The following is a 55441-nucleotide window of genomic DNA, read 5'->3' as shown; positions in this document are numbered from 1 at the left end:
GATGGAGAAGACATATCCCGCTTGCCGCCGCATGAACGCGCGCGGCGAGGGCTGGCGCATGCCATGGAGGGGCGGCGCATCTTCCACCAGCACACCGTCGAGGAAAATCTGATCACAGCCTGGCATTTCCGCAAACCAAAGGGAAACTTCAAGGTCGCCGTGGAACAGGTGTACGGCAATTTCCCGGTCCTGGCGCAACGCCGAACGGCGAAGGCTGGGACCCTTAGCGGGGGCCAGCAGCAGATGCTGATCCTGTCCATGGCCACTTTGCACGAACCACGTTGCGTGTTGCTGGACGAGCCCTCCCTGGGACTGGCGCCCATTGTTGTGGCGCAGATCTTCGATTTCATCAAGCAGTACTGCGCGCAGGGCGGCCGCGTGGTGCTGCTCAGCGAGCAGATGGCCAGCCTGGCGCTCAGGGTGGCGGATTTCGGCTATGTGCTCAAACACGGCAAGACAGTCTTCGAGGGCACGCGCGACGTGCTGACGGGCAGCGCCGGCGCTGAGCTTTCCAGCGCCTATCTGGGCGCGGGCAGAACGGAATAGGCAGACATGCAGACGGAAAAGAAGGACAGGCCGCCCACGGGCGGGAGTATCGATACCGAGCTGCTGGTGTTGGGCGGTGGGCCGGGCGGCTATACAGCAGCCTTCCGCGCCGCTGACCTGGGGCTGTCGGTGACGTTGGTCGAAGATCGGCCCGGCCTCGGAGGCGTATGCCTGAATGTGGGCTGCATTCCCTCCAAGGCGCTGTTGCACGCAGCCCGCGCCCTGGAAGAGACGCGCGGCCTGCACGAGCTGGGCATCGAATTCGGCGAGCCCCGCATTCGTCTGGACAAGCTGCGACAGTGGAAAGAAGCGCTGGTCGCCAAGCTGAACGGCGGACTGGCGGGCCTGGCCCGACGGCGCAAGGTCCGTGTCGTGCACGGAAGGGGGCAATTTGCAGGACCCAACACCCTGGAGGTCGCCGGCGGCCCCTCTGTGCACTTTCGCCAGGCCATCATTGCAGTGGGTTCGCACCCCGTGCGCCTGCCGGACTGGCCGGAAGATCCGCGCATCATGGATTCGAGCGGCGCCCTGGCGCTGGCGGATGTGCCCAGGCGCCTGCTGGTGGTGGGCGGGGGCATCATTGGCATGGAACTGGCGACGGTGTACGCGGCGCTGGGCGTCCGCGTCACAGTGGTGGAGCTGACCGACGGTCTTTTGCCGGGATGCGACCGCGACCTGGTGCAGCCCCTGGCGCAGAGGGTGGCGGGCCGCTATGAGGCCATCCTGACGGGGACGCGGGTGGTGTCGGCCAGCGCCCGGGAGGATGGGGTGCACGTCGTGTTCAGCGGGCCGCAAGACGCCGGACCCCAGGTGTATGATGCCGTCTTGGTTGCGGCCGGCCGCCGGCCCAACGGGGCCAGGATCGGCGCGGATCGGGCGGGAGTCCATGTGGATGAACGCGGCTTCATACCCGTCGATGAGCGCCAGCGTACCAATGTCTCCCATATTCTTGCCATAGGCGACGTCGTCGGCGAACCGATGCTGGCGCACAAGGCGGCCTACGAGGGCAAGATAGCGGCCGAGATCGCGGCGGGCAAGAAAGCTGCCAACGATGCCAAGGTCATTCCCGCGGTCGCTTACACGGATCCGGAAGTGGCTTGGGTAGGTTTGACCGAGACAGCCGCGCGCCGCAATGGCGTGGCGTTCGAGTCGGCCAGCTTTCCGTGGGCCGCCAGCGGCCGAGCGCTGAGCCTGGGGCGCGGCGAAGGACTCACCAAGATCCTGGTCGATCCGCAGACCCGCGCCTTGCTGGGGGTAGGCATGGTGGGGCCGCAGGCGGGCGACCTGATCGCCGAGGCGGCGCTGGCCATCGAGATGGGGGCGGAGCCCGGCGACATTGCGCTCACCATACACCCGCACCCGACCTTGTCGGAGACGCTGGCATTCGCGGCCGAGGCATACGAGGGGACGCTCACCGAGTTGTTCCTCTCCGGGAAAAAAAGTTAAATATGCGGCCGGTCCACGCAATTCACCGGGAGGGTTTGATCAGTGGCAACATGGAATAATTCGGTGCCCACGCACAAGGCGATGCACCAATTGAAGCGCGAAGCGCTGTTGCGCCAGGCGATTGCCGCATTCAACCAGAAAGGGTTCCACGCCACTTCGCTGGGAGACATCGCGACCAGCCTGGGCGTTACCAAGGCGGCGCTCTACCACTATTTTCCGAACAAGCACGCCCTGCTGTACGAGGCGTTCGCCGAGGCTTTGAGAGTAGGCTTCGAGGCCATCGAAGCGGCGGAACGCCATGGCGGCACCGGCCTGGAAAAGCTGCAGCTGGCGTTGCGCGAGTACCTGGAGGTGACGCTCAGCGAAATGAGCCGCTGCGTCATCATCACCGAGGAACACGCGCTAGAGCCCGATGACCGCGCCGAGATCGTCAAGCAGCGCGACCGCTTTGAGGCCAAGCTGCGCGCCTTCGTGCGCGAAGGGATGGAGGACGGCAGCATCATCCAGTGCGATCCCAAGCTGGCTATCTTTTCCATTTTTGGCGCGGTGAACTGGGTGCCGAAGTGGTATTCGGACGCGGGTGAATGGAACAACAAGCAGTTGGCCAAGGGCATGTCCGAACTGCTGTGCCGCTCCATCGCCAGCAAGCCGCCCGAGGCGTTCGCAGCCGACATCGGCAAGATGCAGGTGGAATAGGCGCACCGCAGGGCGAAAATTTACGTTCTAATCTCGGTCTATCCAGCAAGCGCAAATACGCCGGCCGCCCCTGCGCGGCCCGCCAGACCGGGGAAAATAGAATGAGAACATCCTTGCTTTTCGTGGCCGCCCTTGTGACGGGCTGCGGCAGCGGTTCCAGCGACCTGCTGACCGAATCGAAGGTGGCCGCCATCAAGCTCAACGTCACCACCTACGAAGAGATGGTCCGGGACTACGGCCCGCCCCGGTCGCAGGGCGTCGGCCGCGATGGGCTGACGACGGCCACCTGGTTCTATTTCGACAATAGCGCCTACGGCGCGATGGACAACCAGCAGACGCTGACCGTGATCTTCAACAAGGACCGCACGGTGAAGGACTACGTGAACGCGTCCGCCGGGTCCGGCAAGAGCCGCTAGGCCGCGCAGGGGCTTCGGCCCAGGTGTTCAGAGCACCAGCTTCAGTCCGATGGTGAACATGGCCGCGGCGACGCAGCCGTCCAGCACCCGCCACGCATTGGGATTGGCGAAGATGGGCCGCAGCAGGCGCGCGCCATAGCCCAGCGCAAAGAAGAAGGCGAAGGACGCCGTGATCGCGCCCAGCGCGAAGGCGGTCTTGTGGCCGTCGTACTGGCTGGAGACCGAACCCAGCAGCACCACGGTGTCCAGGTACACGTGCGGATTGAGCCAGGTCAGGGCCAGGCAGGTCGCCAGCGCGGCGGCGCGTCCGGCGGTCTGGGTGGATGAGGGCTTGAGGCTGTCGTGGCGGGCGCGCAGCGCCGATATGAGGCTGCGCGCGGCGTAGACGAACAGGAATAGCGCGCCGCCGTAGCGCAGGGCGGATTCCAGCCAGGGCAGTGCGCCCACGGCCAACCCGAAGCCGGCCACGCCGGCGCTGATCAGGATGGCGTCGGACAGGGCGCAGGTCAGGCAGACGGCAAAGACATGTTCCTGGCGCAGGCCTTGGCGCAGGACGAAAGCGTTTTGCGCGCCGATCGCCATGATGAGGCTCAGGCCGAGCAGGAATCCGGGAATGTAGGCGGTGGTCATCGATACCCTTCAGCGAAGGGCGACAGACTAGCCTTTGAGATCAGATTAGGAAAACTAATTATCCTAATCCTTATTTAGTAATCCTAACTCAGCCATACACGTCTCGGTGGCCAGGGAGGGCCGGCGATGGCGGCACGGAGCCGGCTTGGCCCGATGCCGCCCGAAGCGAAGCGATGCTTTCAGCTGCCGCCCTGGTCGGCAGCGCGCAGGATGCCGTACAGCTTGTCCTTCAGGTGCAGTTTTTCTTTTTTGAGCACTTCAACCTCGTTGCCCGACGCCGGCTGGATGCCGGCCTCCATGTTCTTGATTTCCTGGTCCAGGTCATTGTGACGCTGGAACAGCGCGGAGAAATGCGCGTTTTCGGATTTCAGTTGGGTAATGAGGTGGCGGTATTCAGGGAACATAGGGGCCTCTTTAAAGAACCGGTTGATGGGCACTGCGGGAAACCGGGGAACCTGATGATCCATAAAGCTTTCGATTCCATGACACGCCAACCCCGCGCCGTTGTCAACCATCCGGGTGCTTGCAGTCCGTCCGAGAATTGATGTCGCGCAAGGCGCTGGCAAGGGCGTCATTCTGTCGTGCCTGATCACGTTTTATTACATGAAGATCCGTCCCCGGCGATAAACTCGCTTCCCCGTGGTCTGCCATAAATTTGAAATGAATCAGCGCGCGTCCATCCTTCGCCAAGTCTTACAGCTTTTCAAGCAGGACGGGAGGATCCATCCGGGTACGGGCATGATGAGCGGCGTGATCGCGCTGTTCCTGGCGATCCTGGCGGTCCTGGGCGTCCTGGCGTTCCATTTCCCCGCCTACCTGACCACTCCGGAGCTGCGCAGCTTCTACAACGTGGACGCGATGCGGGCACTGCTGTTCACCGCGCTGCTGATTTCGGGCAGCATCGCGCTGGCCAATACCGTGCTGGGCCGCCAGCGCTGGCTGAACATCGCGGCCTTCGTGCTGGTCTGCGGCGCAGTGGCGGCGGGGGGCAGCAACGTGGTGGTGACCACGTCCAATACGGGCAACCATCCCTATCTGGGGCTGGATTGGTTCATCCTGGATCTGCTGGCGTCCAGCACGGTTTTCATCATTTTCGAGAAGCTGTTCCCGCTGTATCCGGGCCAGCCGGTGTTCCGCGGCGAATGGCAGGTGGACATGAAGCACTTCCTGTTCAACCACCTGTCGGTGGGGGCGGTGCTGCTGTGCATCAACTTCTTCGTGCACCGGCTGTTTTCCTGGGCGGCCTACGAACCGCTTCAGCAGGCCATCGTGTCGCTGCCTTACCTGGCAGAGCTGTTCCTGGCCGTGCTGGTGGCGGATCTGGTGCAGTACGCGGCGCACCGCGCCTATCACGAGGTGCCGTTCCTGTGGCGCATCCACGCGGTGCACCACAGTACCCGTACCCTGGACTGGCTGGCCGGTTCGCGCCTGCACATCGTCGAATTGCTGATCACGCGGGTCGCGGTGCTGGGCGTGCTGTTCGCGCTGGGCTTTTCCAAGCCGGTGCTGGACGCCTACATCATCATCGTCGGCTTCCAGGCGGTGCTGATCCATTCCAACGTGAGGCTGCCGTGGGGCTGGCTGCGCTACATCATTGTGACGCCGGACTTCCACCATTGGCACCATTCCTCGGATACCGAGGCCATCGACCGCAACTACGCCGCCCACTTCTCGTTCATCGATTACGCGTTCGGCACGGCGGTGCGCGGCGTGAGCAAGCGCCTGCCCGAGAACTACGGGATCCTGGATAACGACATGCCAGGCACGTTCCTGGCGCAGCAGGCCTACCCTTTCGCCCGCAAGAAATGAAACGGCGGCGCGCCCGATGCGCGCCGCCGTGGAAGTCCGAGCCAGCCGGCCATGCGCCCGGGCGCGGCCGGCAGGGACCTTACCTGCTGCCCTTGACGGTGGAGTAGGCCGCCATCAGGTTGCGGTAGTCGGGGATGTGGTTGGAGAACAGCGTCCCCAGGCCTTCGATGTCGTTGCGCCAGTCGCGGTGCAGTTCGCAGGCCACGCCGAACCAGCTCATCAGCTGTGCGCCGGCCTGTTCCATGCGGCTCCAGGCGGCATTGCGGGTCACTTCGTTGAAGGTGCCGGACGCGTCGGTCACGACGAACACGTCAAAGCCTTCCTCCAGGGCCGACAGCGCCGGGAAGGCCACGCAGACCTCGGTGACGACGCCGGCGATGATCAACTGCTTCTTGCCGGTGGCCTTGACGGCCTTGACGAAGTCTTCGTTGTCCCATGCATTGATGTTGCCCGGGCGGGCGATGTAGGGCGCCTTGGGGAATTTGTCTTTCAGCTCCTGGACCAGCGGGCCGTTGGGGCCGTCTTCGAAGCTGGTGGTCAGGATGGTGGGCAGCTTGAAGTATTCGGCCAGGTCGGCCAGCGCCAGGACGTTGTTCTTGAACTGGTCGGGCTGGAAGTCCCGGACCAGGGACAGCAGGCCCACCTGGTGGTCGACCAGCAGCACCGCGGCCTGGGTCTTGTCGAGTTTCACATAGGGCTTGGTCATTGCGTACTCCATGAGGGAATTGCGCGCCCTGCGGCGCGCGGGAAACCGGGCGGACTCAACGCTGCGAGTCGAGCTGTTCGCCCTTCTTGATGACTTCCTGGGCCCGGTTGTAGCTTTCGATCAGCAACTGATAGGGCGGGAAGATCTTGGTATAGACCTCGGCCCACTTGGCCGCGTCTTCGCGGTGCCAGGTCTTTTGCAGTTCCGCCGCGACGGCGCCCGTGTCCATGGGCACGACGCCGGCCTGCACCACGCGCGCCAGCGTGATTTCCTGGGCCATCTTGCTGTAGGTGCCCGAGGCGTCGACCACCACGAAGACCTTGTAGCCCTCGGCCACCGCGCTGATGGCGGGGAACGCCATGCAGACGCTGGTGATGGTGCCGGCAATGATCAGGGTCTTGCGGCCGGTCGCCTTGACCGCGGCAACGAATTCAGGGTTGTCCCAGGCATTGATTTCGCCTTTGCGCGCGACATATTTCGCGTGCGGGGCGTTTTCATGGATTTCAGGAATCAGAGGGCCATTGGGGCCCTGCGGCACGGAAGCGGTGGTGATGACGGGCAGCTTCGCCAGGGTGGCCATCGAGGCCAGCGCGCCGGCCAGCGAGCGCAGCTCGGTCATCGGCATGTCGGCAACCGTCTGGAACAGGCCGCTCTGGTGATCGATCAGCAGCATGGCGGCATCGTTGGGATCGATGACGGGGCGCTGGCCATTGAAGTTGGCGGGGACGCTCATGGTGTGCTCCTGTTGACGTGGGGCTAACCATGCTAGGAGCAACGCTGGCCGCTGGGTAGTCGGGAGAAATGGGTTTCTGCGTCCCATTCGTCGGACGCTGCGGGCGGCCCAGAAGCTACTTCAGGGTGGGCACCTTGTGGCGCACCTGCGTGTCGTGTTCGCGCTTGGCCACTTCCTGGTACTCCGAACTGAGGAAGTCCAGCAGCTCGCGCACGCCGGGCAGCAGGCCGCGGCGCGACGGAAAGATGGCGTGCACGCTGCCGGCTTCCGGCTGCCAGGGGGCGCCTACGTCCACCAGGGTGCCCGCGTCCAGTTCCTCGCGGATCATCAGCAGGGGCAGGGAGACCACGCCCACGCCGCGCAAGGCGGCCTGCTTCAGCGCCAGCATGTCGTCCGTCACCAGGCGAGGCGTGAACGGCACGACGATGCGCGCGCCGTCCGGCCCGTCCAGCCGCCAATGAGATTCGCGCTGTTCGGTACCCAGGGCCAGCGTGGGCAGTTCGCTCAGGGCGTGCGGATCCGCAGGCAGCCTGATGCTGCGCGCCAGCGCCGGGCTGGCCACCAGGCACTGGCAGCTCATGCCCAGCGGTTTCATGATGAGGTCGCTGCTCTCGATGGGACCGAAGCGCACGCGCACGGCGATGTCGAAGCCCTCGCGCAGCACGTCCACGGGGCGGCTGAAGCTCTTCAGGTAGACGTGGACCTTGGGGCAGCGGACCATGAAGCGGGCCACCAGGTCGCCCAGGAAGTAGTAGATCAGCGCGGGCGGCGCGCTCATGCGTATGGTTCCTTGCGGTTCGGCGCGGGTGCGGTCGATGACTTCCTGGGCGGCTTCCGCGCCCGCCAGCATCGACAGGCATTGCTCGTAATATTCCTGACCCAATTCGGTCACGGCGAAGCTGCGCGTGGAACGCTGGATGAGCCGCACGCCGAGCCGGTCTTCCAGCAGCGCAATGCGCCGGCTGAGGCGGGATTTTGGTATGCCCAGCGCCCGTCCCGCGGGTGCGAATCCGCCGTTCTTGACGACCTGGACGAAGTAATAGAGGTCATTCAAGTCATGCATTGCTTCCCCGCTGTTCTGAAAATAGGACGTCTAGGGGAGCATATAACGGCTGCGGCACTGTGGGGGCAGGTTTTCTTTTACATTTGAGCGTACCTTCAGGAGCCACCATGCCAGCTTCCGACCCGGCGGCGCTTGCCCGTGAAATCAAGGCGGCGCAGGACCATGCCTCTTACATCGCGCCGGTCACGGCCCGGCGTCCACGCTTCGACCTGGATGCCGCCTATGACGTGGCTGCGCGCATCCATCAGGCGCGGCTGGCGGAAGGCGCGCTGCTGGTCGGCCGCAAGATAGGCTTCACCAACGCCGCGATGTGGGCGGCGCTGGGCGTGGATTTCCCCGTGTGGGGGCGCGTTTATGAACACAGCGCGGTTTATGACGACACCGGCGAAGTCCATTGCCGCCTGGGCCGCTATGTCGAGCCGCGCATCGAACCCGAGATCGTGCTGCATTTCCATTGCGCGCCGCCGCGCACGCGGGAGCTGGCCGCCATATTGGAATGCGTGGATTGGATCGCCCATGGGTTCGAGTTGGTGCAGTCGCACTATCCCGCCTGGCAGTTCCAGGCCGCCGATACCGTGGCGGACAACGCCTTGCACGGCGCGCTTTACATCGGGCCGCTGATGGAGCCGGCCGAGCTCGGCCCGGGCTTGATCGAACGGCTGGCGGACTTCCGGGTGGAGCTGTCCTGCAACGGCATCCGCCGTGAAACCGGTGCGGGCGCCAACGTGCTGGGCAGTCCGCTGGCGGCGCTGGCCCATCTGCTGGAGGTGCTCGGGGAGCGTCCGGCCGACGAGGCGATCCAGGCGGGCGAACTGGTCACGACCGGAACGCTGACCAAGGCATATCCGGTGCACGCGGGCGAAACATGGAGCACCACGCTGGACGGCATCGGCTTGCCGGGCCTGCGCATCGTGTTCGACGAGTGAGCCCGCGCCGGTTGCCGGCGCGCAGGGACGCTAGGCGCTGGCGCGCTGGTTCAAGGTCAGCGGAAACACTTCCTGGCGCGCGGCTGGCGCGCCGCCATTCAGGCGCTGCAGCAGCAGTTCCCCGGCGCGGGCGCCCAGCTTGCGGCTGTCCACGCCGATGGTGCTCAGGCCGGGCTCGATTTCGCGGGCGATGTCGGTATCGCCGAAACCCAGGATGGCGATGTCGCGGGGAATTGCGAGTTTGCGGTCGCGCGCCTCGAACAGCGCGCCCACCGCCAGCAGGTCGTTGGCGCAGAACACGGCGTCAAAGGCCTGGCCCATGGCGAGCAGGCGGCCCAGGGCCGCGCGTCCGTCGGCGATGGTTTGCGCATTGTCCACGGCCAGTTCGGCCACCACCTGCAGGCCAAGTCCGGCAGCGGCGGCATTGAAGCCCTGGCGCCGCAGTTCGCCGCGGCCGCCCTGGCGCGCCACGAAGGCGACGCGGCGGTAGCCGCGTTCGGCCAGATGGCGCGCTGCCATGACGCCGCCGTCATAGTTGGAAAAGCCCACCAGCATGTCGATCGGGTCGCGCGGATAGGCCCAGGTCTCCATGATGGGGATGCCCAGTTCGCGCAGCGACTGGCGGTTTTCCTCGAGCTCGATGACGCCGGTGAACAGCACCGCCGCGGGCCGCAAGGCGCGCAGCGACGCGATCATGCTGGTTTCCTTGGCGTAGGAATACGAGGTCTGTCCGACCATCAACTGGTAGCCCTGCGGCTCCAGCACTTCGGCGCAGCCCTGCACGGCCAGCGCGAACTGCTGGCTGAGGATGTTGGAGACGAACGCCGCCACCACGCTGGACTGCCCGGAACGCAGGGCGCGCGCGTGCGGATTCGAGGCATAGCCGGTCTGCGCCACTACCTGCAGGATACGGTCGCGCTTTTCCTGGGCCACTTTCTCGGGCTGGCGCAAGGCCCGCGACACCGTGATGGGCGATACGCCCGCCAGCCTGGCCACTTCCTCGATGCGCGGCGGCTTGGCGGGGGCGGCCGCGCGGGCGGGCGCGGCGGCGCCCTCGGGACGCACGCGCAGCACGTCGTCGTAGGTGGGGGCGGAAGGAGGCGCGGGCCGGTGGGTCATGCGATTTCTTTTGATTGTTCCGGGATCAGGCGGCAGGCGTCAGGATATCAGCCTGACCGACGGGACGCGCAACCTGGATCAGGCTGTCGCCGGATTCGCAGTCGGTATGCAGCCGCCGCGAAATGACGATACCCGATACCCGGAAACGCAGGACTTCCTCTTCCGCGTCCAGCTGGTTGAGGTCATGGTAGTAGCCCGCGACGTCGCCCGCGCGCACGCTGGCGCCGATGTCGACCGCCGGCTCGAACCAGCCGCGCCGGGTGGCGAAGATGTTCTGTTCGTGGCTGTCCAGCTCCAGCAACTGCATGGCGGGCGCGCCGGGCTGGTGCGGGCCGAGCACGGGCGCATCGGTCACGCCCAGCTTTTGCAGCAGGTTGTCGATGGCGCGCTGGGTCGCGGCCAGCGTGGCCGGCGTCAGCGTGCCGCCACCGCCGAACTCGCCGCTGATGCCGATCGCGCCGGCGCGCGCGGCCGCCGCCATGGAGGTGGGCGCATCGCGGCCATTGGCGGCGACGAAGGCGTGGCCCATGCCCAGCGAACCCATCAGGTCCAGCGCGCGCGCCATGCGCTCGGGCGAGTCCTGGCGTTCGATCAGGGCGGTGGGCAGGTGCGCCATCGAGGTGCCGCCGGAATGGAGGTCGAACACCACGTCGTGGCGCGGGAACAGTTCGTGTTCGAGAAAGTGCGCCAGGCGTTCGGTCGGGGTGCCGCCGGGTTCGCCGGGAAAGGCGCGATTGAGGTTGCCGTTGTCCAGCGGAGAGCGCCGCCGCGCCGCCATCACGGCTGGCAGGTTGGCCAGCGGCAGGATGGTGACTTCGCCGCGCATGCGGGAGGGATCCAGGCGGCGGATCAGCCGGCCCAGGGCGACTTCGCCTTCGTACTCGTCGCCATGGTTGCCCGCCATGAGCAGCACGCGCGGGCCGCTGCCGTTGCGGATGCGGCAGATGGGCGTCTTGATCTGGTAGTAGGGCGAACGGTCTACCGAGTAGGGGGTGCCCAGGAAACTGAGCGCCTTGCCGTCGGCATCGAAATCTATGTCGTGAAACAGGCCGGTATGCATGGGGAGATACAACAGCGCCGCGCGAGGCGGCGCGAAGAGGGATCGGAAGGCTGCAGCAAAGCGCGCTTAGCGCAGCGCGGCGACCGCGGTCATTTCGACCCGCAGGTCGGGGTCGGCCAGGCGGGCTTCGACGCAGGCGCGGGCCGGCGGATTGGCGGGGTCGACCCAGGCGTCGTAGACGCGGTTCATGGCGTCGAAGTCGCCGATGGCGGGCAGGAACACGTCCACGGCCAGCAGGCGCGATTTGTCGCTGCCGGCTTCGGCCAGCAGCGCTTCGATCTTGGCCAGCACTTCGCGGGTCTGCGATTCGAGCGAGCCCTGGCGATTGTCGGCCACCTGGCCGGCGATGAACACGAAGCCGTTGTACGAGACGGCCTGGCTCATGCGCGAGCCGGATTTGTAGCGTTTGATCATGCGAGTCCTTTGTTGGGGCCGATTACATCTGCGGCAGGGTCTGGGCTTCCTTGAACCATTTTTGCTGCAGGGCCGGCAGCTTGCCGTTCAGGCGGTTGGTGAAGAGGAAGGTATTGATCCAGTTCAGCAGGTTCTGCTGGCCCTGCTGCACGGCGGCATGCGCGGGCGATTGGCGGATCAGGAACTTGAGTTCGGGCGCCTTCGCGGCGTTGTCCTCGGCCACCTTGAGCGCGATGGCGCTGTTCTCGGCGAACGATTCCGACTGCCCGGCCAGGTAGGCGGCCACGGCCGAAGGCGTGTCCTCGAAGCGCACCAGCTTGGCGCCCGGCGCGTTGTCGGTGAGCCAGATGTCCAGCGTGGAGCCCTTGGCGACCGCGATGCTGTGGCCCTTCAATTCGTCCACCGTTTTGGCCTGCGGCATGCTGGCGCCGCCGTAGACGCCCAGGTTCACCGCGGCATAGGGCTGCGAGAACATGACCTGCTGGGCGCGTTCCGGCGTGGCGCCGGCGGCCGCGATCAGCACGTCGACCTTGCCGGCCAGCAGGCTGGGAATGCGGCTGGCGCCGGTGACCTGCACCAGCTCCAGCTTCACGCCCATGTCGGCGGCCATGAGTTTGGCCAGGTCGATGTCCAGGCCCGCGGCCTCGCCCTTGGCGTCCTTGAAGCCCCAGGGCGCGGCGTCCATCAGCACGCCCACGCGCAGCTTGCCTGCGCCCAGCACGTCCTGCAGTTTGTCGGCGGCCGAGGCGGGCGCGGCCAGGGAGAGACAGACGGCCGCGGCGGCGGCCAGCTTGGCGAACAGTTTCATGCAATGACTCCAGGAGCGGATGGTTCAGTGGGTGGACGGCGCGGCCGTGCCGATGAATTGGCGCAGCTCGGGGGTTTGGGGATTGGCGAAGAGTTCGGCGGGCGGGCCTTGTTCCCAGACGCGGCCCTGGTGCATGAACACGACCTTGGACGCAACGTTGCGGGCGAAGGCCATTTCATGCGTCACCAGCACCATGGTCATGCCCTGGCGCGCCATGTCTTCCATGACCTTCAGCACTTCGCCCACCAGTTCCGGGTCCAGCGCCGAGGTGACCTCGTCGAACAGCATCAGTTGCGGCGCCATGGCCAGGCAGCGCGCGATCGCCACGCGCTGCTGCTGGCCGCCCGACAGCAGGGCCGGATAGGCGTCGATCTTTTCAGCCAGGCCGACGCGGCGCAGCACGTCCAGCGCCAGCGCGCGGCCCTGCGACTTGGCGATCTTGCCGTTGAGCGTGGGCGCCAGCGTGATGTTGCGCTCCACGTTCAGGTGCGGAAACAGGTTGAACTGCTGGAACACGATGCCCACGCGCTGGCGGAACTGGCGCAGGCCGGGCATGCTGGCGTGGATACGTTCGCCGCCGATGCGGATGTCGCCGTCGTCCACCGTCTCCAGCGCGTTCAGGCAGCGTAGCAGGGTGGACTTGCCCGAGCCGGAGCGGCCGATGATGGTGACGATCTCGCCTTCATTGACTTCAAGGGAGACGCCGTTGAGCACCGCGTTGGCGCCGAAACGTTTGTGGATGTTGGAGACTTCAACGAGCGCCATGGAAGCGGCCCTCCAGGTTACGGGCCCACATCGTCAGGGGCAGGCACGCCGCGAAGTACAGCAACGCGACGCAGGAATAGACCAGCAGGGGCTGGAAGGTGGCGGCGCTGGCGATCTGTCCGGCGCGCGCCAGTTCGACAAAGCCCACCACCGAAGCCAGCGAGGTGCCCTTGACGAGCTGCACCAGGAAGCCCACGGTGGGCGGCAGCGACAGGCGGAACGCCTGCGGCGCGATCACATGGCGGAACTGGTGCCACTTGGACAGACCCAGGCAGGCGGCCGCTTCCCATTGCTCGTGCTTCACGGCCTGGATGCCGCCGTACCAGATCTGGCCCAGGAAGGCCGCCGTGTAGATGATGAAGGCGACGCTGACGGCGGTCAGCGCGGGCACTTCGATGCCCAGGAACACCGGCATGCCGAAGTAGAAGAACATCAGCAGGCCCAGGAGCGGCACGCCCTGGACCAGTTGCTGCATGGCCGCGGCCAGCCAGCGCAGCGGCGCCGAACGGTGGCCGCGCAGCAGCGCCAGCCCCAGGCCCAGCGGCGCGCCGATGGCCAGCGCAATCAACACCAGGGCCACGGTCCATTGCAGCGCGCTGAGCAGGGAGGCGAAATCACTCAGGGTAAATGTACGCATGCTCGCGACTCCTAGCGGCGCACGGGCCAGGTGAAGGCCAGGCTGCCGGCCAGGGCCAGCAGCGCCTTGGTGATCAGCACCAGCGTGAAATAGATGCCGCAGATCACCGCATAGACTTCAAAGCTGCGGTAGGTGCGGCTTTCGATGAAGCTGCCGGCATGGAACAGATCCTCGGCCGATACCTGCGAGGCCAGCGAGGTGCCCAGCAGCAGGATGACCAGCTGCGTGCCCAGCGCGGGGTAGACGTTGCGCAGGGCGGGCGCCAGCACGATGTGGCGGTACACCTGCCAGGTGCTCAGGCCCAGGCAATGGCCGGCCTCGATCTGGCTGCGCGGAATGGAATCCAGGCCGGCGCGCAGGATCTCGATGGCGTAGGCCCCGAAATACAGGCTGAGCGCCAGCGCCGCGGCCACGAAGGGGGGCATGCGCAGGCCCAGACCCGGCAGGATGAAGAACACGACGAACAGCTGGATCAGCGACGGCGTGTTGCGGAACACCTCGACATAGGCGCGCAACGCCAGCTTGACCGGCTTGGGGCCATGCCGCGTCAGCAGGGCGCCGGCCAGGCCGATGGCCAGCCCGGCGATCACGGCGATGGCGGTCAGCTCCAGCGTGACCTGGATGCCGTCCCAGAGCTGTTCGCGGTAGCGCCAGATCTGTTGGAAGTTCAGCTGTTGCATGGCTTATCCGAAGAACGTGCGGTAGGCCGACTGCACGCGGCCGTCGGCGTCCAGGCCAAAGAAAACGCGCCAGCGGTCCAGACAGGTGCAGGGATGCGAAATGCCGAACTCGATCACGTCGCCCGGCGCCAGTTCGCTGTCCGGCGCGATGGCCAGGAAGGCGTGCTGGTCGTTGAGCCGCGTGACGCGGGCTTGCGTGTCCCAGCCGGGCAGGGCCGCGCCGCCGCGGAAGGCGGCCAGCGGCGCGGGCAGGTCCTGGTCGTAGGACACGTCGCGCATGCCGAAGCCGCAGATCGCCAGGCCCGGTTCCGGTCGCGACAGGACTTCGCCCCACAGGCGCAGGGCCGGCCGGAAGTCGGTGGCGGCGTTGCGCGCCTGGCCGTCGACCAGGAAGCCTGCGCGGGCGTCCATGGCCTGCAGCGCGCGCTGATAGGTGCCATGGTCATGGAAGAAGATGGCGCCGCTGCGCAGCACCAGCTGGGCATTGCCGTCCTCGGACAGCCAGCCCTTGGCCGCCTGAGTGACATGGTCGAAGAAGGCCGAGCCGCCCGCGGTGAACACCAGAGGCGCGTGCGGCGCCAGCGCGCGCACTTCCTTGAACGCGCTGGCGGCGCGCGCCATCAGCGCGGCGATATTGCTGGCGGTGAGCGCCGCGTCCGAGCTGGCGACGGCGCCTTCGTAGGTGGCCACGCCCGCCAGCGCGAGCTTGTCGCCCTGCTCACGGATCGCGGCCAGGATGGCTGCGACCGCGGCATCGTCGCGCGCGCCCGCGCGGCCGCCGCCGACTTCCACCAGCACCTCCACGGGCCGGCCGGCTTCAGCGGCCGCGGCGGCCAGCGAACGCACGGTGTCGGCGGAGTCCGCGAATGCCAGCAGGCGCGCATGGGGGTAGCCGGCAAGCAGCTTGCCCAGGCGGGCGCCGCTGGCCGCGCCGCCGATCTCATTGCCCAGCATCAGGCGGGATACGCCTGCGCGCAGCAGCACGGCGGCCTGCTGCAGGTTGGCGACGGTGGCGCCCCAGGCGCCGGCATCGAGCAGGCGCTGCACGATCTGCGGCGACATCGGCGTCTTGGCATGCGGCGCCAGCGCCGCGCCGTGGCTGCGGGCGTACTGGAAGATCTGCTCGATGTTATGGGCGAAGGCGGCCTCATCCAGCGTCAGGACGGGCAGGGCCATGTTGCCGCTCCTGGGCTGCCAGCCCCGGGCCGCCACGCCGCGCAGCGGGACGGCGGGCTCGCCCGGAGGAATGCCCCGGTAGGTATCGTCCAGTGGAGTATCGAGCAGGGTTTCCAGGAAGGGATTCATGTGGCCGCCGAAGAAAGATCAGGGTTATGACAACGTTGTCATTTGATGGCGGCAGTCTAATGGTAACGTTGTCAAATTAGGATTAGGGCAATCCCCTAGGGATGCCCGAGCGGCGGCTCAGGCTGGCGCCGACGCGGTTTCGTCCTTCCAGCGCTGCTTGTCGCGCAAGGGCGGCGAACCGAACAGGCGGCTGTATTCGCGGCTGAACTGCGACGAGCTTTCGTAGCCCACGGAATGGGCTGCCAGCGCTACGCCCGCGTCATCGGTCAGCATCAGGCGCCGCGCTTCCTGCAGGCGCAGGTGCTTCTGGTATTGCAGCGGGCTCATGGCGGTGGCCTGCTTGAAATGATGGTGCAGCGAAGACACGCTCATGTGCACGTCGCGCGCGATTTCTTCCACGCGCAGGGGCTGGGCATAGTTGTCGCGCAGGATGCGGATGGCCTTGGCCACGCGGTTGAGCTGGCTGTCCTGCAGCACCGATTGGCGCAGCACCGCGCCCTGGCCGTTCATCAGCAGGCGGTACAGCAGCTCGCGCTTGACCAGGGGCGCCAGGATGGGAATGTCGCGCGGCGTGTCCAGCAGGCGCAACAGGCGCAGCACCGCGTCCAGCAGCGCGCCGCCCAGCGGATTGACGCAAAGCGCGCGCGCGGCTTCGGCTGGCGGCTGCGGCGGCAGGCTTTCGTCGCTGATCAGCGAGGTGATCTCCTCCACGTTCAGCTCCAGCCGCAAGCCCAGATAGGGCAGCGTCGGGCTGGCGACGGACACCTTGGCCACGACCGGCAGATCCACCGAGGAAATCAGGTAATGGAAGGGGTCGTACTCGTAGGCATCGTCGCCGATGAGCAAGCGCTTGGAACCCTGGGCGATGACGCCCAGCGCGGCCTTCTGCAGTCCGGGCTTGGCGCCGGTGGGCTGCGAAATGCGGTGCAGGAACAGGCCCTCGATGGGCGTGTCCAGCGAACCCTCCAGGTCGCCGGTCATGCGTTCCAGCGTGCAGAGCAGTTCGCGCCGCGCCGGCTCATAGGCGACGTCCAGGGGCGGGACGGCGACTCTGGCGGCAAGTGCGGATGTGATGGTCATGGGGGCTCCCGTGGCGCGCCGTGCCGGATGGGCGTTGGCGGCAGAAAGTCGGAGGATTGGGTGGCTTTCAGTTTATGCCTAAGCTTGCCTGCATCCAGGCTGCGGCGCTTTTCATGGAGAAATGGGCAGAAAATTCGGAGGAATGAGCGGCCAGGCGCCGCAGACTGGCCAGCGCTGCAGGATTGGGCAAAAAAAGGGCAGGATCAAGCAGCGTCCGCGCCGGTCCCTGGACGCATACTTTCCTTCATCCCGGCAGGCGGGCCGCGGCCATTCCATCCCGGAGCGCCGGCTCCCGCCCAGCCCTTGAAGGAGCGCAACCATGCGGTACAAGAAATTCGGAAGCACCGGCCTGTTCGTGTCGGAACTCTGCCTGGGCACCATGACTTTCGGCGGCGAAGGCGAACTGTGGAGCAAGATCGGCAACCTGCAGCAGGAAGAGGCCAACCGGCTGGTGGGCCGCGCGCTGGATGCCGGCGTCAATTTCATCGACACGGCTGACGTGTACTCCGAGGGCCGCTCGGAGGTCATCACCGGGCAGGCGCTGCGCGACCTGAAGGTGCCGCGCGAGGACGTCGTGATCGCGACCAAGGTGTTCGGACCGACGGGCGCCGGCGTCAATGCGCGCGGCAACTCGCGTTCGCACATCATCGACGGCCTCAAGAAAAGCCTGTCGCGCCTGCAGCTGGATCATATCGACCTCTACCAGATCCACGGCTTCGATCCCGCCACGCCGGTGGAAGAAACGGTCAGGGCGCTGGACAATCTGGTGCAGCATGGCCACGTGCGCTACGTTGGCGTGTCCAACTGGGCCGCCTGGCAGATCATGAAGGCGCTGGGCATTGCCGAACGCCTGGGGCTGGCGCGCTTCGAGTCGCTGCAGGCCTATTACACGATCGCCGGCCGCGACCTGGAGCGCGAGATCCTGCCCATGCTGCAAAGCGAAGGCGTGGGGCTGATGGTGTGGAGCCCGCTGGCAGGCGGCCTGCTGAGCGGCAAGTACAGCCGCGACGGGCAGGCCGAAGCCGGCAGCCGCCGCGCCGCGTTCGACTTCCCGCCGGTGGACCAGGAACGCGCCTACGACAGCATCGACGTCCTGCGGCGCGTCGCCGGCGCGCGCGGCGTATCGGTGGCGCAGGTGGCCCTGGCCTGGCTGCTGCACCAGCAGGCCGTGACCAGCGTCATCATCGGCGCCAAGCGCGTCGACCAGCTGGACGACAACCTGGCGGCCACGGCGATACGCCTGACGGCGGACGAACTGGCCGAGCTGGACCAGGTCAGCGCCTTGCCGCCGGAGTATCCGGGCTGGATGCATGTGCGCCAGGGCGAATACCGGCGCAAGCAGCTGAGCGAATCCGGCGGGGCGTAAAACGCCGGGGACAGGCGGGGCCGCCAGCGGTGGGACCGCCTCCGGCGAGGCCGCCGCCGGCATGGTTGCCGGCGGGCGTGCCAGGCCTCGCGCCGTGCCGCGGCGACTAGAATGTCATGCACATTGCTGTGTATGGATTCTTGTCTTCAAGGGACACGCGTGGCCATTCCGTATCTACGCCGCCTGACGGCCGTCAGCCGCAGCCCCCAGGCCAACAGGCACCTGGCTTACATCCTGACCTTCACCGCCGGCGCGGTCAACGCCGGCGGCTTCCTGGCCGTGCAGCAATACACCTCGCACATGTCCGGCATCGTCTCCATGATGGCCGATCACCTGGCGCTGGGCGGGGTGATCGTGGTGCTGCAGGGGCTGGCGGCGCTGCTGTCCTTTCTGGCCGGCGCCGCCAGCTCGGCCTTCCTGATCAACTTCGGGCGCCGCTCGCACCTGACCAGCGAATACGCGATGCCGCTGCTGTACGAAGCCGTGCTGTTGCTGGGCTTCGGCTTGCTGGGCGCCAACCTGGAAACGCTGCGCTGGTTCTACGTGCCGGGCACGGTCATGCTGCTTTGCTACATCATGGGTCTGCAGAACGCCATGATCACCAAGCTGTCGCGCTCCGAGATCCGCACCACGCATGTGACGGGCATGGTGACCGATATCGGCATAGAACTGGGCAAGCTGTTTTACTGGAACGTGGCCCAGGGCGATCCGGCCTCCATGCAGCCGGTGCGCGCGGACCGCAGCAAGCTTGTCGTGCTCACCGTGCTGGTGTCGCTGTTCTTCGTCGGCGGCGTGACGGGGGCATATTCCTTCTTCAACTTCGGGTTCGGCTCGACGGTGCCGCTGGCGCTGGTGCTCATGGTGCTGGCCGCCGTACCCATTGTGGACGACATCCGCAGTCTGCTGCCGCGCATGTAGGGCCTGTGCGCCCGCCGCCGAACTACAATGCCCTGCACCGATACACAGGAGGCAGACCGGGCATGGACGCGGAATTCTGGCTGGAGCGTTGGCGCGAAGGGCGCACGCATTTTCATCAATCGCGGGTCACGCCGCTATTGCAGAAGTATTGGCCGACGCTGGGCGTGCCCAAGGACGGCCGGGTGCTGGTGCCGCTTTGCGGCAAGTCGCTGGACATGGTGTGGATCGCGGCGCAGGGGCATTCCGTGCTGGGCGTCGAGCTGTCCGAGCTCGCGGTCGAGCAGTTCTTCGAAGAAAACGAACTCAAGCCGCTCACGCACGTGTCCGTCTATGGCAAGCACTACGTGGCGGGCAGCATCGAAATCATCTGCGGCGACATCTTCAAACTGGATGCGCAACTGCTGTCGCATTGCGTGGGCGCCTATGACCGCGCCGCGCTGGTGGCGTTGCCGGACACCATGCGCGCAGACTACGTGCGCCACGTCTACGGCAATCTGTCGCCCGCCTATCAGGGACTGCTGATCACGCTGGACTACCCGCAGGAAGAAATGGCGGGGCCGCCGTTCTCTGTCGTGGACAGCGAAGTGCAGAACATCTTTGCGGGCGTGTCGCCCGCCAGGATCATCGACCGCCGCGACATCCTGGAAAAGGAACCGAAGTTCCTGGCGGCCGGCGTCAGCCGGCTGGACACCGTGGTCTATCACCTGGGCGCGCAGGAATGAAGACGGCGCCCGCCTGAGCACAGGCGGGCGCCATGCTCTCAGGTCATCAGCCAGCCGCCGGCCACGTCCAGTACCTGGCCGGTGACGAAGCGGGCTTGATCCGACGCGAAGAACAGGCAGGCATCCGCTACTTCTTCCGGCGTACCCAGGCGGCGCAGCGCGGTTACCTGCGCAACCGCGTCATTGATTTCCTTGGGCACGGTTTTCAGCAAGGGCGTGCTGATGCGTCCAGGCGCCAGGGCGTTGACGGTGACCTGGTGCTCGCCCAGTTCGGCGGCCCAATGGCGCGTCAGACCGATCAGTCCGGCCTTGGTGGCCGCGTAATGCGCCGCCACGATGTCGCAATAGGCGCGGCCGGCCACGGAAGACATGTTGATCACGCGGCCCTGGCGCTCGCGCACCATGTGCGGCGTGGCCAGGTGCGTCATGTAGAACACGCTGTTCAGGTTGACGGCGACCACGTTCTCCCATTCCCTGGGCGGCATCTCCCAGACCTTCAGCGCGCGTCCATCGGTCTTCGGTGAAATGCCGACGTTGTTGACCAGGATGGTGGCCGGACCCTGCTCTGCGCTGATGCGTTCGTAGGCTGCCTGGCACTCCTCGAAGCGCGCGACGTCCGCGTGCACGAAGCAGGCTTCATGGCCGCGCTTGCGCAGTTCCTTTTCGTAAGCCTGCCCGCCCTGCGCATTGAAATCGATGAGACCCACGCGGCCGCCTTCCGCCAGGAAGCCTTCGACGATGGCCGAGCCTATGCCGCCGACCGCGCCCGTCACGATGGCCACCTGGTCCTTGAAGCGCCCGCTCATGCGGCCACCTTCAGCATGATCTTGCCGATGTGCTTGCTGCTTTCCATCAGCGCATGCGCCTGGGCCGCTTCCGCCAGCGGAAACACCTTGTGGATGCGCGGCAGGCATTGCCCCTGTTCCATCAGCGGCAACACTTTTTCCGCCAGCGCGCGGGTGATCGCTCCCTTGTCCTCGTCGGAGCGGGGGCGCAGGGTGGAGCCGGTGAATTGCAGGCGCTTGAGCATGATGGGCATGGCGTCGATCTCGGCCTTGCTGCCCTCCAGGAAAGCGATCTGCACCAGCCGGCCATTGAGCGCCAGCAGCCGCAGGTTCTTGTTGATGTAGGCGCCGCCCACCATGTCCAGTATCACGTCCACGCCCGCGCCGCCGCTGCCCTGGCGCACCGCCGCCTCGAAGTCGGCCTCGCGGTACAGCACGGCATGGTGCGCGCCGGCGGCCAGGCAGGCGTCGGCCTTTTCCTGGTTGCCTACCGTGGTCCAGACTTCGGCGCCGAAGGCGCGCGCCAGCTGGATCGCGGTCAGGCCGATGCCGCTGGAACCGCCGTGCACCAGGAAGCGTTCGCCGGCGGCCAGACGGGCGCGGTCGAACACATTGGTCCAGACGGTGTAGTAGTTCTCGGGGATGGCGGCGGCCGTCAACAGGTCCAGGCCGCGCGGCACGGGCAGGCAATGGCGTTCGTCCGCCAGGCAGTATTGGGCGTAGCCGCCGCCCGGCGTCAGCGCGCAGACCTGGTCGCCGACTTTCCAGAGGCTGGCGTCGGGCCCGGTGGCGACGACGGTGCCGGAAACCTCCAGCCCCAGGTGGGGCGAGGCGCCCGGAGGCGGCGGATAGGAGCCGGAGCGTTGCAGCACGTCGGGGCGGTTGACCCCGGCGTAGGCGACCTCGATCAGCACCTGGCGGCCGGCGGGGGCCTCCATGTCGCGTTCGGCCAGGCGCATGCAGTCGGGCGCGCCGCCCTGGCCGTGGTCGATGTATGTGCAGCGTAAAGACATAAGGAATCCTTGGTATCAATGGCCCAGGTAGGCCTTCTTCACATGCGGGTCGCTCAGCAGCTCCGCGCCAGTGCCGGTGCGTACGATGGCGCCGTTCTCCAGCACGTAGCCGCGGTCCGCCAGCCGCAGCGTGCGGAACACGTTCTGCTCCACCAGCAGCACGGTCACGCCGTGCGCGGTGACGCCGCGGATGATGTCGAACATCTGCTGCACCAGCAGCGGCGACAGGCCCAGCGAGGGCTCGTCGAACACCAGCAGCTTGGGATCGGCCATCATGCCGCGCGCGATCGCCACCATCTGCTGTTCGCCGCCGGAAAGCGAGCCGGCGTACTGGTTCAGGCGTTCCTGCACCCGCGGGAAGATACCCAGCACCTCGTCCAGCTTGCGTTGCACGATGGGGCGGGCGGCGCGCTTGTAAGAACCCATCAGCAGATTGTCGCGCACCGTGAAATGCGGGAACAGCTGGCGGCCTTCGGGAATCATGGTGATGCCCGCGTCGACGATGTCGTAGGGCTTGCGGTTGGTCAAGTCCTGGCCTTCGAACTCGACCTTGCCTTCCATGGCGGCGATGACGCCGCACAGCGTCTTCAAGGTGGTGGTCTTGCCGGCGCCATTGGCGCCGATCAGCGTGACGATCTCGCCCGCATGGACCTCGAAGTTCAGGCCGTTCAGGACCTGGCTCTTGCCGTAGCCCGAGGACAGATTCGAAACCTTAAGCATCCTGGTACTCCTTGCCCAAATAGGCCTCGATGACGGCGGGGTTCTCCACCACGTCCTTGGGCGCGCCGCTGACCAGCACCGCGCCTTCGTTCAGCACGATGATGCGGTCGGACAGTGCCATGGTGGCCTGCATCATGTGCTCGATCAGCAGCACCGATACGCCGGAATCTCGGATGCGGCGGATCATCTGGATCGACTTCTCGATGTCGGTCGGGTTCAGTCCCGCCATCACCTCGTCCAGCAGCAGGATGCGCGGCTTGATCGCCAGCGCGCGGGCGACCTCCAGGCGCTTCATGCCGCCCACGGTCAGGTTGCGCGCCTCGATGTCCAGGTACTTCACCAGGTCGGTCTGCTCGGCGACTTTCAGTGCGATCTGCTCGGCTTCGTCACGGTTCGATGTGCGGATGAAGGCGCCCAGCATGATGTTCTCCAGCACCGTCAGGCCGGTGAACGGCTTGGCGATCTGGAAGGTGCGGCCCAGCCCCTGGTGCGCGAATTCGTCGGGCGTCTTGCAGGTGACCCAGTTGCCTTGCGCGTCCAGCATGGTGATGCCGCCCTTGTCCGGCGACAGGAAGCCCGACAGCAGGTTGAAAACCGTGGTCTTGCCCGCGCCGTTGGGGCCGATCATGCCCAGGATCTCGTTCTGGTTCAGCGTCAGCGACACGTCGTTGGTGGCGCGCAGGCCGCCGAAGCTTTTGAACAGCTTGTCGGCCTTGAGCACCGGCTGATCCGTGCGTTCGGCGCTGTGCAGGCGCAGTTCATCGGCCAGCTTGAGCTTGGCGCGGGGCGTGCCCAGATAGGGCAGACGCGACAGCCAGCGTTCGATGGCCGGGCCGAAGGCGCCGGCCAGGCCGCGCGGAATGGTCAGCACCACCGCTACCAGGATCAGGCCGTAGATCAGCCCGTGCATGCCGTTGCCCACGCTGCTGAGCCAGCCGCGCGCCAGTTCGGCGATGGGCAGCACCAGGAAGGTGCCGGCGATGGGGCCGGCCACCGTGCCCAGCCCGCCAATCAGCGCGAACATGGCCACCTGGATCGACAGCTCCAGCGAAAACGCCGAACTCGGGTCCACGAAGGTCAGGTAGGTGATGTGGAAGGTGCCGATGATGCTGGTCAGCATGGCGGACACGACCGCGGCGATGATCTTCATGCGCACGGTATGGATGCCGACCGCCAGCGCCGCGTCCTCGCGTTCGCGGATTGCGATCAGGTAATGGCCGATGCGCGACTTGCGGATGTACCAGGAGGCCCAGGTCACCAGCAGGAACAGGCCGAAGGCGATGATCACGTAATTGACCTTCTCGCGGAACACGATCCAGGTCCAGCCTATGTTCAGCGGCAGGCTGATGCCGCTGGAGCCGCCCGTCCAGCTTTCTTCGTGGATCACCAGGAGGCGCACCACTTCCAGGATCGCGATGGTGGCCAGCGCGAAGAACGGGCCGCGCAGCCGCAGCGTGGGGTAGCTGATGAGGATGGCGACCGCGCCCGAGATCGCCGCGCCCGCCAGCATGCCGAACCACGGCGAAATGCCGAAGTTCTGCGTCAGCAGCGTGGCGGTATAGCCGCCGATGCCATAGAACACGGCGTGGCCCAGCGATAGCTGGCCGGCGTAGCCGCCGACGATGTTCCAGGCCACGGACAGGGCCGAGAACACGAACAGCAGGACGAACAGGTTGGTCCAGAAGGGCGTGCCCATGATCACAGGCACAAGGAACATCGCAATCAGCAGGATGAGGCTGACGTAGGTCTTGGGGTGTCGGATATCGGGAAACACATCTCGCTCCTTGTTGCTCTGATCACTCTGTGCCGACGCCGAACAGGCCGTTCGGACGCAGCACCAGGATCAAGAGGAAGATCCCGAAATAGACGACCTCTTTCAGGTCGGGGGCGATGTAGAAGCCAGCCAGCGTGTCCACGATGCCGATGATCATGGAGCCGGCCACCGCGCCGTACAGGCTGCCCAGGCCGCCCAGCACCACGATCACGAAGGCCGTCAGCACGAAGTACGTGCCCACGGTGGGAAACACCGGATACTGCGGCGCCAGCAGGCCGGCGGCGATGCCGACAAAGGCCGTGCCCAGGCCGAAGGCGATGGCGTAGACGTTGTTGACGTTCACGCCCATCAGGGTGGCGGCATAGCGGTGCTGCGCCACGGCCCGCAGCGCGCGGCCCAGGTAGGTGCGGTGCATGAACAGGTGCAGCAGCACCGCCAGGGTCAGGCCGATCACGAAGGTGACGAGCTGCCCGGTCACCATCGAATAGGGGCCGATGTCGATGGCGTTCGTGCCCAGTTCCACCGGCGCGCGATAGACGTTGGCGCCGAATATGACCAGGGCGAGATTCAGCAGGATGGTGGACACGCCCACCGTGGCGAAGATCTGGATATGCTGGTCGGCGTTGAGCAGCGGCTGGATGATGCCTTTCTGCGTCAGCGCGCCCAGCGCGAACAGGATGACGGCGACGGGCACCAGGCCGGCATAGGGGTGCACGCCGAATTGCGCCGCGATCAGATAGACCATGTACATGCCTATCATCAGGAACTCGCCGTGCGCGAAGTTCACGACGCGCACCACGCCGAAGATCAGCGTCAGCCCCAGGCTGATGATGGTGTACGCGCCGCCCAGCAACAGGCCGTTGATGACCAGTTGAATGAATAGTTCCATGTTGCAACCTCTTAGAGCGGGTAGCGGCCCCGGCCCGGCCGTGTTGTCGGCCGGACCGGGGCGCGCGGACCCCGGGATACGTCAGGCGCCCCCGAGCGCCTGAGCACTGGCGTGGCGCTTATTTCTTGAAGACCGGCTTGCCGAGTGCGAGGTTGCTGGGCGCGATGGTGACCAGCTTGCCGTCCTGCCACTGCATCACGTAGAACGTGGATGCATTGTTCTGGCCGTCTTCGCCGAAGTCGAAGGCCCAGCCGTTGGCGCTCTGGCCGGCCGGCTTTTTGTAGGCCAGGACGGCGGCGCGGATCTTGTCCTTATCCGTGGACTTGGCGTTGCCGATGGCTTCGAAGAAGGCCTTGGCGCCGACGTAGTTGGTCAGGCTGTGGCCGGATTGGGGATCGCTCTTGTAGGTGGCCTTGTAGGCTTCGAGGAACTTGTCCAGGCCGGGCGCGCCTGCGGGATTGATGGAGGATTGCGGGAAGTCCAGGTCGAACACGCCGTTCATGTCGGCGCCCACGGCCTTGGCCGTGTCCGCCAGCGAATAGCCGCCGCCCGCGCCGATCACGACCTTGGGCTTGAAGCCCGCGGCGCGCGCCTGGCTGAAGAACAGGATGGCGTCGTTCTGGTAGGCCGTCTGCAGCACCACGTCGACCTTGGCGCCCTTCAGGCGCAGGATCAACGAGGACAGGTCGACGGTCTTGGCCGAGTACGGCAGCACTTCCGCGACCGTATAGCCCAGTTCCTGCGCGCGTTTTTTCTCGGTGGCGGCCACGTCGGTGCCGTAGGGGCCGTCCTCGTGGATGATGCCGATCTTGATGTCCTTGGGGTTCAGCCCCATGCCCGGCGCGATGGTGTCGTGCAGCGCGTTGACCACCGACACGCCGTACAGCGCGGTGTTGGGGTTGCTGCGGAACAGGTACTTGTAGCCGCGGGTGGTGATCTTGTGCGCGGTGGCGCCCAGTTCGAAATAGGGCACGCCGGCCAGCTCGGTCACGGGCGACGCCGCGTAGGAAATTCCGGAAGCGTAGCTGCCGAACACGCCCACCACGTTGGAGGAAATCAGGCGCTTGGTTTCCGACACGGCTTGCGTCGGATCGACGGCGTCGGCCTTGATGATTTCGATCTTCTCGCCGTTGACCCCGCCCGCGGCGTTGATTTCATTGACGGCCAGCTCCAGGCCGCGATAGCTCTCTTGTCCCAGGAGCGCGAGCGCGCCGCTGAACGGGAAGAGGGCGCCTACCTTCATGTCGGCCGCTGCGGTGCCGCTTGCCAGCGCGCCGCATACGCCCAGCGCCAAAGCAATTTTGTTGAACTTGAACACTGTCTACGCTCCTTTGTCGGTATGGGATGCGGACTTTCTTGTTTGGTCCGTTTTTTTGAATATATGATATATCGGCCGGGCGGGTAGCAAACCCCGCCTTGGATTCTAGTGGGGGCCGTAACCCGCCGAATCGGGGAATTCCCTAAAGCCGCATGAATAAAGACTTAGCGGGCTGACGTCGAGCAAATCCAGGTGCTTTTGCTACTTCGGGATGACACTTTTCGATGTACGACCCGGTTGCAATAAACGTCATAAGCTGGTGGTTTTTTTCATATATCGTATATCATCAATCGGCCGTTTTTCATAAGAATCAGGAGACAGAGGCATGTTCGAGGAAGTGGATTTCGCCGGGAAAAAGGTGCTCATCACCGCCGGCGCGGACGGGCTGGGCCTGGAGATGGCGAAGGTGTTCCGCCATGCCGGCGCCTCCGTGTTCGTATGCGATGTGAACCAGGAGCGCCTGGCCGCGCTGCCGGCCGAATTGCCTGGCGTGCATGCGGCCCTGGCCGACGTCTCGGACGAAGACAGCGTCGCCGCGCTGTTCGATCAGGTCCGCGCCAAGCTGGGCGGCCTGGACATCCTGGTCAACAACGCCGGCGTGGCCGGTCCCACTGGCTACGTCGAAACCCTGTCCAAGGCGGACTGGGACCGCACGCTGGCCGTGAACATCACCGGACAGTTCCTGTGCGCGCGCCAGGCCATCGGCCCGCTCAAGGAGTCCAAGGCCGGCGTGATGATCAACCTGTCGTCCGCGGCCGGCCATCTGGGCTTTGCCGGGCGCTCGGTCTATTCCGCCTCGAAGTGGGCAGTGATTGGCTTCACCAAATCCCTGGCCATCGAACTGGGTCCCTATGGCATCCGCGTCAACGCCATCCTGCCGGGGGCGGTGGAAGGGCCGCGCATCCGCGCCGTGATCGCGGCGAAGGCGGATACGCTGGGCCGTCCGGTGGAGGAGATTGCCGCGCAGTACGAGAACCAGGCCGCGCTGGGCCGCATGGTCACGGCGCGCGATATCGCCAACATGGTGCTGTTCAACGCCAGCGAGGCCGCCCGCAGCGTCTCGGGGCAGGCCATCGTGGTGGACGGCTTCACACAGAAGCTTTACTGATGGACGCCGGGTCCAAGGCGCAGCGCGCCGCCATCATCGGAATCGGCCTGATCGGCCAGGGCTGGGCCATCGTGTTCGCCCGCATGGGCTGGGAAGTGCGCCTGTATGACGTCAACGCCGCAATGCTGGCCGAAGCCCGCGGCCTGATCCTGCAGCAACTGCGCGAACTTGAAGCCCAGGGCTTGCTGCAGGACGCCGAGGCCATAGGCGGGCGCGTCCATGTGGCAAGCAACCTGGCCGATGCCTTGAAGGGCGCCAGCTACATCCAGGAGAACTCGCCCGAAAACGTCGAGATCAAGCGGGCGCTGTTTGCCGAACTGGACGCGGCGGCCGAACCCGACGCGATCATCGGCAGTTCCACGTCCAGCATCCCCGCCAGCGAATTCACCGGGCACCTGGCCGGGCGCCACCGCTGCCTGGTGGCGCACCCGGTGAATCCGCCATACCTGATCCCGGTGGTGGAACTGTGCCCCGCGCCCTGGACCAGCCCGCAGGCCGTCGATTCCGCCCGCGCCGTCATGGCCGGCATCGGCCAGAAGCCGGTGCTGGTGCGGCGCGAAATCGAAGGCTTCATCCTCAACCGCCTGCAGGGCGCGCTGCTGCACGAGGCGTTCCGCCTGGCCAGCGCGGGCATCGCCAGCGCCGAGGACATCGACGCCACGGTGAAGGACGGCCTGGGCCTGCGCTGGTCGTTCATGGGGCCGTTCGAAACCATAGACCTCAACGCGCCGGGCGGCATCGCCGACTATTGCGCGCGCTACGGCGGGCTGTACCAGTCCATCGGCGCGACCCAGGGCGAACCCGTCGCCTGGGACGGCGCGCTGGTCGAAGCGCTGTCGGAGGAACGCCGCGGCTTGCTGCCGCAGGAAGATCTTGCCAAGCGCCGCTTCTGGCGCGATGAAAAACTGATGCGCCTCATGCGCCATAAACAGGACAACGGAGACAACAATGGCTAAGCCCAAGCAGAAAGTCATCATCACTTGCGCCGTGACGGGCGCCATCCACACGCCCAGCATGTCGCCGCACCTGCCGGTAACCGCCGACGAGATCGCGGAGGCTGCCATCGGCGCGGCCAAGGCGGGCGCGGCGGTGCTGCACCTGCATGCGCGCGATCCGCAGACCGGCAAGCCGTCGCAGGATCCGGCGCTGTTCAAGCCCTTCCTGGAGCGGATCAAGCGGGAAACGGACGCCATCATCAACATCACCACCGGCGGCAGCCCGCATATGACGGTGGAAGAGCGCATGCGCCCGGCCACCACCTTCAAGCCGGAACTGGCGTCCCTGAACATGGGGTCCATGAACTTCGGCCTGTACCCCATGCTGGGCCGCTTCAAGGAGTTCAAGCACGACTGGGAGCGCGAGCATCTGGAGAACAGCCGCTCGCTGGTGTTTCGCAATACCTACCAGGACATCGAATCGATCCTCGCGCTGGGCAACGCCAACGGTACCCGCTTCGAGTTCGAGTGCTACGACATCAGCCACCTGTACAACCTGGCCCATTTCGTGGACCGCGGCCTGGTCAAGTCGCCGCCCTTCATCCAGTCGGTATTCGGCATCCTCGGCGGCATCGGCCCGCACCCCGAAGACCTGATGCACATGAAGCGCACGGCCGACCGCCTGTTCGGCAACGACTATGAGTGGTCGATCCTGGGCGCCGGCCGCGGCCAGATCCCGCTGGCCACCATAGGCGCGGCCATGGGCTCGAACGTGCGGGTGGGGCTGGAGGATTCGCTGTGGATCGGCCCGGGCGAAATGGCGCAATCCAATCAGGTGCAGGTGGAGCGCATCCGCACCATCCTGGAGGCGTTGAACCTGGAAATCGCCACGCCCGCAGAAGCGCGCGCCAAGCTGGACTTGAAGGGCAAGGACAACGTGGCGTTCTGATGCGGCCAGGGGCCGGCCGCTATCCGGCCCCTTGTCGCGTCAGGCGCGGCGGCGCAGCGCGGCAGCCAGCGTGTCGGTGTCGAGCGCGCGGTCGAAGTTGGCGGCGTGGCGGGCCTTCAGGCTCAGCTCCGCAGCCAGCCGCAGTTCCGCGTCGTCCGGCATGTCGGCCGCGCCCAGTTCGCGCAAGGTGGCAGGCAGGCCCACCTGGGCATACCAGCGGGTCAGCTCGTCCAGCATGCCGTCCGTCCGGCTTTCCAGGTCCAACTGCACCAGCAGGCCGACCGCCACCTGCAGGCCATGCGGGGCGCTCGCCACGCCGCTGATCTTGGGCAGTCCGCGCGTCAGCGCGTGGGCGATGGACAGGCCGCCGCTTTCGAAACCGAGGCCGCTCATGAGGATCATCGCTTCCACCACGCGTTCAAAGGCCGGCGTGGGCTGGCCGCTGCCGGCAACCGCCACGGCATCCGCGCCGTCGGCCAGCAGAGTGCGCAGGCAGCCGTCGGCGATGAACCGGGCGGTGAGGGGCGGCGCGCCGTCATACATGTTGCGGCCGCCGTTGCGGCCGCATTGCTCTGCCTCGAATTTCTTCGAGACCGCGTCGCCCAGCCCGGCGAGAAAGAAATTCGCCGGCGCGGTGGCGATGACGGCGGTATCGACCAGCACGATGGTGGGGTTGAACAGCATGTGCTCCACCGCCAGGAGATTGTGATGGGCGTCGTACAGGACGTAGTTCTTGCTGGTCGGCGCGTCGTTGGACGCGACGGTCGGCACGGTGATGAGATGGCAGTGCGAGGACTTGGCCACCGCCTTGCCCGCGTCCAGCGCCTTGCCGCCGCCCACCGCGATGACCATGTCGATGCCGGCCGGCGCGGCCTGCGCGCGCAATTGCGTGATCGCGGCCGGTGTCAGGTCGCCTTCGACCATCAGCGGTATCAGCGACACGTTTTGCGCCGCGCACAAGGCTTCGATTCTTGGCCCCAGCACGCCATGCACGTAGCTGTCGATGACCAGGGCCGCGCGGCGGCCGAACAGGGCTGCGTACTGTCCCAGGGTGTCCAGGGCGCCGGCGCCCTGGATGTAGCGGCTGGGCGCGCCAAAAATCTTCAGCATCGGATTTTCCTTCGGGTTTGCCTATTTGCGGGCAGCGGGGGGGCGGTAGTCGAGTTCCTTTTCGCGCTCGACCAGCCAGTCGATCATGATCTTGCCGCCCCAGACCAGATCGGCCTGGATGGCTTGCCTGGCGGCTTCGGAGTCGCGCGCTTCCAGGGCTTCCAGTACCGCTTCATGGCGGTGCTCGTTCTGCGAATAGTCCAGGCCCGAGGTCTTGACGTGGAACACCTTGAGGATGGGGCCGGTGATCACCCAGAACGATTCCACCGTGGCGCGCAGGATGGGCTTGTTGCTGGCTTCCAGGATGGCGAAGTGGAATTTGCGGTTCAGGTAGCTGGCGCGCTTGGGATCGCTGGCGGTGCAGGAGATGAAGTCCCGTTGCAGCGCGATCAGGTTGTCCAGTTGCTTGCGCGTGATGTGCTGGGCGGCCTCGGCCGCGCCCATGCCTTCCAGGTGGAAGCGGATCTGCTGGATTTCACGCAGCTTTTCCGAATTGACGTAAGGCACGTAGACCGCGGTGGCCGCCTGCATTTCCAGGCCTTGCTCGCTGATCAGCCGGAAGATGGCCTCGCGTACAGGCGTGATGGAGACGCCCATTTCCTGGGCCAGTTCGCCAATGATCAGGCGTTCGCCGGGTTCGTACTGCCCGTTGATCAGGGCATTGCGGATTTCGTTGTAGACCCTGACGGAGAGGTTCTCTTTCTTGACCGGTTTAAGGCTGGACATGACAGGCTCAGGCTTGCTGTATTGATGGGGGCGGGTGGATTCGGGATGAATTCTATCCCGCCATGGCAAATTCGAGCGCGATGGGTATATTATATATCATATATCCTAACAGCGAAAAGGAAGCGCCATGAGGAGTGACAGGGAGGTCCCCACCGAAGGGGAGGTCGGGCTGCTGCGGGAAAAGGCCCGCCACATCCGGCTGGAGACCATCAGGTTGATCGAGATCGCCAAGGTCGGGCATTACAGCTCGGTGTTCTCGTGCGCGGAAATCTTCGCCGCGCTGTACTACGACGTGATGCGGCTGCGTCCGGGCGAGCCTCAGTGGCCCGACCGCGACCGCTTCCTGATGGGCAAGGGCCATGCGGCGGTGGGCCTGTTCCCGGTGTTGGCCGACCATGGCTTCATTGCCCGCGAACTGCTGGACGGCTACACCCGCCTGGGCAGCCCGCTGGGGGACCATCCCGACATGAGCAAGGTGCCGGGCGTGGATTTCAGCTCGGGTTCCATCGGCCATGCCTTGTCCAATGGCGTGGGCATGGCGGTGGGCGGGCGCATGAGCGGGCGCGACTTCAACGTCTTCGTGCTGCTGGGCGATGGCGAGATGCAGGAAGGCCAGGTCTGGGAGGCGGCGCTCTTTGCCGCCCACAACCGCCTGTCGCGCCTGGTCGCCATCGTCGACCGCAACGGCTACCAGCTGGACGGCAAGGTCGACGACGTCATGGGCGTGGAATCGCTGAAGGAAAAATGGCAGGCCTTTGGTTGGGAGGTGCACGAAGTGGACGGCCATGACCTGGCGGAACTGACCGCCTTGCTGCGCCGCCTACGCGCGGACGAATCGCGCGCCAGGCCGGCCTGCGTGATAGCAAAGACCATCAAGGGCAAGGGCGTCTCCTACATGGAAACCGAGCCGGGCTGGCACCTGGGCTATCTGGCGCCGCAAGATGCGCAAAGCGCCGTCGAAGAAATCCTTTCCCGCGAGATCTGAATGGCACAGGCACAAGTTCTCTCTCCCGATTCCTGGCAGTACCGCGCACTGAACGCGGTGAACCCCGGGCTGTCCTATCTTTCCGACGCGCTGATCGAATTGGCTGCGGCCGGCCATCCGGTGGTCGCGGGTTCGGCCGACCTGCAGTACTCCAACGGCCTGAACCGCTTTGCCCAGGCCTATCCCGACCGCTATGTGCAGTTCGGCATTTCCGAGCAGAACATGGTGTCGGCCGCGGCAGGCCTGGCGACCACGGGCATGATGCCCTTCGTCGCGACCTTCGCGTCCTTCCTGGGTCTTCTGTGCTGCGAACAGATCCGCATGGACGTGGCGTATACCAAGCTGCCCGTGCGCCTGATCGGCCACCACACCGGCATCAGCCTGGGCTTTTACGGCACCTCGCACCACGCCACCGAAGATATCTCGACGATGCGGGCGCTGGCGGGCCTGACGGTGGTTTCGCCTGCCGACGGTCCGCAGCTGGCATCCGCCATCAAGGCATCGGTGGACTGGCCCGAGCCGATCTACTTCCGCATCGGCCGCGGCCGCGACCCGCAGGTTTACGAAGATGGCGTGCCGTTCGAGTTCGGCCGCGCCATCGTCCATTCCAGCGGCTCGGACCTGAACATCATCGCCTGCGGCATCACCGTGCACGCGGCCCTGGCCGCCGCCGAGCAGCTGCGCGGTGAAGGATTGTCGGTGGGCGTGATAGACATGCCCACTATCAAGCCCCTGGACCGCGACGCCGTGCTGGCCGCGGCAGGCAAGTCCCGCGTGCTGATGACGGTGGAAGAGCACAACGTGCTGGGCGGGCTGGGCTCGGCCGTGGCCGAGGTGCTGGCCGACGCGGGCACAGGCACGCGCCTGCGCCGCCATGGCATCTACGATGAATACAGCCTGATCGCGCCGCCCACCACCCTGTATGCGCACTACAAGCTGGACGCGGACGGCATCGCCGACGTCGCGCGCGCCACGCTCCGGCCCTGAGACATGGAGACAGACATGAAGGAAATCACCGGCACCACGCGCCTGTTCGGCATCCTGGCCGATCCCATCCACCACGTGAAGACGCCGCAGCGCATGAATGAGCATTTCGCCGCCATCGGCTTCGACGGCGTGTGCGTGCCGTTCCACGCCCGGCCGGACAACCTGGCGGAGGTGGTCGCCGGGCTGCGGCGGCTGGAGAACCTGGGCGGCGTCATCGTCACGGTGCCGCACAAGACCGCGATACTGGACCTGGTGGACGACGCCACCCCCGTGGCGCGCAAGATCGGCGCGGCCAACGTGGTGCGCCGCGAGGCCGACGGCAAGCTGGTGGCGCACATGCTGGACGGCGAGGGATTCGTGCGCGGCCTGCAAAGCGCGGGCGTGTCGCCGCAGGGCAAGAGCGCCTATCTGGCGGGGGCGGGCGGCGCGGCCAACGCTATCGGTTTCGCGCTGGTCCAAGCCGGCGTGTCGCGGCTGACCATCGCCAACCGCACCGCGGCCAAGGCCGAGGATCTGAAGGCGCGCATCCTGTCGCTGCATCCTGGCGCCCGGATCGATGTGGGCACGGCCGACCCCTCGGGGCATGACCTGGTGGTCAACGGCACTTCGCTGGGCATGAAGCCGGACGATGCCTTGCCGCTGGACGCCAGCCGCCTGACGCCGGACCAACTGGTCTGCGAAGTCATCATGCAACCCAAGGACACGGCCTTGCTGCTGGCGGCGCAGGCCCGCGGCTGCAAGGTGCACTACGGCGCGCCGATGCTGGCCTGCCAGATCGAGCTGATGGCGCAGATGCTGGGCGTGGCGGCGGACCAGCCGGCCGACGCAGGACGCTGACGGGTATGAGCGACTACGACTTCATCATTGCCGGGGGCGGCACGGCGGGCTGCATCCTGGCCAACCGCCTGAGCGCCGACGGCAAGTACCGCGTGCTGATGCTGGAGGCCGGGCATGAAGCCCGCAGCATGTGGATCTCGATCCCGGCGGGCTTTTCCAAGCTGCTGGTGAACCCGGAATACAACTGGCGCTTCGCCACCGAGCCTGAAGACAACGTCCATGGCCGCAGCATCGCCGTGCCGCGCGGCAAGGGCGTGGGCGGTTCGACGCTGATCAACGGCATGATCTACGTCCGTGGTCAGCCGCAGGACTACGACGGCTGGGAGGCGGCGGGCGCCACCGGCTGGGGCTACAACCAGGCCGAGCGCATCTTCCGCAAGATCGAATGCTACGAACCCGGCGACGCCAGCCGCGGCAAGAACGGCCCCATGCATCTGGAAGAAGTCGCCGAACGCTTTCCCATATCGGATGCCTTTCTGCAGGCAGCGCAAGAAGACGGCCAGCCCTTGAATCCCGACTACAACGGCGGCAGCCAGGAGGGCGTGGGCTACTACCAGGTGCTGCAGCATCGGGGCAGGCGCTGGAGCGTGGTGGACGGGTACTTGAAGCCCGCCTCGGGCCGCAGGAATCTCAGCGTGGAATGCGGCGCGCACGTGACGCGGCTGGTGTTCGAGGGCAAGCGCTGCGTGGGCGTGGCCTATCGCAAGAACGGACGGGAGCACATCGTGCGCGCGCGGCGCGAGACGCTGCTGTGCATGGGCGCGGTGCAGTCGCCGCAACTGCTGGAGCTGTCCGGCGTTGGCAATCCCGCCTTGCTGCAGTCATTCGGCATCGCGCCGGTGCTGGCGCAGCCGCAGGTGGGCGAGAACTATATCGACCACTTCGCCACCCGCATGAACTGGCGGGTGAAGGGCACGGTGACGCTTAACGAGATGTCGCGCGGCTGGCGCCTGGTGCAGCAGGTGGCGCGCTATTACTCCAGCCACAAGGGCATCCTGACCCTGGGCACGGGGCTGGTGCACGGCTTCGTCAAGAGCGCGCCGGACCTGCCCGCGCCCGATGTGCAGTACTTCTTCGTGCACGCCAGCTACGCCAATGCGGCCGAACGCATCCTCGACCGGCATCCCGGCATGACGATAGGCGTGGCGCAGCTGCGGCCCGAGTCGGTCGGATCCATCCACATCAAGTCGGCGGATCCGCAGGCGGGACCGGCGATCCGCCCCAACTTCCTGTCCGCCCAGGTGGACCGCGACAGCCTGGTGGGCGGCATGCAGGCGGCCCGGCGCATCGTCGGCCAGCCGGCCATGCGGCGCTATGTCGAATCGGAGATCAGCCCCGGCGCGGCGGTGGACAGCTACGACGAATGGCTGGACTTCGCGCGGCGCAATGGCCAGACCATCTACCACCCGATAGGCACCTGCCGCATGGGTTCTGACGCCGCCGCAGTTACCGACGTGCGCCTGCGGGTGAACGGCCTGTCCGGCCTGCGCGTGGTGGATGCCTCCGTGATGCCGAAGATGGTGTCTGGCAACACGCAGGGCGCCGTCATGATGGTGGCCGAGCGGGGGGCGGAGATGATCCTCGAGGATGCGGCTCGGGAATAGGTAAGCCCGCCGCGCGATGGGCCTTTCGCCGCCGGGCCGCCCCAAGGCGAAAGGGCCCCCCTGGGGGCAGCTAGCGCACCTAGTGCGCGCGGCGTGGGGGCAACACCTTAGCGGATGAGGAAGCCTGCGCCGACCGGGTCGTTCTTGTCGATCACCCAGCGCGCCGTGCCCAGGATGCTGGCCGTGCCCTTGACCGTGGGACGCACGGCGCGGGTGCCGTTCAGGTCCACCTCGCCCAGCAGGCAGCCTTCGAACACGCCGCTGCCCAGCAGGCCTTCCGACTTGATCGGCTGGTTCAAGCCCATCTTGCCGCGCGCTTCGAACATGGCCATCATCGCGCTGGTGCCGGTGCCGCCGGGCGAACGGTCCAGCTGGCCGGCGCTGAACACGTGCACGTTCTTGTAGAACGCGCCTTCGATGGTCGGCTGGTGCCAGAAGGTGATGAAGTTCAGGTTGTTGATGTGGGCCTCGGTCGGGTGCTGGATGCGGTGGCGGGCATTGAGCTGGTCGCGCACGATCAGGCCCATGCGCGACAGCTCCGTGCCGTTGTCCGGCGAGATGCGCAGGTCGCAGCCCGACAGGTCGACGATGCCGAAGTAATTGCCGCCCCAGACGATGTCGGCCGACAGCTTGCCGTAGCCGGGCAATTCCACCGGAATGTCCTGCGCGGCCACGTAGGCAGGCACGTTCTCGAAGCGCGTCCACAGCACGTTGTCGCCCTCGGAAGCCACTTCCGACACGACCAGGCCGGCGGTGGTTTCAAAGCGGATCTTGGTGATGCCGTCCTTGCCGCGGGGCACCAGGCCGTTGGCCACCATGGCCATGCTGACCGCGATGGTGCCGTGGCCGCACATGTGCGAATACTCGGTGCCGTCGATGTAGATCAGGCCCGCGTCGTATTCGGGGCTGGACGGCGGCGTGAGGAACACGCCGAACATGTCCTTGTGGCCGCGCGGCTCGCGCATCAGCGCCTTGCGCAGCCAGTCGTAGTTCTGCTCCAGGAAGGCGCGCTTCTCCAGGATGGTGGAGCCGGCGGGGTAGGGGATGCCGCTATGCACGATGCACAGGGGCTCGCCTTCGGTATGGGTATAGATGACATCGAACGCGTCTTGCTTGCGCATGACTGTGGCTCCAGACAGTAGGGTAGGGAAGAAAGGTTATTTGCCGCGTTCGGACAGCATGTCCAGCCCGACGGTCAAATCCAGGATGACGATGGCGATCACCGCAACCACGATCGTGGCGCCCGATACGGCTGCGATGGTCGGATCTATCGTGTATTGCACGTAGTTGAAGAGCTTCACGGGGATGGTGTTCAAGTCCGCCGTGGTGTTGAAAATCGACAGCTCCACGTTGATCCAGGAAGAGATGAACGCGAAGATCGAACCGGTGACGATGCCTGGGCGGATCTGCGGCAGCACCACCAGGAAGAAGGTCGTCCACGGGTTCGCGCCCAGGTCGGCCGAGGCTTCTTCCAGCGCGCGCTGCTCCGGCGTCAGCAGGGTCAGCGTGGACCGCAGCACGAAGGGCGCGATGATGACGATGTGCCCGATCAGCAGGGACAGGAAGCTGCGCGTCAGGCCGAAGTACGCGCCGTATTGCAGCAGCGCCGCGCCCAGCACGATGTGCGGCAGCACCAGCGGCGACATCAGGACCGAGGTCAGCGCGGCCTTGCCCGGGAACTCGTAGCGCGCCACCGCCAGCGCCGCTGGCACCGTCAGCAGCACGGCCGCGGCCGTGGCCGCCAGCGCCAGCACCGTGCTGGTCGTGAACGCGGCGACGTAGCCGGCCTCGATCAGCAGCGTGCGGTACCACTCCAGCGTGAAGCCCTTGGGCGGAAACGCCAGGTAGGGCGTGGACGTGAACGAGGAACCCAGGATCACCACCAGCGGCAGGGCCAGGTAGGCCAGTACCCCCAGGGCGACCAGGCGGATCAGGTTGCGGGCGATCATCGCGCGGCTCCCGGCAGGACGGCGGCGCGGTTGGCAAGCGCCACCAGGATCAGGGTGAACACCAGCAGCACCATGCTCAGCGCGCCGCCGTAATGGAAGTCGAACACCGTGCTGTACTGCTGGAAGATCAGCATCGACAGCACCGACACACGTCCCCCCGACAGCAGCGCAGGCGTCACGTAGGCGCTGACGGCCAGGGTGAAGACCATGATGGCGCCGGACACCACGCCGGGCAGGGTCAGCGGCCAGGTGATGTGGAAGAAGGTCGCCGTGGGACTTGCGCCCAGGTCGGCCGAAGCCTGCTCGCAGGCGGGATCGACCCGCGCCAGCGCATTGCCCACCGCCAGCACCACGAAGGGCAGCAGCACGTAGACCATGCCGATCAGGATGCCCAGCTCGGTGCCGATGAAACGCATCGGACGGTCGGCGATGCCCGCGCCCACCAGGGCCTGGTTGACCAGCCCGTTGCGGCCCAGCAGCACCATCCAGCCGAAGGCGCGCACGATATTGCTGGTGAACAGCGGCACCACCAGCAGGATCACGCAGAAGCGCCGCCAGGCCTGCCAGCGCACCACGCGTACCAGATACCAGGCCAGCGGATAGCCCAGGATCACGCAGGCGACCGTGGTGAAGAACGCCAGCCGGAAGGTCACCAGGATCACGTCCCAGTGGTACTGGTCGCCCAGCACGCGCAGGTATTGCTGCGGAGTCAGGGTCAAGCCATCGGCGCCGCCGGTGATGCTGGCCAGCGCCACCACCGCCAGCGGCGCCAGGAAGAAGGCCGCGAAGAACAGCACGGGAGCCGCCAGCAGCAGGCCAGGCGAACGCCAGGCGCGCGCGTTCATGGCCGTTCACCGATCAGGTGCAGGTGTTCCGGCGCGAAAGCCAGGCGCGCCGCGGCGCCCGGGCCCAGCCCCGACGGCGCAATGCCGCCGTGGCGCGCCACCAGGACCTGTCCGCCGATGTCCACGTGGATCATGCAGTGGCTGCCCACGTTGATGACGTCGGTGACCGTGCCGTTCAGCGCAAGCGCCGCCGATTCATCGGCCAGGCGCAGATCCTCGGGCCGCAACACCGCCACGCCGCGCGCGGGCGCGGCCTTGCCCGGGAACGGCACGCGCAGTCCCTGGGCATCCAGCTGCAGCACATCGCCGTTGGCGGTGTACGGCATGAAGTTGGCGTCGCCGATGAACTCGGCCACGAAGCGGGTGGCGGGATGCCTGTAGATCTCGGTCCCGCCGCCCACCTGTTCGATCTTGCCCGCATGCATGACCACCACCCGGTCGGCCATGGTCATGGCTTCTTCCTGGTCGTGCGTGACGAAGATGAAGGCGATGCCCAGCTTGGCCTGCAGGTGCTTGAGTTCCAGCTGCATGCGCTTGCGCAGCTTCAGGTCCAGCGCCGACAGCGGTTCGTCCAGCAACAGCAGCTTGGGCTGGTTCACGATGGCGCGCGCCAGCGCCACGCGCTGCTGCTGGCCGCCGGACATTTCGCGGGGATAGCGCGGACCGAAGTCCGCCAGGCCCACCATGTCCAGCGCCGACCGGGCGCGCCCGGCCGCTTCCTGCTTCGACGCGCCCTGGCGCCGCGGGCCATAGGCCACGTTTTCCAGCACGTTCATGTGCGGAAACAGCGCATAGTTCTGGAACACCGTGTTCAGCGGCCGGTGGTGCGCGGCCAGGCGGCTGATGTCCTGGCCTTCAATCAGGATGCGGCCCGATTCGGGCCTGAGAAATCCGGCGATCGAACGCAGCAGGGTGGTCTTGCCGCAGCCGCTGGGACCAAGCAGGGCCACGAACTCTCCCTGTTGGATCTCCAGATCGATGCGGTCCAGCGCCTGATAGGCGCCAAAGCGCATCGACACGCCTTCAATGGTAAGCAAAGCGGACATGTTCTATCCCGGTCTAGCGCTTGCGGGCAACCTGGCGGTTCCAGGCGTCCGTGACCTCGGCGCGGCGGCTGTTGATGAGGTTCCAGTCGAACAGGCTCAGGTTCTTGACCGAGCCGTCCGCGCCCCAGGGCAGCTTGCGCGCCACGTCCTTCGGCACCTGCACATCCTTGACGGCGGGGCCCAGGTACAGGCGCGTGGCCAGGCAGGCGGCGGCATCCGGCGTGAGCGCGGTGTCGATGAACTTCTGCGCGGCCGCCTTGTTCGGCGCGTTCTTCACCAGATGCAGGCGCGCATCCGTGGCCCAGGCGCCTTCCTTGGGCACGGCGAAGCCGATGGGCAGTCCCTTGTCGATCAGATCCCAGGCGCCCACGTTGAAGTGCGCGCCGATGATGGCCTCGCCGCTCTGGTAGGCGTTGGTGGCTGCGCCCGAGCTGTCGAAGAACAAGGCCGTGTCCAGCGACGCAAGCTTGGCGTACAGCGGCGCCAGGTTGGAAGGATCGACAGAGAACACCCGCGCCAGGAAGAAGATGAACGGCACGCCCGACGAGTTCGCCGGCGAAGGAATGGCGACCGCGCCGGCATACTCGGGCTTCCACAAGTCCTTCCAGCTGGCGGGGGGCTGAGGCACTTCCTTGGTGTTGTAGGCGATGCCCAGCGAGTAGTAGCCGGTGCTGACCGCGTAGGGGCTGTCGCCATTGCGGTACACGCCCTGGTCGATGACGTTCTTCAGATTGGGAATGCCGGCGGGATCCAATGCGTCCAGCACGCCGGCTTCCGCGGCCAGTTCGCTGATGCCGCCGTCCATCCACGCCACGTCTATGGTGGGCGCGCCCTTCTGCTGCTGCAGCTTGGCCAGCGTGGTGGTGGACGTGCCCACTTCCGGCACCACAGTCACGCCGGTGGCCTTGGTGTAGGGCTCGGCGACGCAGGCGCGAAACGCGTCGCCCCAGTTGCCGCCGTACCAGGCGACGGTGATCTTCTGCTGCTGGGCCAGCGCCTGGCCGGCGGCCAGCAGTCCGGCTCCCAGCAATGCGGCGCGCAGCGCGCGGCGGGTAGGTGTTGCCATGTCGGATTCCCCTTGTCGATTTATCGGGTCCGGTCTGCCTGCGCCGGCGGGCGCTGCGGGACGGAGCCATAGGTGCATCTTGGGCGATCCCCGGGAAAACCAGCTTGAAGGCCTGGGACAAAAACTTGAATAATTGCGACATGGAAACCGCTATGCCCGCCTCGACGTCGTCTTTCTCCTATGACGGTGAGTGCAGCGCCCTGCCTCAGGGGAAACCCGCACTGACCGTGGGTATCGTGCTGCTGGACCAGTTCACGCTGGCCGCCTTTGCCGGATTGGTGGACGTGTTGCGGCTGGCGGGCGACCACGGTGGACGCAGCCGCCAGATCCATACTGCATGGCGCGTCATGAGCTGGGACGGCAAGCCGCGCTGCTCCAGCGCGGGCCTGACCATAGACGTGGCCGATGGCCTGCCCGAAGACCCGGCCCAGTTCGACTACATAGCGGTCTGCGGCGGCAACGACTACTTCAACGGCCGCCTGCCCGACCCCCTGCGCGACTGGCTGCAACTGGCGGCGGCGCAGCGCGTGCGGCTCTTGGGCATCTGCACCGGCACCTTCGCGCTGGCGCAGGCTGACGTCATCGGGCCGCGCACGGTCTGCGTACACTGGAATGTGCTGGACACCTTTCGCGAACGTTTTCCGCAGACGCGGGCGGTGGTGGACCGGCTGTTCGTGGATGAAGGCGACCTGATTTCGTGCGCAGGCTCCACGGCCGCGATCGACCTGGGGCTGTACCTGGTGGCCCGGCATTGCGGGCGCGACAAGGCCCAGCAGGCGATGCGGCACATGATGCTGCAAGGCGTGCGCCCGGGGCGGGTGCCGCAGGCGCATTTCCACACGGACCTGTCGGGCATCCAGGATCTGCGCGTGCGCCAGGCCGCGCACTTCATCGAGCAGCGTATCGACAACCCGCCGCCGCTGGATGCGATTGCGCGCTACGTCGGCGTCGGGCGCAGGCAGCTGGAGCGCGCCTTCCGCCTGGCCACTGGCATGTCGCCGATGGCGTTCCAGCGGCAATTGCGGCTGGAATACGGCAGCTGGCTGCTCTTGAACAATCCCAGCAGCATCACGCAGATCGCGCTGGACTGCGGGTTTGCGGATGGCGCGCATTTCTCGCGCGATTTCCGCGCGCATTTCGGCCAGTCGCCGCGCCAGTATCAGCAGGCCGCCGGCCGCGACGGCGGAGTCAGCGTGTTTCCCGCCTGAGGCGTCTGCACGGCTCGTTCCGGCGCCGGCAGGCCCTTGGGCTTATCAACGGAAGGAGACGACATGACCTATGACCTTTGGTACTGGGACGGCATCCCCGGACGCGGCGAGTTCGTGCGCCTGGCCCTGGAGGCCGGCGGCATTCCGTATCGCGAATGCGCACGCCAGCCCGGCGCGGACGAAGGCACGCTGGTGGCGGACCTGAGTTCGGCGCGCAAGCATCCGCCGTTCGCGCCGCCATATCTGGTCGCGGGCAAGATGACGCTGGGGCAGACCGCCAACATCCTGCTGTTCCTGGGCGAAAAGCACGGCCTGGCGCCGGACTCGCAGGAAGGGCGGCTGTGGGTGAACCAGCTTCAGCTCACCATCGCCGACATGGTGGCCGAAGCGCACGACACGCATCATCCGATATCCGCCAGCGAGTACTACGAAGACCAGAAGACCGAGGCCGCGCGCCGGGCGCGCTGCTTCCGCGAAGAGCGCATGCCCAAATTCCTGGGCTACTTCGAACTGGTGTTGGGCGGGCCGCAGGCCTGGCTGGCGGGCGGCAAGCGCTGGACCTATGTGGACCTGTCGTTGTTCCATCTCGTGGACGGCCTGCTCTACGCCTTTCCGAAACGCATGGCGACCCTGGCCGTGCGTTATCCGAACGTCATGGCGTTGCATGCGCGCGTGGCGGCGCTGGCGGAATTGCAGTCCTACTTCGACAGCGGCAGGCGCCTGCCTTTCGGGGAGGGGATTTTCCGCCAATATCGCGAATTGGACGCGGCTTGAGTCCGGATAAACCCTGGTGTTGCTGAATCCCTATTTTTTTGATGGGTGTCTTGAAAATCTTGAGACCCGCTCATTTTTAAGATTAAATATTTGCAAATTGTTAGATAAATATTTCCATTTGTCTCGCGGCAGATAGGTCGAACGGCATCAAACCACCCGGACGCCGGGCAGGAGACGTCAAGATGAAATGGATCACTCTCAGCCAACTGCTACGCCTGGACCGTGGCATGCAGAAGGCAGACATGCTCGGGCAGATCGCTGCGATCCACAACGCCCAGGCCGTCATCGAGTTCGACCTGGACGGCCACGTGCTGGCGGCGAATTCGAACTTCCTGGACACCATGGGCTACGCGCTGGACGAGATCGCGGGGCAGCACCACCGCATGTTCGTCGACCCGGCGGAGCGCGCATCGGCCGCCTACGCGGAATTCTGGAACCGGTTGCGGCAGGGGGGCCGCGATGCGGGGCGCTACCGCCGCATCCGCAAGGATGGCAGCGACGTCTGGCTGCAAGCCTCGTACAACCCGATCTACGACCGCCATGATCGGCTGGTCAAAGTGGTCAAGTACGCCGTCGACATCACCGCGCAGCAGCAGCGGCAGGCGGACGTGGAAGGCCAGTTGGCGGCGATCTCCAAGGTCCAGGCCATCATCGAGTTCGAACTCGACGGCACCATCATCCGCGCCAACGATTTGTTCCTGGGTGCGGTGGGCTATCGCGCGGACGAAATCCAGGGACGTCATCACAGCATGTTCGTCCCGCCCGAGGAGGCGCGCGGCGAGGCATACAAGGAGTTCTGGCGCAGGCTGCGCAACGGCGAGCATGACACCGGGCAGTACCTGCGCATCGGCAAGGGCGGCCGCCAGGTCTGGATCGAAGCCAGCTACAACCCGATCTTCGATGCCGAGGGCCGGCCGGTCAAGGTCGTCAAGTACGCCACCGACATCACGCGGCGCTTTACCGCCGCCCAGACCTTGCGTGTCGCGGTCCAGGGACTGACCGAAAACGCCGAACGCGCGGGCCAGGCCAATACGCTGGCGTTGGACGCCTGTCGCGTGGCCGAGCAGGGCGGCCATACGGTGCAGGAAGTGGTGCAGACCATGGGCGGCATCACCCAGAGTTCACGCCGCATTTCGGAAATCATCGGGGTCATGGACGGCATCGCCTTCCAGACCAACATCCTGGCGCTGAACGCCGCCGTCGAGGCCGCGCGCGCCGGCTCGCACGGCAAGGGCTTCGCCGTGGTCGCGGCCGAGGTCCGCAGCCTGGCGCAGAACAGCGCGGCGGCGGCCAAGGAGATCAAGGACCTGATCACTTCGTCGGTGCAGCAGGTCGAGAGCGGCGCGCGCCAGGTCCAGTCGGCAGGCTCGACCATGGACGATATCGTCGCATCGTCGCGCCGCGTGACTGAAATCATGGCGGAGGTGGTCGAGGTGTCGCTGGCCCAGTCCGCCAGGCTCGGCGAGGTCACCGAGGACATCACGCAGCGGGCAGGAGAGCCCGCGCGCACCGCGCCGCCCACCGCCGCGGTCAGGCCCATGGCCCCCGCTCTGCGGGCCAGGCCGGCCGCCAATGGACCGTTGCAGCCGCAGGTCGAGCGGCAATACATGCGCTACTGAGCCGGCGCCGCCGGGCCGATGCGCTATAAAGACGGTATTGATCTGAACCCGCAGGCCCGGGCAGGAACCCTCCGCCCGGGCCGCGCCATTTGCGGCCACCAACCATGACCGAATCCGAAGCACTGGCTCTCGCCTCGCACCGCCATTACAAGGGCGGCCTCTACCTTTATGTGGGCACCGCCCGCCACTCCGAAACCGAGGAGTCCCTGGTGGTCTATGAACACTTGTGGCCTCACGAGCGCGGCTTGTGGGTGCGTCCGGCCGATATGTTCTTCGGTCAGCTGCCCGACGGCACGCCCCGCTTCGCGCCCTTGCGGCCGGTGGAGTAAGGCCGTGGCGTTCTATTACCGGCGGCCGCGCGCAAGCGGCGCTGCGCCTGCCCGCGCAACGGGCGCAAAGGCCGGCAGCGAGGCGCTGGCGGCCGCGTTGCAGGCATTGCGCGGCCCGTTCATCGTCGCCGACTTGGAAACCACCGGCCTGTCCACCGCCACCTGCGAGATCCTGGAGTTCGCGGCGGTGCGCGTGGGCGCGGCAGGCGCGCTTGAGCGGGAGTACACGCAGGTCGTGCGCACGCGCGGACCAGTGCCGTCCTTCATCAGCCGCCTGACCGGCATCACGCAGGCGGAAGTCGACCGAGACGGCGTGCCGGTGGCGCAGGCGTTTTCCTCCTTCCTGGATTTCGTGGAAGACCTGCCGGTGTTTTTCCATAATGCTTCGTTTGACCGGCGCTTCCTGGGCGCGGCGGCGGACCAGACCGGCCTGCCGTTCGCCAACTCGACCCATTGCACGCTGGCGCTGGCGCGGCGCGCATGGCCGGAGCTGCCCTCGCACAAGCTGGAAATCCTGGCGCGCCATGTCGGCGCCTCGGATCCCACCCACCGCGCGCTGGCAGACGTGCGCACCACCGTGGCCGTGGCGCTGGCGGCAAGCTCCCGCCTGGCCGCGGGCTAGGAGTTTCGATGTCCGACCTGGAACATATCCGGCTGGCCGTGCGCCGGTTTACCGAAGAGCGGGAGTGGCAGCCCTTTCATACGCCCAAGAACCTGGCGATGGCGCTGGCCGGAGAGGCGGGCGAACTCGTATCCCTGTTCCAGTGGCTGAGCGAGGCCGAGTCGCGCAAGATGCCGCCCGAGAAGCTGGCGGACGCCGCGGACGAAATAGCGGACGTGCAGATGTACCTGGTGGCCCTGGCGGACCAGCTCGGCATCGATATCGCCGACGCGGTCACGGCCAAGATGGTCAAGAATGCGCGGAAATATCCGGCGGATCGGTTTCGCGGCAGCGCGCGCAAGTACGACGATCCGCCTGAACAGTCCTGACTCGCGCGCGGCGCGGCCAGGCCGGCCGCCTCAGAGCACTTTTTGCTCGTGATGCACCTGGGGCGGTTCGACGAAAAAGCCCGCCACCAGCTTGCGCCATTCCTGGAAATCGCTGGATTCGCGGAAATCCACCATGTGGTTCTCTACGGTTTCCCAAGCCACGACCAGCGTGTAGCGCTGCGGCTGTTCGATGCTGCGGTACAGCTCCATGCCGTGGCAGCCGCGGGCCCGCAAGAACAACGGTTTCGCCTGCGCGACGCCCGCCTCGAACAGCGCTTCCTGTCCTTCGCGGACATGGATGCTGGCAATCTCCTGGATCATGGTCTGGTCTCCAAACAGATGAGGCCGGGTAGCGCCCGGCCGGCCGCCGTAGTATCGCTGAAATTTCCGCGCCGGGCGTGTTTCGGACCCTGCCGCTTCCGTTGTGCGCGTTAGGGAAATTGCCCGAGGCGGCCACCCTCATTCCCATCCATAAAGTTGAACCCGGGCGCGCGCGCCGCGTGGCTTGCGCCGATTCCCTCGTCCATACGCACGGCCGCCGCGCAAGATCGCCGCAAATCTGGCCGATTGTTTTACAGCTTGGTGTCGTCCATCGGGACTCGGTCGCCCGTTTAGGCGATATCGACTTGCCTAGGACGGAGCAATCATTCCGTACCAATACGAAAGTCCCACGCCTTTCGTCATTGTCCAGGCGTGGCGCTGAGCGGTAACGGTCCGCGCCGGTCGGTCGCCGGTAATCGTGAATCCGTGCATGCACGGAGCAGGAGGAGCTGAAATGAAAAAGCTCATGGCAGTCGCCGCGTTGTCCTTGTTCGCTGTCTCGGCCTATGCGGACCCTGGTGGCTCAATCACGGGTCACGCGGGCGCAATCAATGGCACCGCGTCATCCATCTCCACGGGCAGCTCCGTGGCCGCCACCCAGATCAATGGCTACGGTTCATCCACCCAGGTGTCGTTCGGCATGACAGGCGGCGTTGCGGAAGTGGGCGGCAGCTTCAGCCGCGATGGCACGCAAGTGGTCACCAGCACGCGCCAGTACGCCAATAGCGATTCGTACGGCCATGTCTCGGGCAACGCGCCCATCATGGTGGGCGACAGCATCGCTAACGGCAGCGCCACGTTCGCCAAGACGGATACCAGCGCTTCGGCGACGGGTTCGTTCCATGCGGTGAATGTGGGTGCGTTCGGGTCGATACACGGCATCGGCCCGGTGGGCCATGTCGGCGGTTTCAATCACTGACCCAGTTATCCGGACGGCTTCGGCCGTCCGGGCGAGGGGACATCATGAAGACCATAGTGCTTGCCATTTCCCTGTCGCTGGCGGCGGTGTCCGCCAGCGCCCAGACCAGCAGTTCCAGCGCGACGACATCGGCATCCTCGGGATCGACCAACGCCGGCAACAATCAGGGCATCACGCTCAACTCCAGCAACAGCGGGTCCAGCACGCTGCGCAGCGTGCCGCCGCTGGGCGGACAAAGTTTCTACGGTTCTTTCTCGTCCGACAGCTGCATGGTTTCGGCGGGCGGAGGCGGCGCCGTTGTCGGCTTCGGCATGAACATAGCGATCCCGATCGAGGACCAGAAGTGCAGCCTGCGGCGCAACTTCGAGCGAACCATGCAGGCGGCCGCCTCGACCAGGGATGCGGACCGTTCGCGCCGTCTGGAGACCGCGGCCATCGACATCCTGTGCCAGACCGACGATCGCACCAAGGCGGCGCTGGTGGCGCAGGGGCTGTGCACCAATCCCGCGTTGACGACAGCGGATCACCGCTTCGACAGCAATGCGGTCGCGCAGGCGGCGCCGCCTGCCGGCGGCCCGGTCCTGGCTGACCGGCCTGTGCCGCCCGCGCCTCCTGCGCCCGAGGCGCAAGCCTATCCGGTGCGCAGCGTGCAGAGCGCCGCGCTGGCGTCGCCGCCGCTGCGCAACCGAACCTATACCGATCTGTACACGCCGGGCTGATGCTGGGGCCCGCTCGTCCCGGCGGGGCGGGACAAGGGAGGGATGATTCAGGATTGGGCGGGCGGCGGTACGGCGAGGGGAGCCGCCGCCGGCTGGGGGGCCGACGCCAACAGCATGGTGGGCGGCGAAGATACTTCCAGGCCCGCGTCATGCAGGCGCTTGAGCAGGGTGAACAGCAGGGCGCTGCGCACGCCGTAGGCCGCCCGGGGGGAGGACACGTAGCCCTTGGCGTTGAAGACCAGATTGCCGCCTTCGATGCCATCCAGGAAGACGTTGGGCGCGGGCGTGTCCAGCACGTCTTCGTGGTCGGAGAAGGCCTGCAGGATCAATTCGCGCACCTGTTCGGCATCGGTGGAGAGCGGCAAAGGCAGCTTGATCTGCACCAGCCCCAGCGGGTTCGAGCGGGTCACATTGCGTACGGTTTTGGTGACGAACTCCGAATTCGGCACGATCACCGTGGAGCGGTCCCCCATCTGGATTTCCGTGGCGCGCACGTTGATGCGCAGGATGTCGCCCTCGACGCCGCCTAGCGACACCCAGTCGCCCACCTTGACGGGGCGCTCGGCCAGCAGGATCAGGCCGGACACGAAGTTCTGCACGACCGCCTGCAAGCCAAAACCGATACCCACCGACAGCGCGCTCGCGATCCACGCCACGCGTTCCAGGCCGATGCCCGCGGCCGAAAGCGACAGCGCCACGGCGATCACGAAACCTGCATAGCCGAACAGCGTGGCTGCCGACAACTGCATGCCCGGGTCCAGTTCGGTCGTCGGCAGGTAGCGGTTGGACAGCCAGCGCTTGAGCATCTTCACGGCCAGCAGCGACAGCGCCAGCACCAGCAGCGCCTGCAGCACGGCGCCGGGGCGGATCTGGGCTTCGCCGATGGCGAGTCCCTTGCGCAGCTGGTCGAAGCGCTGCAGCAGGTCCATCGGCGCTTCGCCGAAGGGCGCGGCCAGGAGAATCACGGCCAGCAGGCCGACCGCCACGCGGCCCACGCCCGACAGCAGCACGGCGGCCTGGTCGCGCATACTGGGCGCTTCGTGCTCGCCGCCGTCGCGGTGCGAGGTGCCGAGCAGCGTGCTGAAGCCGTCCTCGATCAGCGTCGACAGCAGATAGGCGGAGGCCAGCACGATCAGCACCCACAGCACCTGCTTGACCATGAAACTGCCGAACGCCACATAGCCCGCCAGCAGGCTGGCCAGGCTCAGGATCAGCACGGTCCACACCGCTCCCAGCAGCAGCGAGACCCAGAACGGGATCGGCGTCTCGCTTTCTTGCATGGCCTGGCGCCGCAGCCGGCGGCTGATGGCCAGCACCGCGCCCAGCATCGCCATGGTCAGGACGGCGACGATGCCGGTCAGTGTGATGGTGGTGGTCAGGCTCGCGTTCAAGAGCACCGGCAGTCGCTCGGCCAGCCAGATCATCACCACCAGCACGCCCAGCACGGCGGGCAGCCAGCGCAGGCGCGCCGCCACGATGTCGCTGACGGGCGGCAGGCGCCACGACGGCCGGTTCGCGGACAGGAGCGCATAGCCCAGGCCGGACACGTAGCCGCCGAAGCAGACCGTTCCCACCAGGTTCGCGAGCAACGACGAGGTGTTGTCGCTCAGCTGCGAATTCCAGTCCAGCCCGATATGAATCAACAGCGCGACGACGCCCGGCGTGGCGACGGCCAGGACCACATGCGTGACCGCAAGAAAGGAGCGGCGCAGGCGCCCCGGCGGCACGCGCGTGGCGGTTATCCGCAACAGGACCCGGCCGATGGCGATACGCAGGGCGATCGTCAGCGCGATCGCCGCGCCCAATAGCAGCCAGCCCCATTTCGGCGTCTGGCCGACCGCGGTAGCGAGGTCGTCGCGCAGCGCTTCCAGCCGTTCGAGGTCGCGCGGGAACTCCTCGCGGAACTCGGTCCAGAATTGGTCGGACAGGAACGAGTCGCGTCGCTCGCCCAGGCGCGCCTGGAACTGCTTGCGCCGCTGCGCCGATATCTGTTCGGCCGTTTGCCCGGCATCCACGGACAGCAGCCTGGCCAGCTTGATCTGCGCATCCAGCGCCCGGCTGGTCTTGTCCAGTTGCATGCGCTGGGCCGCAACGTCGGACGCTTCCTTGACGCCTTCGGGCGGCGTGCCCAGTTCGCTCAAGCGGGCCGTCACGCTGGCCAGCTGGGGCGTCAGGCCCTCGGCGGCGGCGTCGGCCTTGGACTGGATGTCCAGCGCGTCGCCGCGCTGCTTCACCAGGGTGGCGTCATCGGTCTCGTCGGCAACGCGCTTGCGGATGTCGTCGATCTGTTTGCGCGCGGTTGCCAGCGCCGCTTCCGTGTCGGCGGGCGTGGGCGGCGCCGCGGCATGGGCCGGCAGCAGGAAAAGGACTAGCAGCAGCGCCGCAATCAGCGTCGTGAAAATCGACGCGCGGGCGCGGTGAGGCCGCGCGCGCAGGGGAATGGAAGTCTGTGTCATGTTCTGGGGCGAGTCGCTCGCATTCGAGGCGGGAGCATAGCAAGCCGCCGCCTCATTCGTTGCAACAAAAACGAGCGCTACGGCCCTATTTGTTTTGGCGTGCTCGGCGGCTATCCCGCGGGCGCGGACCAGGGATAGAAATAGGGCCGGATAGGCGACGGAAGGCCGCTGGCAGGGCGTGCCGGGCGCGGCGTCCGCAAACCATATTTACGAGGTCAACGTTTGGATTCAACTCAAACAGCACGGACGCTCGGCGCGGCCCGCTTTTTGGGCTTGCCCAGTACCGCGTCGCATACCTCCAGCCAGGCGCGGGCGGCATAGGACAGATAGCTGGACTGCTGCCAGATATGGCCGACTTCCCATTGCATGCCGGACTTGGCCAGCTTGGCGGTGCTCAAGCCGCGCGTTTTCATGCGCTGCATCAGGGGCTCGGGCAGTAGCGCCACGCCCAGGCCCGCCGAAGCCATTGCCACCAGGAAGTCCCAGTGCGCGCTCTGGGCCGCGATGCCGGGCTGGAAACCGGCATCGGCAAACGCCTGCCGCAAGCGCCGGGTCATGGCGAAGTCGTCCGTGGGTATCAAGAGGCGGGCGTCGCGCAGGGCGGAGAGCGGCAGCGAGGTCTTGCCGGCCCAGGGCGCGTCGGGCGGGCCGATCACCCAGATCGGGTAGCTGCCGAAGGGCTGGGCGGCCAGGCCGCCGTCCGGCGCGATCGGCAGTATGGTCGCGCCCACTTCCAGTTCCCCGCTCGCCACCAGTCCTTCCACGGCCTGGCCGGTGCCTTCGCGCAGGGTCAGGTGTATGCCCGGATGCAGTTCACGGAAGCGCTTGACCACCGGCGTGAACAGCAGGTTGATCATGGGCGGGATGCCGACTTCCAGCGCGCCCCGGCGCAGGTCCGCGGTCTGGCGCAGTTCTTCCGATAGTTGGCGCATCGTTTCCAGCACCTGCAGGCCGCGCTGGTACATGACCCGGCCGGTATCGGTGGGACGGGCTGTGTGGCCGTCGCGGATCAAGAGCGGCGTGCCGGCCTCTTCTTCCAGCTGGCGGATCATCTTGCTCACCGTCGACTGCGTCACGAACAGCGTCTTGGCAGCCTGCGTGAAGCTGGCGTGCCTGACGGTTTCGACGAAGTACCGCAATGCGCGCACGTCCATGGACCGGAATTCCCTCGCGCGTTGCGCGCAAAACATTCAAACGATGAAAAAAGCGACTTGTTTGGATGATTTTAAGTCATTACGAGATTTGAGCCGGCCTTCCTATACTGCGGAAAATTCGTTCCCGGGCCGCCTCGAGTCGGCCCTGGAGCCTTGGGAAACGCCGCGTCAGACGGCGCCTGGGCGCATGGCGGCAATGCCGCGCCCCGCCGCACGTAGGCCCTTGAATCTGGAGACACCATGCATCTCGACCGTATCCGCCACCCTGGGCTGCGCGCCAAGATCACTTCCGCCGATCAGGCGGCTTCGCTGGTACAGGACGGCATGACCGTCGGAATGAGCGGCTTCACCCGCGCGGGCGACTGTAAATCGGTGCCGGCGGCGCTGGCAGCCCGCGCCGAGCGCGAACCGTTCTCCATCACCCTGATCACCGGCGCGTCGCTGGGCCATGACACGGACAAGATGCTGGCGCAGGCCAATGCGCTGGCGCGCCGCATGCCGTTCCAGGTCGACACCACCCTGCGCCGCAAGATCAACCAGGGTGAAATCGCCTTCATCGACCAGCATTTGTCCGAAACCGTCGAGCAGTTGCGCGCGGGCCATATCGGCCCCATCAACGTGGCCATCATCGAGGCCGCCGCCATCACCGAGACCGGCGCCATCGTGCCGACCATGTCGGTGGGCAACTCCGCCTCCTTTGCGCAGCAGGCGGACGTCATCATCATCGAGCTGAACATGGGCGTGCCCGCCGCCATCGAGGGTCTGCACGATATCTACGTGCCCGAAGCCCGCCCGGCGCGTCAGCCCATCGGCCTGGTTTCTCCCGACCAGCGCATCGGCCAGTCCTGCATTGAAGTGGACCCGGCCAAGATCGCCGCCATCGTCATCACGCAAGAGCCGGACAGCCCGTCCAATGCCTTGCCGCCCGACGAGGAAACCAATGCCATCGCCGGCCACATCAATGATTTCCTGCGCCGCGAGGTCGACGCCGGTCGCCTGACTAACGAGCTACTGCCCTTGCAGGCGGGCATCGGCACCATCGCCAACGCGGTGCTGCACGGCTTCGAGTCGTCCAGCTTCGAGAACCTGACGATGTACTCGGAAGTGCTGCAGGACAGCGCCATCGAACTGCTGGACCAGGGCAAGCTTGCATTCGCGTCGGCCTCTTCGATCACGGTGTCCAAGCCCGTGTACGAAAAGATCCTGGCCAACATGGAGCACTACCGCGAGCGCATCGTGCTGCGCCCGCAAGAGATCAGCAACGCGCCCGAGATCGTGCGCCGTCTGGGCATCATCGCCATCAACACGGCGCTGGAGTTCGACATCTACGGCAACGTCAATTCCACGCACGTGGGCGGCACCCACATGATGAATGGTATTGGCGGTTCGGGCGACTTCGCGCGCAACGCGCACCTCGCGATCTTCGTGTCCAAGTCCATGGCCAAGAACGGCGACATCTCCAGCGTGGTGCCCATGGTGTCTCACGTCGACCACACCGAGCATGACGTGGACGTGCTGGTCACGGAATGCGGCCTGGCGGATCTGCGCGGCCTGGCGCCGCGTGAACGCGCGCGCGCGGTCATCCAGAACTGCGTGCATCCGTCCTACCGCGACGCCCTGCAGGACTATTTCGACCGGGCCTGCGAGCGTGGCGGCCAGACGCCGCATCTGCTCGAAGAAGCGTTTTCCTGGCACCAGCGTTTCAATGAAACCGATACGATGCGGCCAGCCAGCCCGGCTGCGCGCAAGGTGGCCTGAGGCCCGCCGCAAAGTGTGACTGCCGCCGCCGCGGCGCCTGCCGGTGTTTGCGTGCGTAGCGCATCCCGGCTTGCGGACCGTGGTTTCCGCTGGCGCCGCGATTTGGTAGAGGTAAAGCAGCGGAGGCTGCTTTACCTTTTTTTTGCCTGGCCTTTCTTGCCGGGGCCGGACTTGGGGGCGCTCAGGTTTTCGCGCGACATCTCCAGCTCGTCGCGCAGCCACTGCTTCAGTTCCACCAGCGGCGCCCAGTCGCGCAGGCTGGGCCGGTAGACCAGGTGATAGGTCTGCGCCTGTTCGTACTCGATGCTGATCGGGGAAATCTGCACCAGCCGGCCCGAGCACAGCGCGTCCGCGGCCAGCAGTTGGCGTCCCAGCGTGATGCCCAGGCCCTGCTCGGCGGCCTGCATCATCATGCCGGCATCGTTGAAGGAGGCCACCGGCGTGATGGGCGTGTCCAGCCCTGCGGCGCTGAACCAGGTTTGCCAGAGCTCGCGCTCGCCCAGCAACGGTTGGCGCGCGAGCGTCTGCGGCGAATGATCGGGGAGCGCCGCCGCGGTTTCCGGCGATGCGAGGACGATCAGGGGCAGGGGCGTGTCGAACAAGGTCTCCGATTCCACACCCGGCCAGGGGCCGCGCCCAAAACGCAGCGCGGCATGAAAACCGTCGCGCAGCAGATCCACCACTTGCTGCGAGGTCTCGATTTCCAGCGTCAGGCCCGGATTGCGCTCGCGCCACCGCGCCATGCGCGGCAACAGCCAGCGTTGCGCGAAAGAAGGCAGCACCGACACACGCAAGCGTTGTTCACTGCCCGAGGCCGCGGCCGACGCTGCCATCGTCCCTTCATCCAGCAGCGCCATGGCGCCCTGCACACTGCACAAGAGCGCGGCGCCAGCGGAATTCAGGACGATGCCCCGCCCGCTGCGCTCGAACAGGGGAAAGCCCAGTTGGGTTTCGAGCACCTTGATCTGCTGGCTGACGGCGCTGTGGGTCAGATGCAGCCTTTCGGCGGCCGCGCGCAGGTTCTGCAATTCGGCCACGGCGCGGAAGGCGGGGAGGGTGCTGAGCGGCAGGCGCATGGAGAAGACCCAGTAAGAGATTGGTCATCATAGCTTACCGATACCCCCAAAACAATTCGATTTTCAGCCGAGTATTGGGCGACTACGCTTACCAAAGTGCATAAACACCTGGAGCCCATCATGTCCGCACAGCTTTGCACCCCGTCTTCTTCCGCCCTGGCCGCCATTTCCAGGGATCGTCAGCAGTCCGCCGCCCAGCCCGTCACGGCGCCGTCCGCCGAATTGGCAGCGCCCCGCGTGGGATTCATCGCGATGCTTGCGGCCGCCTATCGCAAGCGCCGCAATGAAGCGCGCCTGCGTCATCTGGCTGCCGATCTGGATGAGCACATGCTGCAGGATCTGGGCGCACCCAGATGGCTGATGAACGAAGCCGCAGTCAAGCGCGACCTGGCGCGCTTGCGCGACGCGGACTACCTGCGCTGGTAGCCGGGGCCTTTTGCCCCTGATGGGCGCCCCACCCGGCGTTATTGTCTACTCCCCCCGCGGCCCCGCCTTCTATATATAGAAGGCGGGGCCGCGCGCTTGCCAGGGAGATGACCTGTCTTCCAGCTATATATAGCCTAGCGGGTGGTGCAAGAGCGGCGCCGCTAGCGGGGCGCTGCAGATCGCGGAGACATCTGGAACAAATATTTGGCTGCACGGCATGACGCGCAGAAAACTTGTGCTATAGTCTCGCTCCTTCGCAGTTCGGACGGTTTTGAACCGCGAAGCCAAGCAAGCACAACAGGTCGGGCAAGAGGATTCGAGCCAGGTCTGCCGCAAAGCAGTCAGAAATGAATGCCCCGCGGTTATTGCAAGGATTGCAGCAAGTTAGGCAAAAGCCAGTTGCACAATCTGCAAAAATCGTGTTATAGTCTTGGGCTTGGCAGTTGCCGAAAACTTAGGGTTAACCCTGATATTTCGATAGCTGCTAAGAGAGGCAGGCCTGAAGAGGTCGCAAGCAAGAAAGCGAAACGCAGTATGTGACGCCGACTTGACAAGCGAAAAAAACTTCTTCATAATCTCATTTCTCTGCTGCAAACAACGCGGCGCCAGCGAAAGCGGCGTAGCGAAGCGAGCAGGCAGTAAGTAGTACAGAATTTGGCAGTACCGCTCTTTAACAATTAAACAACCGATAAGTGTGGGCGCTTGATGCGAGTGCATAGTGACTTCGGTCACAAGCACAATGAAATCAAGTGCTCACTAGAAGTGAAGTACCTTAGATGTCAAGTCTAAGCACATACCTCACTTCCTTTGAGTAGCGACGTATGACTCGACCCTTTCGGGGGTTAAGAAATACGAAACAAATACAGAGATTAAACTGAAGAGTTTGATCCTGGCTCAGATTGAACGCTAGCGGGATGCCTTACACATGCAAGTCGAACGGCAGCACGGACTTCGGTCTGGTGGCGAGTGGCGAACGGGTGAGTAATGTATCGGAACGTGCCCAGTAGCGGGGGATAACTACGCGAAAGCGTAGCTAATACCGCATACGCCCTACGGGGGAAAGCAGGGGATCGTAAGACCTTGCACTATTGGAGCGGCCGATATCGGATTAGCTAGTTGGTGGGGTAACGGCTCACCAAGGCGACGATCCGTAGCTGGTTTGAGAGGACGACCAGCCACACTGGGACTGAGACACGGCCCA

57 protein-coding genes and 1 rRNA gene (1 of these 58 cut by a window edge) are annotated in these 55441 nt (G+C 66.0%); 27 read left to right on the top strand and 31 right to left on the bottom strand.

Annotated elements, in window-relative coordinates:
• From IB259_RS10920 to IB259_RS10905, 4 genes are all read left to right on the top strand, one after another.
• Positions 1-546, top strand: partial view of an ABC transporter ATP-binding protein gene (locus IB259_RS10920; RefSeq protein ID WP_119450636.1) — the 3' portion only. Its footprint begins 180 nt before the window's first position; 546 of the gene's 726 nt are visible here — the last part of the coding sequence; its start codon lies off the left edge, out of view; its stop codon occupies positions 544-546.
• Positions 547-552: 6 nt separating this feature from the next.
• Positions 553-1992: a dihydrolipoyl dehydrogenase gene (gene lpdA, locus IB259_RS10915; RefSeq protein ID WP_192328971.1), complete on the top strand. Its 1440-nt coding sequence runs from the start codon at positions 553-555 to the stop codon at positions 1990-1992.
• A gap of 42 nt (positions 1993-2034) precedes the next feature.
• On the top strand, positions 2035-2688 hold the full coding sequence (locus tag IB259_RS10910) for a TetR/AcrR family transcriptional regulator (protein WP_192328969.1): 654 nt from the start codon (positions 2035-2037) through the stop codon (positions 2686-2688).
• 101 nt (positions 2689-2789) lie between these two features.
• Entirely contained in the window at positions 2790-3104 is a 315-nt protein-coding gene (locus IB259_RS10905; protein ID WP_192328966.1) for a hypothetical protein, read from the top strand.
• A gap of 27 nt (positions 3105-3131) precedes the next feature.
• Here the strand turns inward: IB259_RS10905 and IB259_RS10900 are convergent, their stop codons facing one another.
• On the bottom strand, positions 3132-3734 hold the full coding sequence (locus IB259_RS10900; protein WP_192328964.1) for a LysE/ArgO family amino acid transporter: 603 nt from the start codon (positions 3732-3734) through the stop codon (positions 3132-3134).
• Between the two features lie 179 nt (positions 3735-3913).
• A complete protein-coding gene (locus IB259_RS10895) occupies positions 3914-4138 on the bottom strand; it encodes a YdcH family protein (RefSeq protein ID WP_013395499.1) in 225 nt (74 codons plus the stop codon).
• Between the two features lie 256 nt (positions 4139-4394).
• On the opposite strand from IB259_RS10895, the gene IB259_RS10890 reads away from it, so the two are divergent.
• Positions 4395-5543, top strand: a complete 1149-nt coding sequence (locus IB259_RS10890; RefSeq protein WP_054457840.1) for a sterol desaturase family protein — start codon at positions 4395-4397, stop codon at positions 5541-5543.
• Between the two features lie 79 nt (positions 5544-5622).
• Here IB259_RS10890 and ycaC read toward each other — a convergent pair whose 3' ends face one another.
• The 3 genes from ycaC to IB259_RS10875 form a co-directional block, all read right to left on the bottom strand.
• Positions 5623-6249, bottom strand: coding sequence for an isochorismate family cysteine hydrolase YcaC (ycaC, locus tag IB259_RS10885; protein ID WP_054457839.1), 627 nt, complete (start codon positions 6247-6249; stop codon positions 5623-5625).
• 55 nt (positions 6250-6304) lie between these two features.
• A complete protein-coding gene (locus IB259_RS10880) occupies positions 6305-6982 on the bottom strand; it encodes a hydrolase (RefSeq protein WP_192328961.1) in 678 nt (225 codons plus the stop codon).
• A 115-nt stretch (positions 6983-7097) separates the two neighbouring features.
• Positions 7098-8045: a LysR substrate-binding domain-containing protein gene (locus tag IB259_RS10875; protein ID WP_192328959.1), complete on the bottom strand. Its 948-nt coding sequence runs from the start codon at positions 8043-8045 to the stop codon at positions 7098-7100.
• 107 nt (positions 8046-8152) lie between these two features.
• Between IB259_RS10875 and IB259_RS10870 the strand changes: the two genes are divergently transcribed.
• Positions 8153-8971, top strand: coding sequence for a 2-keto-4-pentenoate hydratase (locus IB259_RS10870; protein WP_119450638.1), 819 nt, complete (start codon positions 8153-8155; stop codon positions 8969-8971).
• Positions 8972-9001: 30 nt separating this feature from the next.
• Here IB259_RS10870 and IB259_RS10865 read toward each other — a convergent pair whose 3' ends face one another.
• The 9 genes from IB259_RS10865 to IB259_RS10825 all read right to left on the bottom strand — a co-directional run bounded on the left by IB259_RS10865 (position 9002) and on the right by IB259_RS10825 (position 16839).
• The gene (locus IB259_RS10865; RefSeq protein WP_054457835.1) at positions 9002-10090 is read right to left on the bottom strand and encodes a LacI family DNA-binding transcriptional regulator; all 1089 of its coding nucleotides are present in this window, start codon (positions 10088-10090) and stop codon (positions 9002-9004) included.
• A gap of 25 nt (positions 10091-10115) precedes the next feature.
• On the bottom strand, positions 10116-11150 hold the full coding sequence (locus IB259_RS10860; RefSeq protein ID WP_119450639.1) for a succinylglutamate desuccinylase/aspartoacylase family protein: 1035 nt from the start codon (positions 11148-11150) through the stop codon (positions 10116-10118).
• A 66-nt stretch (positions 11151-11216) separates the two neighbouring features.
• A complete protein-coding gene (locus IB259_RS10855) occupies positions 11217-11564 on the bottom strand; it encodes a RidA family protein (protein ID WP_054457833.1) in 348 nt (115 codons plus the stop codon).
• Positions 11565-11586: 22 nt separating this feature from the next.
• Complete coding sequence (locus IB259_RS10850) at positions 11587-12372, bottom strand: transporter substrate-binding domain-containing protein (protein WP_059379547.1); 786 nt, start codon at positions 12370-12372, stop codon at positions 11587-11589.
• 24 nt (positions 12373-12396) lie between these two features.
• Positions 12397-13137, bottom strand: coding sequence for an amino acid ABC transporter ATP-binding protein (locus IB259_RS10845; RefSeq protein ID WP_119450640.1), 741 nt, complete (start codon positions 13135-13137; stop codon positions 12397-12399).
• Positions 13124-13774 (bottom strand): amino acid ABC transporter permease, encoded by a 651-nt coding sequence (locus IB259_RS10840; protein ID WP_054457830.1) that lies wholly within the window; start codon positions 13772-13774, stop codon positions 13124-13126. The genes IB259_RS10845 and IB259_RS10840 overlap by 14 nt, the downstream gene beginning before the upstream one ends.
• A gap of 11 nt (positions 13775-13785) precedes the next feature.
• Positions 13786-14454 (bottom strand): amino acid ABC transporter permease, encoded by a 669-nt coding sequence (locus IB259_RS10835; RefSeq protein ID WP_125472991.1) that lies wholly within the window; start codon positions 14452-14454, stop codon positions 13786-13788.
• 3 nt (positions 14455-14457) lie between these two features.
• On the bottom strand, positions 14458-15759 hold the full coding sequence (locus IB259_RS10830; RefSeq protein WP_192328957.1) for an alanine racemase: 1302 nt from the start codon (positions 15757-15759) through the stop codon (positions 14458-14460).
• 117 nt (positions 15760-15876) lie between these two features.
• On the bottom strand, positions 15877-16839 hold the full coding sequence (locus tag IB259_RS10825; RefSeq protein WP_054457828.1) for an AraC family transcriptional regulator: 963 nt from the start codon (positions 16837-16839) through the stop codon (positions 15877-15879).
• Between the two features lie 319 nt (positions 16840-17158).
• Between IB259_RS10825 and IB259_RS10820 the strand changes: the two genes are divergently transcribed.
• From IB259_RS10820 to IB259_RS10810, 3 genes are all read left to right on the top strand, one after another.
• Positions 17159-18205 carry an aldo/keto reductase gene (locus IB259_RS10820; RefSeq protein ID WP_192328955.1) on the top strand — a complete coding sequence of 349 codons (1047 nt, stop codon included), beginning with the start codon at positions 17159-17161 and terminating at the stop codon, positions 18203-18205.
• A gap of 159 nt (positions 18206-18364) precedes the next feature.
• Positions 18365-19123, top strand: coding sequence for a YoaK family protein (locus IB259_RS10815; RefSeq protein WP_054457826.1), 759 nt, complete (start codon positions 18365-18367; stop codon positions 19121-19123).
• 62 nt (positions 19124-19185) lie between these two features.
• Positions 19186-19845, top strand: a complete 660-nt coding sequence (locus IB259_RS10810) for a thiopurine S-methyltransferase (protein WP_119450644.1) — start codon at positions 19186-19188, stop codon at positions 19843-19845.
• Positions 19846-19883: 38 nt separating this feature from the next.
• Here the strand turns inward: IB259_RS10810 and IB259_RS10805 are convergent, their stop codons facing one another.
• The 6 genes from IB259_RS10805 to IB259_RS10780 all read right to left on the bottom strand — a co-directional run bounded on the left by IB259_RS10805 (position 19884) and on the right by IB259_RS10780 (position 26344).
• Complete coding sequence (locus tag IB259_RS10805) at positions 19884-20651, bottom strand: SDR family NAD(P)-dependent oxidoreductase (RefSeq protein WP_119450645.1); 768 nt, start codon at positions 20649-20651, stop codon at positions 19884-19886.
• The gene (locus IB259_RS10800; protein ID WP_054457823.1) at positions 20648-21643 is read right to left on the bottom strand and encodes an NAD(P)H-quinone oxidoreductase; all 996 of its coding nucleotides are present in this window, start codon (positions 21641-21643) and stop codon (positions 20648-20650) included. Before IB259_RS10800 ends, IB259_RS10805 begins: the two co-directional genes overlap by 4 nt.
• Before the next feature lie 15 nt (positions 21644-21658).
• Positions 21659-22363 (bottom strand): ABC transporter ATP-binding protein, encoded by a 705-nt coding sequence (locus tag IB259_RS10795; RefSeq protein ID WP_054457822.1) that lies wholly within the window; start codon positions 22361-22363, stop codon positions 21659-21661.
• A complete protein-coding gene (locus IB259_RS10790; protein WP_054457821.1) occupies positions 22356-24137 on the bottom strand; it encodes an ATP-binding cassette domain-containing protein in 1782 nt (593 codons plus the stop codon). Before IB259_RS10790 ends, IB259_RS10795 begins: the two co-directional genes overlap by 8 nt.
• Positions 24138-24159: 22 nt before the next feature.
• Positions 24160-25026: a branched-chain amino acid ABC transporter permease gene (locus tag IB259_RS10785; protein ID WP_054457820.1), complete on the bottom strand. Its 867-nt coding sequence runs from the start codon at positions 25024-25026 to the stop codon at positions 24160-24162.
• Positions 25027-25144: 118 nt separating this feature from the next.
• Positions 25145-26344, bottom strand: a complete 1200-nt coding sequence (locus tag IB259_RS10780) for an ABC transporter substrate-binding protein (RefSeq protein ID WP_054457819.1) — start codon at positions 26342-26344, stop codon at positions 25145-25147.
• A gap of 325 nt (positions 26345-26669) precedes the next feature.
• Between IB259_RS10780 and IB259_RS10775 the strand changes: the two genes are divergently transcribed.
• Genes IB259_RS10775 through IB259_RS10765 form a run of 3 tightly spaced genes read left to right on the top strand, consistent with a single transcriptional unit; the run spans position 26670 to position 29336 of the window.
• Positions 26670-27452 (top strand): SDR family oxidoreductase, encoded by a 783-nt coding sequence (locus IB259_RS10775; protein ID WP_192328953.1) that lies wholly within the window; start codon positions 26670-26672, stop codon positions 27450-27452.
• Complete coding sequence (locus IB259_RS10770; protein ID WP_192328951.1) at positions 27452-28408, top strand: 3-hydroxyacyl-CoA dehydrogenase; 957 nt, start codon at positions 27452-27454, stop codon at positions 28406-28408. The genes IB259_RS10775 and IB259_RS10770 overlap by 1 nt, the downstream gene beginning before the upstream one ends.
• Complete coding sequence (locus IB259_RS10765; protein ID WP_054457816.1) at positions 28401-29336, top strand: 3-keto-5-aminohexanoate cleavage protein; 936 nt, start codon at positions 28401-28403, stop codon at positions 29334-29336. The genes IB259_RS10770 and IB259_RS10765 overlap by 8 nt, the downstream gene beginning before the upstream one ends.
• Positions 29337-29375: 39 nt before the next feature.
• Here IB259_RS10765 and IB259_RS10760 read toward each other — a convergent pair whose 3' ends face one another.
• Both IB259_RS10760 and IB259_RS10755 read right to left on the bottom strand, forming a co-directional pair.
• Positions 29376-30446, bottom strand: coding sequence for a glycerol dehydrogenase (locus IB259_RS10760; RefSeq protein ID WP_192328949.1), 1071 nt, complete (start codon positions 30444-30446; stop codon positions 29376-29378).
• A 21-nt stretch (positions 30447-30467) separates the two neighbouring features.
• Positions 30468-31172 (bottom strand): GntR family transcriptional regulator, encoded by a 705-nt coding sequence (locus IB259_RS10755; RefSeq protein ID WP_054457814.1) that lies wholly within the window; start codon positions 31170-31172, stop codon positions 30468-30470.
• A 127-nt stretch (positions 31173-31299) separates the two neighbouring features.
• Here IB259_RS10755 and IB259_RS10750 point away from each other — a divergent pair, with 127 nt between their 5' ends.
• The 4 genes from IB259_RS10750 to IB259_RS10735 are packed head-to-tail and all read left to right on the top strand — an operon-like array spanning position 31300 to position 35585.
• Positions 31300-32157, top strand: coding sequence for a transketolase (locus IB259_RS10750; RefSeq protein WP_054457813.1), 858 nt, complete (start codon positions 31300-31302; stop codon positions 32155-32157).
• Positions 32158-33144, top strand: coding sequence for a transketolase family protein (locus IB259_RS10745; protein WP_054457812.1), 987 nt, complete (start codon positions 32158-32160; stop codon positions 33142-33144).
• Positions 33145-33159: 15 nt separating this feature from the next.
• A complete protein-coding gene (locus IB259_RS10740) occupies positions 33160-33981 on the top strand; it encodes a shikimate dehydrogenase (protein ID WP_192328948.1) in 822 nt (273 codons plus the stop codon).
• A 5-nt stretch (positions 33982-33986) separates the two neighbouring features.
• Positions 33987-35585 (top strand): GMC family oxidoreductase, encoded by a 1599-nt coding sequence (locus IB259_RS10735; protein WP_192328946.1) that lies wholly within the window; start codon positions 33987-33989, stop codon positions 35583-35585.
• 107 nt (positions 35586-35692) lie between these two features.
• Here IB259_RS10735 and IB259_RS10730 read toward each other — a convergent pair whose 3' ends face one another.
• The 5 genes from IB259_RS10730 to IB259_RS10710 are packed head-to-tail and all read right to left on the bottom strand — an operon-like array spanning position 35693 to position 40491.
• Positions 35693-36706, bottom strand: coding sequence for a proline racemase family protein (locus IB259_RS10730; RefSeq protein ID WP_054457809.1), 1014 nt, complete (start codon positions 36704-36706; stop codon positions 35693-35695).
• Between the two features lie 36 nt (positions 36707-36742).
• On the bottom strand, positions 36743-37534 hold the full coding sequence (locus tag IB259_RS10725; protein ID WP_054457808.1) for an ABC transporter permease: 792 nt from the start codon (positions 37532-37534) through the stop codon (positions 36743-36745).
• The gene (locus tag IB259_RS10720; RefSeq protein WP_054457807.1) at positions 37531-38379 is read right to left on the bottom strand and encodes an ABC transporter permease; all 849 of its coding nucleotides are present in this window, start codon (positions 38377-38379) and stop codon (positions 37531-37533) included. The genes IB259_RS10725 and IB259_RS10720 overlap by 4 nt, the downstream gene beginning before the upstream one ends.
• Positions 38376-39425 (bottom strand): ABC transporter ATP-binding protein, encoded by a 1050-nt coding sequence (locus tag IB259_RS10715; protein ID WP_054457806.1) that lies wholly within the window; start codon positions 39423-39425, stop codon positions 38376-38378. Before IB259_RS10715 ends, IB259_RS10720 begins: the two co-directional genes overlap by 4 nt.
• 13 nt (positions 39426-39438) lie before the next feature.
• The gene (locus IB259_RS10710; protein WP_192328943.1) at positions 39439-40491 is read right to left on the bottom strand and encodes an ABC transporter substrate-binding protein; all 1053 of its coding nucleotides are present in this window, start codon (positions 40489-40491) and stop codon (positions 39439-39441) included.
• A gap of 152 nt (positions 40492-40643) precedes the next feature.
• Between IB259_RS10710 and IB259_RS10705 the strand changes: the two genes are divergently transcribed.
• The 6 genes from IB259_RS10705 to IB259_RS10680 all read left to right on the top strand — a co-directional run bounded on the left by IB259_RS10705 (position 40644) and on the right by IB259_RS10680 (position 45411).
• Positions 40644-41699 (top strand): GlxA family transcriptional regulator, encoded by a 1056-nt coding sequence (locus tag IB259_RS10705; RefSeq protein WP_225590506.1) that lies wholly within the window; start codon positions 40644-40646, stop codon positions 41697-41699.
• A 63-nt stretch (positions 41700-41762) separates the two neighbouring features.
• Entirely contained in the window at positions 41763-42473 is a 711-nt protein-coding gene (locus tag IB259_RS10700; RefSeq protein WP_175214323.1) for a glutathione S-transferase, read from the top strand.
• A 182-nt stretch (positions 42474-42655) separates the two neighbouring features.
• Positions 42656-44092, top strand: coding sequence for a methyl-accepting chemotaxis protein (locus IB259_RS10695; RefSeq protein ID WP_125472974.1), 1437 nt, complete (start codon positions 42656-42658; stop codon positions 44090-44092).
• A 104-nt stretch (positions 44093-44196) separates the two neighbouring features.
• Positions 44197-44421: a DUF1653 domain-containing protein gene (locus IB259_RS10690; RefSeq protein ID WP_054457802.1), complete on the top strand. Its 225-nt coding sequence runs from the start codon at positions 44197-44199 to the stop codon at positions 44419-44421.
• A gap of 4 nt (positions 44422-44425) precedes the next feature.
• Entirely contained in the window at positions 44426-45043 is a 618-nt protein-coding gene (locus tag IB259_RS10685; protein WP_119450657.1) for a PolC-type DNA polymerase III, read from the top strand.
• Positions 45044-45051: 8 nt separating this feature from the next.
• Positions 45052-45411: a nucleotide pyrophosphohydrolase gene (locus IB259_RS10680; protein ID WP_119450658.1), complete on the top strand. Its 360-nt coding sequence runs from the start codon at positions 45052-45054 to the stop codon at positions 45409-45411.
• 30 nt (positions 45412-45441) lie between these two features.
• On the opposite strand, the gene IB259_RS10675 is transcribed toward IB259_RS10680, so the two are convergent.
• Positions 45442-45732: an antibiotic biosynthesis monooxygenase gene (locus tag IB259_RS10675; RefSeq protein ID WP_054457800.1), complete on the bottom strand. Its 291-nt coding sequence runs from the start codon at positions 45730-45732 to the stop codon at positions 45442-45444.
• 454 nt (positions 45733-46186) lie between these two features.
• Here IB259_RS10675 and IB259_RS10670 point away from each other — a divergent pair, with 454 nt between their 5' ends.
• Together IB259_RS10670 and IB259_RS10665 are read left to right on the top strand one after the other, a co-directional pair.
• Positions 46187-46651, top strand: coding sequence for a hypothetical protein (locus IB259_RS10670; RefSeq protein ID WP_054457799.1), 465 nt, complete (start codon positions 46187-46189; stop codon positions 46649-46651).
• 44 nt (positions 46652-46695) lie between these two features.
• Positions 46696-47370, top strand: coding sequence for a hypothetical protein (locus IB259_RS10665; protein WP_119450660.1), 675 nt, complete (start codon positions 46696-46698; stop codon positions 47368-47370).
• 47 nt (positions 47371-47417) lie between these two features.
• On the opposite strand, the gene IB259_RS10660 is transcribed toward IB259_RS10665, so the two are convergent.
• Both IB259_RS10660 and IB259_RS10655 read right to left on the bottom strand, forming a co-directional pair.
• Complete coding sequence (locus IB259_RS10660; RefSeq protein ID WP_192328941.1) at positions 47418-49826, bottom strand: DUF3772 domain-containing protein; 2409 nt, start codon at positions 49824-49826, stop codon at positions 47418-47420.
• 233 nt (positions 49827-50059) lie between these two features.
• The gene (locus IB259_RS10655) at positions 50060-50980 is read right to left on the bottom strand and encodes a LysR family transcriptional regulator (RefSeq protein ID WP_192328939.1); all 921 of its coding nucleotides are present in this window, start codon (positions 50978-50980) and stop codon (positions 50060-50062) included.
• Positions 50981-51220: 240 nt separating this feature from the next.
• On the opposite strand from IB259_RS10655, the gene IB259_RS10650 reads away from it, so the two are divergent.
• Positions 51221-52738 carry an acetyl-CoA hydrolase/transferase family protein gene (locus tag IB259_RS10650; RefSeq protein ID WP_119450663.1) on the top strand — a complete coding sequence of 506 codons (1518 nt, stop codon included), beginning with the start codon at positions 51221-51223 and terminating at the stop codon, positions 52736-52738.
• 131 nt (positions 52739-52869) lie between these two features.
• Here the strand turns inward: IB259_RS10650 and IB259_RS10645 are convergent, their stop codons facing one another.
• Complete coding sequence (locus IB259_RS10645; protein ID WP_119450664.1) at positions 52870-53814, bottom strand: LysR substrate-binding domain-containing protein; 945 nt, start codon at positions 53812-53814, stop codon at positions 52870-52872.
• A 120-nt stretch (positions 53815-53934) separates the two neighbouring features.
• Between IB259_RS10645 and IB259_RS30990 the strand changes: the two genes are divergently transcribed.
• Both IB259_RS30990 and IB259_RS10635 read left to right on the top strand, forming a co-directional pair.
• Positions 53935-54240 (top strand): hypothetical protein, encoded by a 306-nt coding sequence (locus IB259_RS30990; protein ID WP_225596842.1) that lies wholly within the window; start codon positions 53935-53937, stop codon positions 54238-54240.
• 871 nt (positions 54241-55111) lie between these two features.
• Positions 55112-55441, top strand: a 16S ribosomal RNA gene (locus tag IB259_RS10635); the annotation flags it as partial.

The sequence above is a fragment of the Achromobacter sp. ACM04 genome, from assembly GCF_014851465.1.
In the GTDB taxonomy this organism is placed as follows: Bacteria; Pseudomonadota; Gammaproteobacteria; order Burkholderiales; family Burkholderiaceae_B; genus Achromobacter; species Achromobacter aegrifaciens.
The sequence above is the reverse complement of the archived record's forward strand: the minus strand, read 5'-3'. Positions and strand labels throughout refer to the sequence as shown.

Coding starts and splice junctions, on each gene's coding strand:
- IB259_RS10755 (WP_054457814.1), bottom strand. CDS start 31,172: ATGTCCAGCCTTAAACCGGTCAAGAAAGAGAACCTCTCCGTCAGGGTC.
- IB259_RS10895 (WP_013395499.1), bottom strand. CDS start 4,138: ATGTTCCCTGAATACCGCCACCTCATTACCCAACTGAAATCCGAAAAC.
- IB259_RS10730 (WP_054457809.1), bottom strand. CDS start 36,706: ATGCGCAAGCAAGACGCGTTCGATGTCATCTATACCCATACCGAAGGC.
- IB259_RS10695 (WP_125472974.1), top strand. CDS start 42,656: ATGAAATGGATCACTCTCAGCCAACTGCTACGCCTGGACCGTGGCATG.
- IB259_RS10720 (WP_054457807.1), bottom strand. CDS start 38,379: ATGAACGCGCGCGCCTGGCGTTCGCCTGGCCTGCTGCTGGCGGCTCCC.
- IB259_RS10825 (WP_054457828.1), bottom strand. CDS start 16,839: ATGACCATCACATCCGCACTTGCCGCCAGAGTCGCCGTCCCGCCCCTG.
- IB259_RS10660 (WP_192328941.1), bottom strand. CDS start 49,826: ATGACACAGACTTCCATTCCCCTGCGCGCGCGGCCTCACCGCGCCCGC.
- IB259_RS10860 (WP_119450639.1), bottom strand. CDS start 11,150: ATGCATACCGGCCTGTTTCACGACATAGATTTCGATGCCGACGGCAAG.
- IB259_RS10690 (WP_054457802.1), top strand. CDS start 44,197: ATGACCGAATCCGAAGCACTGGCTCTCGCCTCGCACCGCCATTACAAG.
- IB259_RS30990 (WP_225596842.1), top strand. CDS start 53,935: ATGTCCGCACAGCTTTGCACCCCGTCTTCTTCCGCCCTGGCCGCCATT.
- IB259_RS10770 (WP_192328951.1), top strand. CDS start 27,452: ATGGACGCCGGGTCCAAGGCGCAGCGCGCCGCCATCATCGGAATCGGC.
- IB259_RS10765 (WP_054457816.1), top strand. CDS start 28,401: ATGGCTAAGCCCAAGCAGAAAGTCATCATCACTTGCGCCGTGACGGGC.
- IB259_RS10870 (WP_119450638.1), top strand. CDS start 8,153: ATGCCAGCTTCCGACCCGGCGGCGCTTGCCCGTGAAATCAAGGCGGCG.
- IB259_RS10760 (WP_192328949.1), bottom strand. CDS start 30,446: ATGCTGAAGATTTTTGGCGCGCCCAGCCGCTACATCCAGGGCGCCGGC.
- IB259_RS10855 (WP_054457833.1), bottom strand. CDS start 11,564: ATGATCAAACGCTACAAATCCGGCTCGCGCATGAGCCAGGCCGTCTCG.
- IB259_RS10645 (WP_119450664.1), bottom strand. CDS start 53,814: ATGCGCCTGCCGCTCAGCACCCTCCCCGCCTTCCGCGCCGTGGCCGAA.
- ycaC (WP_054457839.1), bottom strand. CDS start 6,249: ATGACCAAGCCCTATGTGAAACTCGACAAGACCCAGGCCGCGGTGCTG.
- IB259_RS10880 (WP_192328961.1), bottom strand. CDS start 6,982: ATGAGCGTCCCCGCCAACTTCAATGGCCAGCGCCCCGTCATCGATCCC.
- IB259_RS10700 (WP_175214323.1), top strand. CDS start 41,763: ATGACCTATGACCTTTGGTACTGGGACGGCATCCCCGGACGCGGCGAG.
- IB259_RS10795 (WP_054457822.1), bottom strand. CDS start 22,363: ATGCTTAAGGTTTCGAATCTGTCCTCGGGCTACGGCAAGAGCCAGGTC.
- IB259_RS10715 (WP_054457806.1), bottom strand. CDS start 39,425: ATGTCCGCTTTGCTTACCATTGAAGGCGTGTCGATGCGCTTTGGCGCC.
- IB259_RS10740 (WP_192328948.1), top strand. CDS start 33,160: ATGAAGGAAATCACCGGCACCACGCGCCTGTTCGGCATCCTGGCCGAT.
- IB259_RS10680 (WP_119450658.1), top strand. CDS start 45,052: ATGTCCGACCTGGAACATATCCGGCTGGCCGTGCGCCGGTTTACCGAA.
- IB259_RS10725 (WP_054457808.1), bottom strand. CDS start 37,534: ATGATCGCCCGCAACCTGATCCGCCTGGTCGCCCTGGGGGTACTGGCC.
- IB259_RS10800 (WP_054457823.1), bottom strand. CDS start 21,643: ATGTCTTTACGCTGCACATACATCGACCACGGCCAGGGCGGCGCGCCC.
- IB259_RS10835 (WP_125472991.1), bottom strand. CDS start 14,454: ATGCAACAGCTGAACTTCCAACAGATCTGGCGCTACCGCGAACAGCTC.
- IB259_RS10830 (WP_192328957.1), bottom strand. CDS start 15,759: ATGAATCCCTTCCTGGAAACCCTGCTCGATACTCCACTGGACGATACC.
- IB259_RS10655 (WP_192328939.1), bottom strand. CDS start 50,980: ATGGACGTGCGCGCATTGCGGTACTTCGTCGAAACCGTCAGGCACGCC.
- IB259_RS10805 (WP_119450645.1), bottom strand. CDS start 20,651: ATGAGCGGGCGCTTCAAGGACCAGGTGGCCATCGTGACGGGCGCGGTC.
- IB259_RS10750 (WP_054457813.1), top strand. CDS start 31,300: ATGAGGAGTGACAGGGAGGTCCCCACCGAAGGGGAGGTCGGGCTGCTG.
- IB259_RS10905 (WP_192328966.1), top strand. CDS start 2,790: ATGAGAACATCCTTGCTTTTCGTGGCCGCCCTTGTGACGGGCTGCGGC.
- lpdA (WP_192328971.1), top strand. CDS start 553: ATGCAGACGGAAAAGAAGGACAGGCCGCCCACGGGCGGGAGTATCGAT.
- IB259_RS10890 (WP_054457840.1), top strand. CDS start 4,395: ATGAATCAGCGCGCGTCCATCCTTCGCCAAGTCTTACAGCTTTTCAAG.
- IB259_RS10875 (WP_192328959.1), bottom strand. CDS start 8,045: ATGCATGACTTGAATGACCTCTATTACTTCGTCCAGGTCGTCAAGAAC.
- IB259_RS10845 (WP_119450640.1), bottom strand. CDS start 13,137: ATGGCGCTCGTTGAAGTCTCCAACATCCACAAACGTTTCGGCGCCAAC.
- IB259_RS10745 (WP_054457812.1), top strand. CDS start 32,158: ATGGCACAGGCACAAGTTCTCTCTCCCGATTCCTGGCAGTACCGCGCA.
- IB259_RS10840 (WP_054457830.1), bottom strand. CDS start 13,774: ATGCGTACATTTACCCTGAGTGATTTCGCCTCCCTGCTCAGCGCGCTG.
- IB259_RS10670 (WP_054457799.1), top strand. CDS start 46,187: ATGAAAAAGCTCATGGCAGTCGCCGCGTTGTCCTTGTTCGCTGTCTCG.
- IB259_RS10775 (WP_192328953.1), top strand. CDS start 26,670: ATGTTCGAGGAAGTGGATTTCGCCGGGAAAAAGGTGCTCATCACCGCC.
- IB259_RS10810 (WP_119450644.1), top strand. CDS start 19,186: ATGGACGCGGAATTCTGGCTGGAGCGTTGGCGCGAAGGGCGCACGCAT.
- IB259_RS10785 (WP_054457820.1), bottom strand. CDS start 25,026: ATGGAACTATTCATTCAACTGGTCATCAACGGCCTGTTGCTGGGCGGC.
- IB259_RS10710 (WP_192328943.1), bottom strand. CDS start 40,491: ATGGCAACACCTACCCGCCGCGCGCTGCGCGCCGCATTGCTGGGAGCC.
- IB259_RS10865 (WP_054457835.1), bottom strand. CDS start 10,090: ATGACCCACCGGCCCGCGCCTCCTTCCGCCCCCACCTACGACGACGTG.
- IB259_RS10850 (WP_059379547.1), bottom strand. CDS start 12,372: ATGAAACTGTTCGCCAAGCTGGCCGCCGCCGCGGCCGTCTGTCTCTCC.
- IB259_RS10665 (WP_119450660.1), top strand. CDS start 46,696: ATGAAGACCATAGTGCTTGCCATTTCCCTGTCGCTGGCGGCGGTGTCC.
- IB259_RS10650 (WP_119450663.1), top strand. CDS start 51,221: ATGCATCTCGACCGTATCCGCCACCCTGGGCTGCGCGCCAAGATCACT.
- IB259_RS10820 (WP_192328955.1), top strand. CDS start 17,159: ATGCGGTACAAGAAATTCGGAAGCACCGGCCTGTTCGTGTCGGAACTC.
- IB259_RS10900 (WP_192328964.1), bottom strand. CDS start 3,734: ATGACCACCGCCTACATTCCCGGATTCCTGCTCGGCCTGAGCCTCATC.
- IB259_RS10735 (WP_192328946.1), top strand. CDS start 33,987: ATGAGCGACTACGACTTCATCATTGCCGGGGGCGGCACGGCGGGCTGC.
- IB259_RS10675 (WP_054457800.1), bottom strand. CDS start 45,732: ATGATCCAGGAGATTGCCAGCATCCATGTCCGCGAAGGACAGGAAGCG.
- IB259_RS10705 (WP_225590506.1), top strand. CDS start 40,644: ATGCCCGCCTCGACGTCGTCTTTCTCCTATGACGGTGAGTGCAGCGCC.